Source organism: Mycobacterium nebraskense (genome assembly GCF_002102255.1).
In the GTDB taxonomy this organism is placed as follows: Bacteria; Actinomycetota; Actinomycetes; order Mycobacteriales; family Mycobacteriaceae; genus Mycobacterium; species Mycobacterium nebraskense.
The window spans coordinates 57,482-115,152 of the sequence record NZ_LQPH01000144.1 but is presented as its reverse complement, the minus strand read 5'-3'; the positions used below and the strand labels follow the sequence as shown (position 1 = coordinate 115,152).

Here is a 57,671-nt window from a genome sequence, read left to right as displayed (position 1 = left end):
GCCCACCCGAAGCAAAGCGGTGATCTCGCTGACCAAGGGCATCCTCGGATTTGTGCGGTTGCTGAGGTCCTCGAATGCCGTCATCGCCAACGCGGGCAGCGCCGCCAGGAACTCCTCCTCCTCGACGCCGTATTCCCGCAGCGATCGCGGCATGTTCAGCCGGTTCAGCAGATCATCAACCCCTTGGAACAACCGACGGCGGGCTTCGTCGGGCTCATGGCCACCGAAGACCAGCTGGCCGAGCTGCGCGTACTTGTCCGGTGCGATGTAGGCCGAATATCCGGGCGCCGGCATGAACTTGCTTGGCAGACTCGCGTTGTAGCGCAGCACATGCGGCAGGAAGATCCCGTTCGCCCGGCCATGCGCGATTCCGAATTTCGCACCGACGGCATGGGCGAGCGCATGATTCGTCCCGACGAACGCATTCGAGAAGGCCAGCCCGGCAAGAGTCGCCGCATTGGACATGCCCGTGCGCGCGGATAGGTCGTCGGAATCTTCGTATGCTCTCGGCAGCGCGTCGAAGATCAGCCGTGCCGCCTGGGCGCACAACGCATCCGTGTACGGCGAGGCGAAGATCGAGACGATCGCCTCCAGTGCGTGGGTCAGTGCGTCGATGCCGGTGTCGGCGGTCAGCTTCTGCGGCATCGAGGAGGTCAGGACCGGGTCGACGATCGCGAGGTCAGGCACCAGGCTGTAGTCGACGAGCGTCTCCTTCTTCCCGCGCACCGTCAACACGGCCGCTGGCGACACTTCCGATCCGGTGCCCGATGTCGTTGGGACAGCGACCAATTGGACACGATGACGGTCGGTCGGGTAGTCGGCAACGCGCTTGCGGGGGTCGAGGAACGGCATCGTCAACTCGTCGAGGCTCTTCTCCGGGTGTTCGTAGAACAGGCGGATCGCCTTTCCGGCGTCGAGCACCGAGCCGCCGCCAACGGCGATCAACAGGTCGGGTTGGACCCGCTGCAGCAGCGCGACGCCACGGTGGATCGTCGCCTCGTCGGGCTCCGGTGTCACCTCGCTGAACACCTGCACGTGTTGGGTGCGCAACCTGGCGCGCAGCAGGTCAACCACGCCGCGCTCCTCGGTCTGAGCATCGGTGATCACCACGACGGTTTCACAGTCGAGCTCGCGCAAGTTGTCGAGTGCGCCTTCGTTGAAGTAGGTGTTGGACGGGACGCGGAACCATTGCGGCGGGGTGCGGCGGCGCGAGACGGTCTTGATGTTCAGCAGCTGCCGGTAGTTGACGTTCTCCGTCGTGCTGGATCCGCCCCACGTGCCGCAACCCAGCGAGAAGGTGGGGGTCAGGTTGTTGTAGACCCCGCCGAGAGCGCCGACCGCAGTGGGCGCGTTGACCAGGATGCGCCCGGTGCGGACCGCCAGGCCGTATGCCTCGATGACGTCCTCGTCGTTGGCGTAGACCGCCGAGGTGTGGCCCAATCCTCCGTGCTCGGTGACCAGGACGGCGACGTCGATGCCGTGCTGGACACTGCGCGCGCGCACCACCCCGAGCACGGGCATCAGCTTCTCCTGCACCAACGGGTGCGCGGCGAGTTCGTCCAGGTCGGCCGGCAGCGGCGCCAGCAGCACCTTCACGGTCGGTGACACGCTGAAGCCGGCCCGGGCGGCCAGTTCCGACGCCTTCTGTCCGACCGCCTCGAGCGAGATCTTGTCGCCGCAGCCAAACGCGAACTCCGCCACCGCTTGGGCCTCGTCGGGGGTGAGCAACCGGGCGCCCATCCGCTCGAACTCGGCCATCACCTCGTCGTATACCTCGTCGTCGATGACGCACGTTTGCTCGGCCGGGCAGATGACTGACGAGTCAAAGGTTTTCGAGATCAGGATGTCGACGACCGCGCCCTTGAGGTCCGCGGTCTTGTGAATGTAGATCGGGGCGTTGCCGGGACCGACACTGAGCCCCGGCTTTCCGGCCGAATTCGCCAGCGCAACGATCTTCGGTCCGCCGGTCACCCAGATGAAGTCAACTTCTGGGTGTTTGAACAGATAGTGGGTCACCTCGTGCGCGGCGTCCGGGATCACCTGCAGCGCCCCGGATGGCATACCGGCGGCTTCGGCCGCCGTGCGGAGGATCTCCAGGCTGCGTTCGCACGAGCGCACCGCAACCGGTGACGGTCGAAAGAGAATCGCGTTGCGGGTCTTGGCGGCCACGATCGCCTTGAACAGCACCGTCGAGGTCGGGTTGGTCACCGGGGTGATGGCGAGCACCACCCCGATCGGCTCGGCCACGTGCACAATGTTGTTCTCGACGTCCTCGTCGATGACTCCCACCGATTTCTTGCCGCGCAGATAGTCGTGGAGGAATTCGGTGGCCACATAGTTCTTGACGACCTTGTCCTCGAAGACGCCAAATCCGGTCTCCTCGATAGCCACACTCGCCAGTTCCCCTGCGGCGCGTACCCCGGCGCGCACCATCGCCTCGACAATGGCATCGACCTGCTGCTGGTCAAGGTTGCGGAAGGCTCGGGCGGCCGCGGCCGCCCTGTCGACGATCGCATCGACCTCGTGTCTGCGCTGCTCGACAAGCGCGGGTGCTTCGATGGAGGAGGCGGACTCGCTTTGCGTGGTGGTCATGATCGCGTTCTCGACTCAGGAAGGGACACTGGGGTCTCCAGAATGAGCAGATGCTACGCCGTACGCCTCGATGCAAAGTAGAGCTGAAAGGCCCTCGACGAGCTGGCCCGGCCAGGCCACATCTGGCGCGTGTGGACCGCCCGCGGTGCGCAGACGCGGCCGATACTGGCGCTCATGCACATCACCGTCGACTACCAACTTTGTGAGGGACACGGGCAGTGCCTGCTGGCCGCTCCCGACGTTTTCGACATTCCCGACGGTGCCGAACAGGTGGTGGTGCTCGAGCCGGACCCGCCCGAAGCCGACCGCGACCGGCTGGTTCGGGCAGCCGCGATGTGTCCCGCCCAGGCGATCCGAATCCTCAACTGATCCGGCCGGTTTCGGCAACGTCATCGAGCAACCGGTAGCGCCCGGCCAGCGCCGCAGCGGCGATGCGATTGCCGACCCCGAGTTTGTGTAGCAGCGCGGCCACCATGCGTTTGGCGGTGCGTTCCGACACCAGCATCCGCTGGGCGATGTCGCCGGTCTCCATGCCGGACGCGAGCAGGGTCCATAGTTGGAGATCCTGGGCGCTGAGGTTGTCCAGCAGCTCGGACGGCGGCTTGCGGGTGTTGCTCAGCAGCGCATCGAGCAGCGCGCCGTCGATGACGCGCAGGCCCTCCGCGATCGTCCACAGGGGTCCCGCCAGCGCCTCGGGCCGCGCGGTTTTGGGCAGAAAACCGTCGGCGCCGGCCCGCAACGCCTCCTCGGCCAGCGCCAGGTCGTCGGTCCCAGACAGCGCCAGGATCCGGGTCTTCGGGTGGCGCGTCTTGATGTGCCGGATGGCGGCCACCCCGCCCAGCGGCGGCATCGACAGGTCGATGATCGCGACGTCGGCGTCGCACCGGGCCACCAGGTCGGCGGCCTCTTCCACGTACGTCGTCTGGCCGCCGACGGTGAACAGTTCGCCCCATTCGCGGGTGAGCAACAGGGCCAGGCCCTGCGCGAACAGCTCGTGGTCGTCGACGATCACCACGACGTACGGCGAGCGGGTCATTGCCGTGATGCTAGCCGCAACCCTATGGTCAGCCGGGTGAGACCGCTCGATCAACTCAGAACCACGGTGGACTTCTACGGCGAGGACTACGGGCTGGCCCGCACCGTCGTCGCGGTGCGGGTCGCCGTGGTCACCTCAGTCGGTGTGCTGCTGGCGATCGGACCGCACTGGGTCCGCCAGCACGCCGCGGCCATCGTTGCCGTCCTGGGCGCCGCAATGGTCTACGCGGCCGCCGTGATGGCCTACCCGCAGCTCGAGGTTCGACGCACTCGGTATGCGTGGCTGGTCACCGGCTTGGACTCGGCGTTCACCCTTGCGCTCATCGCGCTGAGCGGAGGGGTGTACAGCCCGGTGGTGTCGGTGCTGCCGTTGGCGGTCATCGCCTCGGCGGCCCGGCTGTCGCTCAATGAAACATTGATCGTCGCCGTCCTTTTGGGCGCCGCCTATATCCCCGTGGCGCTGACGTCGTCGCCGGCGCTTCCGGTCACCGCGGCTCCGGCGCTACAGGCCGGCTGGTCGGCGCTGTATCTGATCTTCGTCGCGATCATTACCGCAGGGCTCTCCGCGCTCGCCGAACGCGAACACCGCTCGCGGCTAAGAGCGCTGGTAGAAGCCGAGGCCGAACACGCCGCCGCCGAAGAGGAACGCGACCTGCGGGCCCGCCTGCTGCAGTCCTACCAGTCGCAACAGGATGGACTCCAGGTGTTGGTGCACGAATTCCGCACTCCCGTAACGTCTTTAGAGGCACTGACCGAGGCGCTGACGTCGACGCAACCAATGTCGCAGGTCGACCGGGACACCAGTCTGCAGCTGGTGTCCCGGCACGTGCACCACCTGACGGACATGCTCGACGCCCTCTCCGACGTCGCGCTGAGTCGCCGCCCGACCTTCTCGACGGGCCGGATCCGCCGCGTCGACGTGGCCGACCTTATCGTTGCCGCCGCCGACGCTGTCGGCCTCGCGGCGCCGCGGTTGCGGCTGAGCGTCAGCGGTGACGTCGGCGCCGTGGCCGTGAACGCCCAAGGGCTGCGCCGGGTGCTGACCAACCTGCTGGAGAACGCCTCCCGGCACGGCCGGCGTGAACCGGTCGATGTCACGTGCTCGCGCGAAGCCGACGAGCTGGTCTTCACGGTGGCCGACCGGGGGCCGGGCATCCCGGCCGAAAGCCTTGGCGAGCTGACCACCAAATACGTCAGCGTCGGCGGCCAACGTGGCACCACCGGCCTCGGCCTGTGGATTGTGCAGCAGATCGCCGAAGCGATGGGCGGCCGGGTCGACTTCGCCGCGCGCGACGGCGGCGGCCTGGTCGCCAGCTTCCGCGCACCCATCGCCTGATCGCCGGTTCCATGCGCTGGCCCGCGCAGGCCAGTGATTGGCACCCGCGTCTGTGCCGCGCCGCCGTTGCGCCGACCAGCATGGATACGAAGCCGCGGTGACGTGCACCACTGCACACCGCCAGAAAGGGCCCCCTGATGACCGCACCTACGACCGCGCCCACCCACAAGGACATCGACCTGAGCGCCCGCGCGTTCTGGGCGAAATCCCCGGAAGAGCGCGACGCCGCCTTCGCCGTCCTGCGCGCGGAGAATCCCGTGCCGTGGAGCCGCCCCGCGGAGTCGGATCTGTTGCCCCCCGAGCTCAACACCAGGGGGTTCTGGTCGCTGACCAAACAAGACGACATCCGGATGGCCAGCCGCCACCCGGAGATCTTCTCCTCCGCGCAGGGCATCACGATGGAGGACTTCGCCCCCGAGGCGGTGGAGATCGCGCAGTCGTTCATCGCGATGGACGCCCCGCGGCACACCCAGCTGCGCGGGATCACGACGGAGGCATTCAAGCCCAAGAACGTGCGCCGGCTGGAGGGATGGATCCGGGGCCACGCCCACGACCTGGTCAGCGAGATGGCCCACCTCGGCGAGGGCGACTTCGTCCAACTGGTGTCGGTGAAACTGCCCGGCCGGATCTTCGGCAGCTTCTTTGGGCTGCCCGACGGCGAACTGCGGGACAAGGCCGTCACCGCGGCACAGCGGCTCGTGGGCTGGACAGACCCGAACATCCGCGGCGAGCAGAGCGAACTCGAACTGTTCATGGGCGCCGTGATGGACCTGCACGAGGTCGCAACGGTCTTGATCCCCGAGCGGCGGGCCAACCCCGGTGACGACCTGATGACGTGGATGGTGCAGGCCGAGTTCGACGGCAAGAAGATGACCGACGACGAGCTGAAGGCGTTCTTCGTGCTGATGGGCGTCGCGTCCAACGACACCACGCGGCACGCCTCGGCCCACGCCATCGCCGCCCTCTCGAAGTTCCCCGACCAGCGCGCGCTGCTTGTCGAGGATGTCGAGGGCCGCGTCGGCACCGCGGTCGAGGAGGTCTTGCGCTGGGGATCGCCGTTGCTGCACATGCGCCGCACCGCCACCCAGGACATCACCGTGCGCGGTTCGGAGATCAAGGCCGGCGACAAGGTCGTGCTGTGGTACTACTCGGGCAACCGCGACGAGGACGTCTTCGAAGACCCCCATTCGTTCAACATCCTGCGAAACCCGAACCCGCACATCGCCTTCGGTGGCGGCGGTCCGCACTTCTGCCTGGGCGCCGCGCTGGCGCGCACCATGCTCAAGGCGTTGCTGACCGAGGTCTACACACGCATTCCGGATATCTCGGCACCGGAGCCCAACTATGCGCTGGCCAACTTCATCAACGGCGTCAACAGCCTGCCGGCCACCTGGACGCCCGAGAAGCGCTGACTCCAAGGAGTTCTCGATGAAAACCAAAGCAGCGGTGCTGTGGGGCCTGCACCAGAAGTGGGAAGTCGACGAGGTCGACCTCGACGGGCCCAAGGAGAACGAGGTCCTGGTCAAGATGGCCGCCGCCGGGCTGTGCCACTCCGATGACCACCTGATCACCGGCGACATGCCGATGCAGCTACCGGTGGTCGGTGGGCATGAGGGCGCGGGCGTCGTCGTCGACGTCGGTCCGGGTGTCACCGAAGTCGCCCAAGGCGATTCGGTGGCGCTGAGTTTCATTCCGGCCTGTGGTCGTTGCGAACCGTGTTCGCGCGGCATGAGCAATCTGTGCGTGCTCGGCGCCGCCATCATCGCCGGGCCGCAACTCGACGGCACCTTCCGGTTCCACGCGAAAGGCCAAGGGCTGGGCCAGATGTGCGTGCTGGGAACGTTCTCCGAATACACGGTGGTGCCGCTGGCCTCGGTGATCAAGGTGGATCCGTCCACCGCGCTGGACACCGCCGCCCTGGTCGGGTGCGGAGTCACCACCGGCTACGGCAGCATGGTGCGCACCGGCGAAGCGCGCGACGGCGACACCGTGGTGGTTATGGGTGTGGGCGGTATCGGCATGAACGCGGTGCAGGGCGCACGGATCGCGGGGGCACGCGTCATCGTCGCCCTCGATCCCGTGGAGTACAAACGGTCCCGTTCCCTCGAGTTCGGCGCTACCCACACCGCGGCGACCATCGACGAGGCCCAAGCCCTGATCACCGACCTGACGCGCGGTCAGATGGCCGACGTCTGCGTGGTCAGCACCGATTCGGCCGAGGGGAGCTATGTGGCGCAAGCCCTGAGCCTGGTCGGCAAGCGCGGCAGGGTGGTGATGACCGCGATCCCGCACCCGACCGACACTAGCGTCGACCTGTCGCTGTTCGATTTGACCCTGTACGAAAAGCAGGTCCGCGGTTCGCTTTTCGGATCGTCCAATCCCCGGCACGACATACCCCGAATGCTCGACCTGTACCGCGCCGGCCGGCTCAAGCTCGACGAACTCGTCACCCGCGAGTACACCCTCGAGGACATCAACTCGGGCTACGCCGATCTGCACGCCGGGGTCAATCTCCGCGGGCTGATTCGGTTCTGAACCGCTCATGAGCCTCATCACCATCTTCGTCATTCTTGCGGCCCCGTTGGGCATCCCGGCCGGGGTCAGCGCCGCGCACCACGCCGCCGACCGATTCAGGAACTTCGCACGATGGCGCCGACGGATCCGATGAACAAGAGCGAGGACGATATGACCGGCATTCCGCACTATCCGATGTACATCGACGGGCGGTGGCGCGACGCGTCAAGCAGCTTAGAGGTGCGCGATCCCGCGACGAATGAATTGGTCGCGACCGTCGCCCAGGGCGATGTCACTGTGGCCGATGAGGCCGTCGCGGCGGCAAAGGCAGCACATGCCTGCGGTGTCTGGCGGATGACGCCCCCGGACGAACGCGCCCGCATACTCGACGCGATCGCCGACAACCTCGCCGCACGGTTCGACGAGTTGACCGCGCTACAGGTACGCGAAAATGGCGCGACCGCACGGTCCGCGGGCGCTTTTCTCTTGGGCTACTCGATCGCCCACCTGAAATATTTCGCCTCGTTGGCGCGGTCGTATGCGTTCGAGGAATCCGGGCTCTTGATCGAGGCGCCCACGCTCGCCGCCGGCGTGCTTCGTCGCGAGCCGGTGGGCGTCTGCGCCGGCATCGTGCCGTGGAACTTCCCGTTGCTGCTGGCGGTGTGGAAGCTGGGCCCCGCCTTGGCGGCCGGCAACACGATAGTGCTCAAACCCGACGATCAGACGCCGTTGACATTGCTCGAATTGGCCAGGGCGGCGGACGAAGTCGGACTGCCTGCGGGGGTGCTCAACGTTGTCACCGGACCCGGCCAGGTCGTCGGCGCCCGGCTCGCGGAACACCCCGATGTGCGCAAAGTGGCCTTCACCGGCTCAACAGAAGTCGGTAAGACCGTGATGCGTGCCGCCGCCGGCAACGTCAAGAAGGTCACCCTCGAGTTGGGCGGCAAGGGCGCCAACATCGTCTGCGATGACGCCGACCTCGACTTGGCGGTCGACGGCACGCTGTTCGGATTCTTGCTGATGTGTGGTCAGGCCTGTGAGTCCGGAACCCGGCTGTTGCTGCACGAATCGATTCACGACGAGTTCGTGCGACGGCTGGTCGCCCGCGCCTCCACCCTTGTCGTCGGTAATCCGATGGACCCGACCACAGACATCGGCCCGCTGATATCCGCCAAACAGAAAGCACGGGTGGAGAAGTACATCGCGCTCGGGCAAGAGGCGGGATGCAAGGTTGCGTTCCAGGGCACGGTCCCTGCCGAAGCCGGACTCGCCGATGGCCATTGGGTCGCGCCGACGATCCTGACCGGCGCTACCAACGACATGCGGGTGGCGCGCGAGGAGATCTTCGGGCCGGTGCTCGTTGTGATCAAGTGCGCCGACGACGCCGAGGCGGTCGCGATCGCCAACGACAGCGAGTACGGATTGTCCGCGGGTGTGTGGAGCGCAGACAATGAACGCGCATTGGCGATCGCCCGCGAGCTGGAATCGGGCACGGTGTGGATCAACGACTGGCACATGGTCAACGCGATGTTCCCCTTCGGCGGTATGAAGCAAAGCGGTCTGGGGCGTGAGCTCGGGCCCAGGGCCCTCGACGAGTACACCGAGCAGAAGTTCGTGCATGTCGACATGACCAATGACCGGGCCAAGCGGGTGTATGCCGTAGTGGTGTCGGCCGCGGCAACGGCCTGATCGATCGATGTACCCGCGTAAACATGCGGACAAGGGGCCTGATCGCCCTGCCGTCATCCTGGCGGAGTCCGGACATGTGTTGACCTACCGGCAACTCGACGACAACTCCGCTGCGCTGGCGCGGGTGCTGTACGACGCCGGACTCCGCCGCGGCGATGTCGTCGCGCTGCTGTCCGACAACGCCGCCGAAGTCTTCGAGGTGTACTGGGCGACGCAACGATCGGGCCTGTACGTCACCGCCGTCAATCACCACCTGACGGCGCAGGAGGCCGCCTACATCGTGCGTGACTCGGGCGCACGCGCGGTGATCGTCTCGGCCGAACTGGCCGACCTGGCGGCCGAAGTCGCCGCGCGGGCCGACAATCCCGGGCCGCGGCTGGCATTCGGCGGTGACGTTCCCAGTTTCGCCTGCTACGAAAAGGCTCTCGCCGAGGCCGGCCCCCGCTTGCACCGGGAACCGGCCGGCGCCGTCATGCTGTACTCCTCTGGCACAACGGGATTCCCCAAGGGCGTCAAGCCCCCACTGCCCAACCGGCGTATCGACGAACCGGGCGATCCGATCGTGGCCATGGCCAGCCATTTCTACGGAATCCAAGCCAGCGACATCTACCTCTCTCCGGCACCCGTCTACCACGCCGCGCCCTTGCGATGGTGCGGCATGGTGCAGGCACTCGGTGGAGCGGTGGTGCTGGCCAAGAAGTTCGACGCCGAAGCCACCATGCGCTACATCGAGCAATACCGGGTCACCGTCGCGCAGCTCGTTCCCACCATGTTCGTGCGGCTGCTCAAACTCAACGAGACCACCCGCCGCCGCTACGACTTGTCGAGCCTGCGGATGCTCATGCATTCGGCCGCGCCCTGCCCCAGCGATGTCAAACGGGCGATGATCGAGTGGCTCGGCCCGATTCTCTACGAGTTCTACGGCTCCACCGAGGCGCACGGCCTGACGTTCATCGATTCCGAGCAATGGCTCACCCACCCCGGGTCGGTGGGCCAAAGCGTGCTGGGCGTGCTGCACGTCTGCGACGACGACGGAAACGAGCTACCCGCCGGAGCGGTCGGCACCGTGTACTTCGAACGCGATCATCTTCCGTTCGAATACCACAACGATCCCGACAAGACCGCCGCGGCCTGCCACCCGGAACACCCATACTGGACGACCGTCGGCGACCTCGGCTACCTCGACCCCGACGGCTTCCTGTACCTGACCGACCGAAAGTCGTTCATGATTATCTCCGGCGGGGTCAACATCTACCCGCAGGAAGTGGAGAACGCCCTGGCACTGCACCCCGCGGTGCTCGATGTCGCCGTCATCGGCGTGCCCCACCCCGAAATGGGTGAGGAAGTCAAAGCCCTCGTACAGCTGGCGCCAGGGCTGAGTGGAACCGATTCCCTCGCAGCAGATCTCATCGACTACGTCCGCGATCGGATTGCCCACTACAAGGCGCCCCGTTCGGTCGACTTCGTCGACGAACTGCCCCGGACCCCGACCGGCAAGCTCGCGAAAAACAAGCTGCGGCGGCCGGTTACGGCTCGAAGTTAGTGCCGCTCGTCAGCTGTTCCCATTTCGCGATCTCGGTCGCGCGCGCGTCCGCGACGTAGCGGTAGAAGGCCAGGGCGTCGGGGCCGAGCAGCAGGAATCCCGGGGGCTCGCTTGACTCGACCGCCGCGATGATCGCGGCGGCCGCCCTGGCGGGGTCGCCCGCCTGGTTGCCGTGCATGGTGTCGTTCTCCTTGCGGCGCTGCCCGGCGGTGGCGGCGTAGTCGTCGATGATGGTGGCCGACTGGACGAGCGAGCGCCCGGCGAAATCCGTGCGGAACGCACCGGGCTCGACGATGGTCACCGAGATGCCCAGCGGGGCAAGCTCGCCGCGCAGCGCGCCGCTCATGCCTTCGATGGCGGCCTTGGCCGCCGCGTAGTAGCCGGACCCCACCGGAGTTACCGTTGCGCCGATCGAGGAGATGTTGACGATCGCGCCGCTGCGGCGCGTCCGCATGCCAGGCAGGACCGCCTTGATCATCGCGACGGTGCCGAAGAAGTGTGTCTCGAACAGGGCGCGCACGTCGGCGTCGTCGCCCTCCTCGACCGCGGCGCGGTAACCGTAGCCGGCGTTGTTCACGAGTACGTCGACGTGGCCGAACAGGTCGTGCGCCTGCCGCACGGCCGAGGCGACCTGTGCGGGGTCGGTGACGTCAAGGGCGGCCGCGAGCACGCGCTCCGGCGCGGCTGACGCCAGGTCGGCGACCTTCGCGACGTCGCGCGCGGTGACGACCGCGTTGTGGCCGGCCCCGATGACGGCTTCGGCGAGCGCACGGCCGAGTCCCGTCGAGCAGCCAGTGATCAGCCAGGTGGACATGGCGTTGTCTCCTTCTCGCCGAGACGCAACAAGTACCGTGAAATGTGTTGTCAGACTACGGCACTGACTTGCGTCAGGTCACTCGTCGTGCTGCCGCCGATATGGCCGCCACTTCAGGCGTGCGAATCGCGCCAGCTGTGGGGGGTACGCGAACCGGCCCGGTCGCTGCGGCTGCTCATGGTGATGCGCGCGGGCCGGGTCGGTGTGCGCCGCCGCCCACTGGGCAAGCCGGACGAACTCGCTGCCCAGCTGGCGGCGCCGGGCGGGATCGTCATCGTCGGTGAATGCTGCCGTGAATGCTGTGTGGAGTTGGTCGAACGCCTCGCGCGCCGGGTAGCACCCGGCCATCGCCTCGGAGAATGCCCACGGCAGCACGCTCGCCATCGTGTCGTGCCGCGAACACCCATCGGCTACCTGGTTTCTGAACCTGGTGAGTGGTCCCCTCGGCGAGTTGCGGCAGCCCTGCCGCCCGCAGCCGCCGCCCGCGTGCGTGTCCAGGAACTCTTCCAGCTCCGCTTGGGTGAGCGGGTCGGCTTCGCCGGCGGCGGCCAACAGGGATGCGTGCAGCACTTCGGGGAGCGGACGCAGCGCGCCCACGCGCTTCCATTGGTAGCGACCGCCTTTGGTCGTGGCATCGGGGTGCGGCGTCGGGGCCGCGATTATGACGCCGTTGCGTCCCCGCACCTGCCCCCAACGCCGGAACGCACCCGGGCCGTTACCGAACGAGTCGCCCGGTGCCGTCGCGAACAGGTAATGGCCACGGTCGCCCTCGCGCCGGGTGGTCTGCACCGCCGCGGCCGACCGCAGCGCCTGGGCGATGTCCGGTCGACCGGCGCGCGCGATCACGCCGAGATCGTCGATGTCGAGGTCGAACGCCACCGCTCCGGACCTGCCGACGTGCAGGGCTATGCCGTTGCCGGCATCTTCGCGCCACCACGCGCGTATCTGCCGGGGGTCGCGGCTTGACTTGTCCTGCCAGTGGCCATGCACGACGCTGCCGGGGTTCTTGATATCGGCGGGGTTGGTCGGCAGGACGTACCAGCCCGCGCGCGCGTACGCCAGGGCAGCGTTAACCGGTGATAGGCCCGCCACGTCGGGTACCCAAGGTGGGTTCCGATCGTCGTCCAACTCGATCGCGCCGACTACATCCCTCGTCGGGAAGTCGCGGGGGATCACGAAAGCATCGTACGAGGGTGGTCCGACACCCGGCGTTGGCTTTCGGCAGGCAATTCTTCTCTTCGATCGCGGGACGAGGGCCTTCATCATCGACTATCGTCCGTCTCAGGCAATTGATCGGCACCGGTGAAGGAAGCAGGCAGTGAGGACGCTAGAAGGCGTTCTGGCCAGACACCCGTTCTTCCGCGGGATGGACCCGCGCCATTTGCAGTTGGCGGTCGGGTGTGCGGCAAACATGCGCTTCAGCGCGGGTGAGTTGATCTTCCGCGAGGGTCACCCCGCTGATCACTTCTACCTCATCCGCGCCGGCAGGATCGCGCTCGAAACCCCCGTACTGGGCCGTGGCAGCTTGACGGTGCAGACACTCGGAGACGGGGACATCCTTGGATGGTCGTGGTTGGTGCCGCCGTACAACTCGCGGTTCGACGCGCGCGCCGTTGAGACGACGCGCGCCATCGGTTTCGACGGCAAGTGCCTGCGCGACAAGTGCGAAGAGGACCACGAACTCGGGTACGAGCTGCAGAAGCGTGTGATCGCGGTTCTCGGAGAGTATCTCGATGCGACAAGGTTCCGGCTCCTAGACATCTATGCCGATGTCATGGAATAAGGACGGACCGGCCCAGCGGCAGGCCCTCATCCCTCGAATGCCGGGCCGTCGAAGCGCCCGCGGGTGACGAACTCCGCGACCGGACGGCGGCGCAGCTTGGTCGGCTGGCGCACCGGTTTGCCAAGGGGCACAACGGCGGCGACCGCGTGCAGGCCGGGTATTCCCAGCAGGCGGCGGACCTGGTCCTCGGCCGCGACGGCCATGGTCGTGATGGTGCCGCCGTACCCCTCGCTGCGGGCGGCGAGCAGGATGTTCCAGATCAGCGGGTACACCGATGCACCGCCGGCCAGGCCGACGCGGTCCAAGTCCTGGTCGATCGAGGCGACGACGGTCAGGTCGACCGAAACCACCAGGACGACCGGTGCTTTCGCGATCGGCGCGACGAAGGTGTCGGGGATCTCGGTTCGGTCGATGACGTCTTGCGGCACACCGCTGGGATGGATTGAATTCCAGGGGTTTTCACCCGCCTGCAGCTGGGCGAAGTAGCGGCGGGCGGCGGCCGTACCCAGCTCGGCGAGCCGGCGACGGACGTCCGGGTCGCGCACCACGGTGATGTGGGCGCCCTGCCGGTTGCCGCCGCTCGGCGCGAACCGGGCGTTGTCGAAGATGCGCCACAACACCTCGTCGGGCAGCGGGTCGTCGGTGAATTCCCGCGCCGCGAAAGTCGTTCGCATGACGTCATACAGTTCCATGGCCGCGTCACGCGCTCGCGGAGGCGCGGCGCTCCAGGCGGAAGGTGCGCTTGAATCCGGCCGGCTGCGTTGTCAGGGTCACTTCCACCGCGCCGCCGGGGGCGATGACGTAGCGCTCCTCGACGTCGGGCCCGTCCCGCCACCGGCCGACCGGCTGACGCCCGAGGTCGTCGCGATCGTGCAGGGCCGGGTCGAAGGGGAAGAGGACCGGATCGTAGGGTGTCACGTCGCCGTCGGGCCGGCCGTTGACCAGGCGGCTGCACTCCACGAACCGGAAGTGGCCGATGTTGTGCGCCGCGCGATACCTCCGCTTCACCACCAGTGGGGTGTGCCCATCGGCGGGCAGGGAGACGTCCTTGCACACGATCGGGTCGAAGACGACGCCCGCGCCGGCTTCCGCCTCGCGGAAGACCCCGAAGTTGCGCGAGAAGCGTTCGGAGAGGGCGAAATCGGATTCCTTGTCGAGGAAGACGGCCAGGCCGATGGCGGTGGCAGCGAAGGGGTGCGGCGAGCGTTTCACCCGCTTGTCGCCGAACGTGGTGCGCAGCATCCGCGAAACCAGCGGGAAGCTGCCGGCCCCGCCCACGACGTAGATGCCGGCGACCTCAGACCACGTCACGTCGCGGCCGCCCGCGGCCGGGTTGTGCAGAACGCGGTCGAGCAACTCCACCGTCTTGTCGACGAGCGGCGCGCAGGCCTCATAGACGTCGTCGACGGGGCAGGAAAACGGGGGCCGGTCCACCCCGTCGACCCCCGTCAGGTCCACCAGGAAGCGGCGCGTCTGTGGCCCCACTGCCTCCTTGCGGGCGGCGCACTCCTCCCGCAGCAGGTCGCGGCCGGCGGAGTCCAGCCCGGACAGCCGCGAGCGCGCGAGGACGAGCTCGACGATCGCCTCGTCGAAGTCATCGCCGCCGAGGCGCTGAATGCCCTCACTGATGACGACCTCGTTCGCGTGCCCGGTCATCTTGAGCAGCGAGGCGTCGAAGGTGCCCCCGCCCAGGTCGTAGATCAGGACGTACTCCCGCTTGGCGGTGATCGTGGAGCGGTACCGGTGCGCGTATTCCAGGCTCGCGGCGGACGGCTCGTTGAGCAGCGCGACGACGTGGAAACCCGCCGTAACGAACGCGTCCAGTGTCAGGAGGCGTTGGGCGCTCGAGGCGTTGGCCGGCACGCTGATCGCGGCCTCGATGGTTTCCCCCGCGGTGAGGCTGGCATTGGAGCGGCGCAGCAGGTCGATTTTCAGCTGGGCCAGAAAGCCGGTGAGCAGGTCGGCCAGTCGATGGCTGCGGCCGGCCAGGCTCACTTCCGTCTGGGGTCCGGCCTCGTTGAGCAGACGTTTGAACGACCGCAACACCGACCATTCCGGGTCGTGGCGGACGGCGGCGGCCTCCGCGCCGAACCGCAGCTCCCCGGCGGCGTTGGCCGCGACGATCGACGGCCATGCGTCGACACCATCGAAGGAGACGACGGGGTAGTTGCCTCGGTCGACGGCGGCAACGACGGTGTGTGTGGTTCCGAAGTCGATGCCGACTCTCATCGCGCAATCTTAGGACCGCGCCGGGGCCTTGGAACAAGGTTTTTGCCCGGCGCGCCGCGGCCCGACGGGTCCTCGAGTTAACGGCCACCGGTCGCTTCTTCCGATGACTTTGGCCCCTAGGCCGCCGCGCTCGACGCGGAGACGATGACCGGACCGAAAAAGATTGCGTTTGTTTTCAGGAGGCGTCGTGATTGAGATACTCAACGGCTTTCCCGACGACGTGGCCGCTTTCGCCATTCATGGGCACGTGACCAAGGCCGATTACGACGCGGTACTGATACCCAGCTTCGAAGACAGACTGACTCGGCACAATAAGGTCCGGATATATTGCGAAATCGCTCCTGACTTAACCATTCTCGGGCCGGGTGCCGTATGGGCGGATTCGAAGTTCGGCGTGGACCACTACTTCGACTGGGATCGGTGCGCGATCGTCAGTGACGCGCAATGGGTGAAGCACGTAGCGAAACTCACTGAACTTCTGGGTTTTCTATGGCCGGGAAAGTACCGTACGTTTTCGGAGGACGAGGCCGAAGAGGCGCGCCAATGGATTTCCGAGCCCGGCGGTAGGCGCGGGGCCGCATGAAACTGCGCGACGCCATTCGTTGCTGCACGGCGATGCTGGCCGTCCTCCTCGCCGGCACGGTACTCGCCCGCACGCCAACGGCGAACGCGGACAACAAGCGGCTCAACGACGGAGTCGTCGCCAACGTCTACACCGTCCAGCACAATGCCGGTTGCACCAACGACGTGCGGATCAACCCGCAATTGCAGCTGGCGGCGCAATGGCACACCGACGATGTACTCGCCAACCGCGCGCTCGACGGTGACATCGGCTCCGACGGCTCGACGCCACCGGACCGGGCGAATGCAGCGGGCTATGGGGGCAGCGTCGCCGAAACCGTCGCGATCAACCCGGCGCTGGCGATCAGCGGCCTCGAGGTGATCAACCAGTGGTACTACAACCCCGCCTACCTGGCGATCATGCGGAATTGTGCCTATACGCAGATGGGGGTCTGGTCGGAGAACAGCCTGGACCGCAGCGTGGTCGTTGCCATGTATGGCGCACCCGGCGCTGGGGCGCCGAGATGAACCTTCGTCAGCTGACCGGTCCGGCCGCGGCCGCGGCGGTCCTGCTGTGCACCGGCCCGCCCCCCGCGCGGGCCGATGCGGTGGCCTACCTCGTCAACGTGACGGTGCGCCCGGGCTACAACTTCCCTAACGCCGACGCCGCCCTGGCGTACGGGAACGGCATTTGCGACAAGGTGCGGGTGGGGGAGCGCTATGCGCAGATCATGACGGAGGTCAAAGAGGATTTCAGCAACTCCGACGAGTTTCAGGCCTCGTATCTGATAAGCCAGGCCGTCGGTGAATTGTGCCCCGCCCAGATCTGGCAGTTGCGGCAATCGGCCGCCGGATACGTTCCGCCCACGGGGCCGTGACGCAATGACAACACCGGTCGAATATCCCAGTCATCATGGCCGTGGATCTTGTTCACTCCAAGTGCATTTCGCGCTAGGCCGGCAAACATCGCGAATGTGCCTTCGCGCCGTGGACGTTTGTTGTACGGTTCCCCACAAGCGACTCCAGGTTAGGCGCGCAGGCGTCGCGAGGACGGTCATATTTCCGGGCCGCGGGAGGGATTTGCCGTGATTTCCTCAGAGTCCGTCACCAAACCCCTTCGCTCGGTCGGCGGATTCTTCGCCATGTCGCTCGACACCTACGTGGCGATGTTCAAGCTGCCGTTTCCATGGCGTGAGTTTCTCTTTCAGACCTGGTTCGTGGCGCGGGTGTCGATCATTCCGACGCTGTTGCTGACGATTCCGTTCACCGTGCTCGTCGTGTTCACCATGAACATCCTGTTGGTCGAGTTCGGGGCGGCCGACTTCTCCGGCACGGGCGCCGCGACCGCCTCGGTCACCCAGATCGGGCCGGTCGTGACCGTTCTCGTCGTCGCCGGCACCGGGGCCACGGCGATGTGCGCCGACCTGGGAGCGCGTGCCATCCACGACGAACTCGATGCGTTACGGGTGATGGGCGTCGACCCGGTTCGCCGGCTGGCCGCACCCCGGGTGTTGGCGGCCACGGTCGTCGCGGTGTCCTTGGTCTCGCTGGTGACGCTGGTGGGCCTGGCCGGGTCGTTTTTCTTCTCGGTCTTCGTCCAGCACGTCACCCCAGGCGCCTTCGCAGCGGGTCTGACGCTGCTCACCCACCTGCCCGACCTCATCCTCGGTCTGGTCAAAGGGGCGCTGTTCGGGATGGCGGCCGCTCTGATCGCTTGCTACAAGGGCATTTCCGTCGGCGGCGGCCCGCAGGGTGTCGGCAACGCCGTCAACGAAACCGTCGTGTACTCATTCATCGCCCTGTTCGTGATCAACATCGTGGCGACAGCCGTCTTCTACACGGGGCCGCAATGACCGCCGACAGCGCGATACACCAGCGATTCGCCTGGCTGCTGCGCGCGGCGAGCCGCGTCGCCGGCGGCTGGAATCGCGTCGCCGACGGCTGGAATCGCGTTGGCGCGCAGGTGAAGTTCTATTCGATGGCGGTCACCGAGATGCGGACGGCCTTCGTTCGCTACGGGAAGGAAATCATCCGACTGGTCGCCCAGATGAGCCTGGGCACCGGCGCGCTGGCGGTGATCGGCGGCACGGTGGTGATCGTGGGTTTCCTGACCCTGTCGACCGGCGCGGTCATCGCGGTGCAGGGCTATAACCAGCTGTCCGGCATCGGCGTTGAGGCGATGACGGGATTCATCTCCGCCTACGTCAACGTACGCATCATTTCACCGGCGGTCGCCGGAGTCGGTCTGGCCGCGACCATCGGCGCGGGCGCCACCGCGCAATTGGGCGCGATGCGGATCGCCGACGAGATCGATGCGCTCGAGGTGATGGCGGTGCGGTCTGTGGCCTACCTCGTCTCGACCCGGGTGGTCGCGGGCGTTGTCGTCGTCATCCCGCTGTATTGCGTGGCGGTGGTGTGTGCGTTTCAGGCGGCCCGGTTCGGCACGACGGGCATCTACGGCCAGTCCACCGGGGTCTACGACCATTATTTCCGTACATTTCTCAATTCGACCGACCTGCTCTGGTCATTCGTCACGGTGATCACCGCGGCGATCGCCGTCATGCTCGTGCACACCTATTACGGCTACAACGCCTCGGGCGGACCCGCCGGTGTCGGTCGTGCGGTCGGTCACTCGGTCCGCACTTCCCTCATCGTGTTGACGCTGATCGTGTTGGCGATCTCCCTTTCCGTACACGGCCAGTCCGGCCACTTCAATCTTTCGGGGTAGGGACATGTCGGAATCGCGCTCGGAGGGCATGCATCCCGCGTGGTGGACATTGATTTTGGTCGTCGCCACCCTCGGCACCGTCGTGCTGACGTCCGCCTTCTTCTCGGGGTCGTTCAAGTCGTATGTGCCGGTGACGGTGATCTCCGACCGGGCGGGCCTGGTGATGGACCGTGGCGGCAAGGTCAAGATGCGTGGGGTGCAGGTGGGTCGGGTCGCCGAGATCACCACCGGGAAGGACCAAGTCAGCCTCAGGCTGGACCTCTACCCGGACCAGGTCAAATACATCCCTGCGAACGTGCATGCCCGCATCAGGGCCACCACGTTCTTCAGCGGCAAATACGTCGACCTCGTCTACCCGAACCAGCCCGCCCCGAAGCGCCTCGCGGCCGGAGCGGTGATCAGGGTCGAGAACGTCGGCACCGAGGTCAACACCATGTTCGCCAATCTCGTCAAGGTGCTGGACGAGATCGACCCGGCCAAGCTTCAGGGCGTCCTGTCCGCGCTGGCCGAGGGTTTGCGCGGGCGCGGCGCAATCATGGGCCAGGGCATCACCGACGCGAACGAGGTGCTGCGCGAGATCAATCCGCGCGCCGAAACCGTCCGCGCGGACATTCGCGCGGTCCAGCGTGTCGGCGACACCTATGGCCCTGCCGCGCAGGACATACTGCGGGTGCTCGACGCGGCCAGCGTCACTAGCGGCACGGTCAACGATGACCCATCCGCCCTGGACTCGCTGCTCACCGGCGTCATCGGCCTGTCTCGCAGTGGTATCAACCTCGTTGGCCCCAATAAGGACAACATCATCAGGGCAGTCAATCTGCTCGAACCGACGACGAGCCTGCTGATGAAATACAACCCCGCGCTGACGTGCATGCTGGTCGGCGCCAAGACCGCCCTCGATACCGGGTACCGGGACGCGATGGGCGGCGCCAACGGCTACTCGCTGATCATCGACAGCACACCGCTGTTCGGTGCGGACCAATACCGGTACCCGCAGAACGTTCCGATCGTGGGCGCCAGGGGCGGGCCCGGCGGTAAGCCGGGCTGCGGATCGCTGCCGGATGTCGCCGCGAATTGGCCATTGCGTGGGTTGATTACGAACACCGGCTGGGGAACCGGCCTGGACATCCGGCCCAACCCCGGAATCGCCTTCCCCGGATACGCCGACTACCTGCCCGTCACCCGGGGGATCCCCGAACCGCCCAGCATCCGCTATCCGGGCGGCCCCGCGCCCGGCCCGATCCCGTACCCGGGGGCGCCGCCGTACGGCGCCCCGCAATACGCCCCGGACGGGACACCGCTGTACCCGGGTCTGCCGCCGGCGCCACCGCCGGGTGCACCGCCCGAACCCGGTTCCCCGCCACCGGGATCCGAGCCGGCCGTGATCCCGGCCCCCGCACAGCTGCAGCCCACCCCCGCACCGCCACCCCCATAAGCGCCGCCGGCACCGTGACGACCAGCCGACTCTAAACGAGGAGCACCGCCATGAAGGAGAACCTGCTCGGCGCGATCTGGCGCCTGGCGATCTTCATGGTCGTGTGCACCCTGGGCCTGGTCGCGATGTTGGCGATCTTCGCGCAGCTGCGGTTCGGCAACGGACTGCCGTACAAGGCGCGGTTCAGCAACGTGTCCGGGCTCGAGGTCGGCAACTTCGTCCGCATCGCGGGCGTCGAAGTCGGCAAGGTCAGCAAGATCTCGGTCCAGGACGACGGCACCGCGGTCGTCGACTTCAGCACCGACAACACCGTGGTGCTGACGGAGGGCAGCAAGGCGATCATCCGCTACCAGAACCTCATCGGCGGCCGCTACCTTGCGCTACAGGAAGGGCCCGGTGGCACAAGGCAACTCAGGCCCGGCGACACGATTCCACTGGCTCGGACGTCGCCGGCGCTGGATTTGGACGCGCTGATCGGCGGCTTCCGCCCGTTGTTCCGCGCGCTGGATCCCAATCAGGTCAACACCTTGTCCAGCGAGCTCATCAAAGCGTTCCAGGGCGAGGGCGCAACAATCGGCTCCGTCTTGGCGCGCACCGCCGCGCTGACGAACACCCTGGCGGACCGGGACCAGCTCGTCGGGCAGGTCATCGTCAACCTCAACACCGTTCTGGGCTCGCTCGGAGACCAAAGCGCCCAGTTCGCAAAGACCGTCGACTCGTTGTCCCAGCTGCTGGCAACGCTCGCCGACCGCAAGCGAGACATCAGCAACGGGATCGCCTATGCCAATGCCGCGGCCGGTTCGATCGCCGATCTCCTCGCGAAAGGCCGCGCGCCCCTGACGAAGATCCTCAACGAGGGCGACCGGGCGGGTGGCCTCATCCTGGCCGACCGAGACTACTTCGACGACTTCCTCAACACCTTGCCGGACGCCTACCAGATGCTGAACCGGCAGGGCCTGTACGGCGACTTCTTTAGTTTCTATCTGTGCGAAATGCTGTTCAAGCTGAATGGCAAAGGCGGGCAACCGGTTTACGTCAAGGTGATCGGCCAGCCCTCGGGGAGGTGCACGCCGCGATGAAGTACTTCTCCGAACGCAATCCCCTCGTCGTCGGCGCGATCGGTGTCGTGGTCGTCGCAGGCGCGGTGGCGGCGTCGCTGACCTATAGCAAGCTGCCCTTCTTCAAATCGGGCAGGGAGTACTCGGCATACTTCGCCGAAGCGGGCGGGCTGTTAACGGGTGCCGCCGTGCAGGTTTCGGGTGTCAAAGCGGGCACGGTCGACAGCATCGCGCTGGACGGCCCGCGGGTGCTCGTCACGTTCGAGGTGGACAAGCACATCCGGCTCGGAGATCGCAGCGAGGCGTCGATCAAGACGAAGAGCCTGCTGGGGGCCAAGATCCTGGAGATCACCACCCGCGGCGACGGCAGGCTGTCCGGGCCGATCCCGCTCGAACACACCCATGCGCCCTACCAGCTGCCCGACGCGCTCGGTGACCTCGGCGCCGCCATCAGCGGGATGGACACCAACCGGTTGTCCGAATCACTGGCGGTGCTGGCGGATACTTTCTCCGACACCCCGGCCGACCTGAAGATCGCGGTCGCCGGTGTCGCGCGGTTCTCACAAACGTTGAGTGACCGGGACACGCAATTGCGAAATCTTCTGGCCAACGCCAACAAGGCGACCACCGTGTTGTCGCAGCGCAGTGACCAGATAGCCCGTCTGGTCGCCGACAGCAACGCGCTGCTCGTGCAATTGCAGAGCCAGAGCCGCGCGCTGGACCAGATCTCCGGCAGCATCGCGGCGGTGAGCCGGCAGATCAAGGGGTTCATCGCCGACAACCGGCAGACCCTCAAGCCGGCACTGGACAAGCTCAACGAGGTCTTGGCGATCGTCGACAACCGCAAAGAACGAGTGCGACAGGCGATCAAGAAGTTCGATGACTACGCCCTCTCGCTCGGCGAATCGATGTCCACGGGTCCATGGTTCAACTTCTACATCGCCAACCTGATCCCCGGTCAGTTCATCCAGCCCTTCGTGGACGCCGCGTTCTCCGATCTGGGTCTGGACCCGAATGTGCTGCTGCCGTCACAACTCTCCGATCCGCAGGTCGGTCAGCCGGGAACGCCGGCCCTGCCGGTACCGTTCCCGCGCACCGGTCAGGGCGGTGAGCCGAGGCTGAACCTCCCGGACGCGATCACCGGCAACCCGGGTGACCCGCGCTACCCCTACCGTGAGCCGCCCCCCGCGCCGCCGCCGGGCGGACCGCCGCCGGGGCCACCACCGCTCGCCCCGGGGCAGACGGCCCCACCCCCGGCGCCACCTTCGCCGTCGCCGGTGTACGTGCCGGCCCCGGGTGAACCGCCGTCGCTGCCGAAAGCCGGTGAAAGATGAACCGCCACAACGCCAGAATCGGCCTGGCCGCCGTGCTGGTGCTGAGCCTTCTTGCCGGCGCCGCGGCGCTCTGGCGCTCGTCGACGGCGAGCAGCAGGACCACGGTCGTCGCCTACTTCAGCAACAGCAACGGCATCTTCGTGGGCGACGAGGTGCGCATCCTGGGGGTGGCCGTCGGCCACATCAAAAAGATCGAGCCGCAACCCGAGCGCGTCAAGATCACCTTCTGGTATGAGGCCAAATACCAGCTGCCCGCCGATGCCAAGGCCGTGATCCTGTCGCCGTCGCTGGTTACCGCGCGGGCGATCCAGCTGACCCCCGCCTACACCGGTGGACCGCGGCTGCAAGACGGCGCCGTGATCCCACAGGCGCGCACCGCGGTCCCGGTGGAGTGGGACGACCTGCGTCAGGACCTGGAAAAGCTCACCCAGATGCTGCAGCCGACCCGCGGCGGCCTCAGTCCCCTCGGATCGCTCGTGACGACCGCCGCGAACAACCTGCGCGGCCAGGGAGTGACCATCCGCGACACCATCGTGAAACTCTCCCAAGCGGTTTCAGCGCTGGGCGACCACAGCAAGGACCTATTCAGCACGGTGAAGAACCTGTCGATCCTGGTTTCGGCGTTGCAGAGCAGCGGTGACCTGATGCGGCAGCTGAATCAAAACCTGGCCTCGGTCACCGGCCTGCTGACCAACGATCCCAACGAGGTCGCCAACGCGGTCGCAGCGCTTTCCGACGTCGTCGGCGACGTCCGAACCTTCGTGGCCGACAACCGCGAAGCGCTGGGCACGACGTCGGACAAGCTGGCGTCGGTGTCGACGGAGCTGAACAACAGCCTCGACGACATCAAGCAGGCGTTGCATATCGCGCCCACCGAGCTGCAGAACTTCATGAACATCTATCAGCCCGCGCAGGGCACACTGAGCGGTGCGCCGGCATTCGCCAACTTCGCCAATCCGGTCGCCTTCCTGTGCGGGGCGATACAGGCGGCGTCGCGCCTGGGATGGGACCAGTCGGCCAAGCTGTGCGTGCAGTACCTGGCACCGATCATCAAGAACCGTCAGTACAACTTCCCCCCGCTGGGCGAGAACCTGGTGGTCGGCGCCACGGCACGCCCGAATGAGGTGACCTACAGCGAGGACTGGATGCGGCCCGACTACGTGCCGCCGCAGCCGAATCCGATGGGAAACCCGGGCCTTCCGTCCGCGCCGGCCCAGGTGCACCCGACCAATCCCGCCGACGGCCTGCGCGGGTTGATGCTGCCGACGGGGGACGGACCGTGACGGGCGGGCGCCTGCGTCGCGCTGCGGTGGGGTTGTTGGTGGCGCTGACGATGGTCGCGCCGGCCGGTTGTGGTTGGCGCGGTCTGAACTCGGTCGCGCTGCCCGGAACCGCCGGACGCGGCCCCGGGGCGTTCACGATTCAGGCGCAACTGCCCGACGTGGGCACCCTGGAACAGAACTCGCGTGTGCAGGTCGGCGACGTCACGGTCGGCAACGTCGCCAGGATCGAGCGGCAGGGCTGGCATGCGCTGCTGACCATCCGGCTCGACGGCGACGTCGACCTGCCGGCCAACGCGACCGCGACGATCGGGCAAACCAGCCTGCTGGGTTCCCTGCATGTCGAGCTGGCGCCACCCACCGACGTCCCACCCCGGGGCAGGTTGAAAGAGGGCTCGCTGATTTCCCTGTCGTCGGCCGGCAGCTACCCGTCGACGGAGCAGACGCTCGCCGCTATCTCGTTGTTGCTCAACGGCGGTGGGATCGGACAGATTCAGGACATCACCCAGTCGCTGAGCACCGCGCTGGCCGGCCGTGCCGATGACCTGCGCAGCCTGATAGCTCAGCTCGACACCTTCACCGGCCACGTGGCCGGCCAGACCGGTGACATCATCGCCGCCGCCGAGAGCCTCAACAACCTCGTCGGTCAGTTCGCCGATCAGAAGCCGGTGATGGACAGGGCGCTGACGACCATCCCGGCCGCGCTTCGCACCTTGGCCGACGAGCGGCAGACCCTGGTGGAGGCGCTCGATCAGTTCGGCAAATTCAGTGCGCTGGTTGCCGATTCGGCACGCCAGACCAAGGACACTCTGGTCAAAGAGCTCAACGACTTAGCGCCGGTACTGGAATCGCTGGCCAACGCCGGGCCCGCCATGACCCGCGCGTTGAGCCTGCTCGCCACCTATCCGTTCCCGAAGGAGACCATCAGCAAGTGGGCCCGCGGTGACTACGCCAACCTGACCGCCATCATCGACCTGACGCTGAGCCGGCTCGACGCGTCATTCTTCACCGGCACCCGGTTCGAGGGCAATTTGACGGAGTTGGAACTGCAGTGGGGCCGCACGATCGGCCAGATGCCGAGTCCGTACACGGCCGGCAATCCGCTTGTCGCGCCGTATCACTGGGATCAGGGGCGTTGACATGCCGCCCTTGTCGAGACGAATCCTCATCCAGCTGGCGATCTTTGTGGTCGTCGCGCTGGTCGGCGGCGCGGTGATGGTGTTCGGCTACATACAGCTTCCGGCGATGTTCGGTATCGGACGCTATCGCGTCACCATCGAGCTGCCTCAGGCCGCCGGTTTATACCCCAGCGGCAATGTCACTTATCGTGGCACCGAGGTCGGCCGCGTCGACAGCGTGCGTCTCACCAACACCGGCGTCGCGGCGGTGCTCTCGCTGAAGTCGGGGATCGACATCCCGTCAGATCTCGATGCGCAGGTGCACAGTCAATCGGCGGTGGGAGAGCAGTACGTTGCCCTGTTGCCACGCAGGGACTCTCCGCCGCTGCGGGACGGCGACGTGATCCGCGCGGATCGCGTGTCGGTACCGCCCGACCTGGACACGATGTTGGATGCGGCGAACCGTGGCTTGGAGTCGCTCCCGCGTGAGGACCTCAAGACCGTCGTCGACGAGGCTTCCACCGCCGTCGGCGGGCTCGGTCCGGACATCTCCCGGCTCGTGGCCGGCGCCAGCTCGCTATCCATCGATGCGCGAAAGAATCTCGGTGCGCTGCTCACCCTGATCGACGACTCCAAGCCGGTGCTCGATGCGCAGACCGACACACCGGACGCGGTACAGGCGTGGGCCGCGCACCTGGCCGACCTCACCCGTGGGGTGCAGAAAAACGACTCCGCCGTCCGGCAGGTGCTGGAGCAAGGCGGGCCCGCCGTCGGGGAAGTTCGTCAGCTCCTGGATCGGGTAAATCCGACGCTGCCGGTCGTGCTCGCCAACCTGATCGCTGTCGGGCAGGTGGCGCTGACCTATCACGCGGGCCTTGAGCAGCTGCTGGTCCTACTTCCCCAGGCGGTGGCCACGATTCAGGCGATCAATGTCCCGAACAGGAACACCAAGCAGGGCTATAAGGGCGCCTTCCTGAGTTTCAACCTGCGACTGAACCTGCCGCCACCGTGTCTGACCGGCTTTCTGCCGGCACAGCAGCAGCGAGTCCCTTCGTGGGACGACTACCCGGACCGACCAGGGGGCGACCTGTATTGCCGTGTGCCACAGGACTCCCCGCAAAACGTCCGCGGCGTCCGCAACACCCCTTGCGTGGGACGCCCGGGCAAGCGCGCCCCGACGGTGCAGATGTGCGACAGCGACGAAAGCTACGTTCCCCTCAACGACGGTTACAACTGGAAAGGCGACCCGAACGCGACGCTTTCGGGTCAGCCCGTCCCGCAGCCGCGTCCGCCGGCGGCGCCGGCGCCACCCGCGCCGACCCCCGAACCGATGCCGATCGCGGCCGCCGAGTACGACCCGGCCACCGGCACCTACGTCGGCCCCGACGGGCATGTCTACACGCAATCCGACTTGGCCACCCCCGGCGGAAAGGAGCGCACATGGCAGACGATGCTGCTACCGCCGAATTGACCGAGCTCCCTGCGGAAGTCGACGACGACGCGAAAACGGAAAAGGCGCCCCGCGGCCCCGCTCCGGTTCGGCTGACACTGACCATCGGACTTGTCATCGTGGCCGCGCTGATCGGGCTGGTCGGGTGGGTCGGCCTGCGCGCGCACCGAGCGCACGAAGCGCAGCAGCAGCGCACGCTTTTCCTGCAGGCTGGTCGCCAAAGTGCGGTCAACCTCACCACGGTTGACTTCCGTGAAGTCGATGCAGACGTGCAGCGCATTCTGGCCGGGGCGACCGGCGATCTGTACGACAACTTCTCCAAACGCTCGCAGCCGTTCATCGACGTGGTGTTGCGGACCCAGTCCAAGTCCGCTGGAACCGTGACGGAAGCGGGCATCGAATCCCAATCCGGCGACCGGGCGGAAGTCCTGGTGGCTGTCACGGTCCACACGTCGAACGCCGGTGCGGCCGAACAGGAGCCGCACGCCTGGCGAATGCGGCTTTCCGTACTGAAGGTTGGCGGCGTGGCGAAGGTGTCGAATGTGGAGTTCGTGCGATGAGAAACCGATTGCGCCGCAACGCCGACGAGCCCACGGATGCCGTGCCCGAATGCGCGCAACGCATCAACTGGTCGCGGGTGCTGGCATACGGTCTGATACCGGGGCTGGCTTTGTCGCTTGCGTCGACGGCCGGCTTCCTGAAGTGGCAGGGTTCGTCGGTCACCGATGCCGACCGCGGCCGCATCGAGGCTACGCAGACAGCGCGGGATGCCACGGCCGCCCTGCTGAGCTACCGACCCGACACGGTCGAGCGCGACCTGGGCGCCGCTCGTGACCGGCTGACCGGGCGGTTCAAAGACGCCTACACGTCGCTGACCCGAGAAGTGGTGATCCCCGGCTCGAAGCAGAGACACATCTCTGCGGTGGCGAACGTCCAGTCTGCGGCGTCAGTGTCGGCGCGACCCGACCACGGTGTCGTCCTGGTGTTCGTCAACCAGACCACGATCGTCGGCGCTGAGGCGCCCGCCTACACGGCATCCAGCGTCCGGGTCACGCTGGACAAGGTCGGCGGGCGCTGGCTGATCTCCGGATTCGATCCGGTGTAGGTCAAGTTCTTTCAGTGGCAACCGTTCTGGCCGCATCCCACTGCCTCTGCACCGCGCGTTCGCTGGCCGTGGGGACAAGGCCCGACGGCGCGAAAAACTTCGACGGTATCGGCTCGTCCTCCGTCAGTGGCCGGCCGCCGCCGCGAATCGCGTGATAGGACACCATGACTCCGACGATCAACACGATGACGACGACCAGCGCGAACAGAACGGACAGGGTGCCCTGGATGAAGGTGTTCCTGATGACGTCGTCGAGTTGATGGGCGTTCTTGGCCGAACCGAACGACGTCTTGCCGGCGTTCCGCGCGGCCAGGTATTGGAAATGTTGCGTCCAGTAGCCGACATTGGGATCGGCCGAGAAGATCTTCTGCCACGAGGCGGTGAGCGTGACCGCCAGATCCCACAGCAATGGAATCCCGGGAATCCACGCCCACTTCAGCAGGCCCTTCTTGATGACGATCACGGTGATGACGGTCAGCGCGACGGCCGCGAGGAGCTGGTTGGCGATACCGAAGAGCGGGAACAGGGTGTTGATTCCGCCCAGCGGATCCGTCACGCCCATCAGCAGGATGCTGCCCCAGGCCGCGGCCACGGCCAGGCTGCAGAGCCAGACGCCCGGGCGCCAGCTCGGGTTGCGCAGCTTGGCCAGCGGGCCACCGAGGTTGCCCAGCGCGTCGGACAACATGAACCGTGCGACGCGGGTGCCCGCGTCGACTGCGGTCAGGATGAAGAGCGCCTCGAACATGATCGCGAAGTGATACCAGAACGCCTTGAGGCCCGCCCCGCCGAAGACCCGTTGCAGCACTTCCGACATGCCGAATGCCAGCGTGGGCGCTCCGCCGGTGCGCGACACGATGGACTTTTCGCCCACGCCGGCGGCGGCGTGGGCGAGCTGGTCCGTGGTCGCCGGGGTCCCCGACAGTCCGAGCCGGTTGACGTAGTCGGCGGCGGTGGCCGCGGTGCCGCCGGTTTGGGCGGCCGGGGCGTTGAGGGCGAAGTACACGTGTTGGTCGAGGATCGAGGCGCTGATCAACGCCATCACGGCGACGAACGATTCGGTCAACATGCCGCCGTAGCCGATCAGCCGCATCTGGCTTTCCTTCTCCAGCAGCTTGGGCGTCGTCCCCGACGAGATCAGCGCGTGGAATCCGGATAGCGCGCCGCAGGCGATGGTGATGAACAGGAAGGGGAACAGCGATCCGGGGAACACCGGGCCGTCGCCGCCGGCGGCGAACCGCGAGATCGCGGGCGCCTGCATGAGCGGCCGGGCCACGCAGATGCCGACCGCGAGCAGGGCGATGGCCCCGACCTTCATGAACGTGGAGAGGTAATCGCGCGGGGCGAGCAGCAACCACACCGGCAGCACCGACGCCACGAAACCGTAGCCGATGATCAGCCAAGACACGGTCACCGGCGAGATGTTCAACCACGTTGCACCCCAGGCCGTTTCGCCGACCCAGTTGCCGGAGGCCACGGCCAGCAACAGGAGCGCGAAGCCGATGAGCGATACCTCGGCCACCTGCCCGGGGCGCAGGAACCGCAGGTAGCAACCCATGAAGAGGGCGATGGGGATGGTCATGCTGATGGAGAACACGCCCCATGGGCTCTGGGCCAGGCCCCGCACCACGACCAGCGCCAGCACCGCGATGATGATCACCATGATGACGAACGCCCCGACCAGGGCGGCCGCGCCGCCGGTGGCGCCCAGCTCGTCGCGGGCCATCTGGCCCAGGGACCGTCCCCGCCGTCGGGTGGAGATCCACAAGACCAGGTAATCCTGCACCGCGCCTGCGAACACTGCGCCGACGACGATCCAGATGCTGCAGGGCAAGTAGCCCATCTGGGTGGCCAGCACCGGACCGACGAGTGGTCCGGCTCCGGCGATGGCGGCGAAATGATGACCGAACAGCACCCGCCGGTCGGTGGGCACATAGTCGGTGCCGTCCTCGAGCACCTCGGCCGGGGTGGCGCGGTCGTCGCGCGGGCGGACGATCTTCATCTCGATCAGCCGGGCGTAGAACCGGAAGCCGATGACATAGGTGCAGATCGCCGCGACCACGAACCAGACCGCGTTCACCGTCTCGCCGCGTGCAAACGCGATGATCGCCCACGCGACGGCACCGATCACGGCGACGGCCGCGAACACGATCTTGTGCCGGACGGTGATGGGGGAGCGGTCGACGATCGCGACGGGCGGCAGCTCTTCGTCGGTGTGGATATAGCTGACGTCTTTGTCGTGCTCTTTCACTACCACGGCCGAAACCCTACGCGCGGGAAACGAACTCCGCCCGTCTTAATACAGCGCGCGCACGGTGTCGATGGTGTCGGCCTCGGCGGGTCCTTTGTCTTCGCGGTAGCGCACCACCCGGGCGAACCGCAGCGCCACACCGCCGGGGTAGCGCGACGACTTCTGCACGCCGTCCAACGCCACCTCGACCACCTGCTCGGGCCGCAGCTGCACGACATAGTTGTCCGTGGGGCCGATCGCCAGTTCGCTGAAGCGCGCGGTCTGCCAGTCCAGCATGGCGTCGGTCATCCCTTTGAAAGTCTTTCCGACCATGACGAATTCGCCGGAGGCCGGATCGCGCGCCCCCAGGTGGATGTTGGAGAGCTTGCCGCTTCGGCGCCCTGACCCCCACTCCACCGCGAGGACCACAAGGTCCAGCGTGTGCACCGGCTTGACCTTCAGCCAGCCCGCTCCGCGGCGGCCCGCCTGGTACGGCGCGTCCGGCGCCTTGGCCAGCACACCTTCGTGGCCGGCGGCCAGCGTCGCGTCGAGGAAGCCGCTGGCGGCCGCGGGATCGGACGTGACGAGCCGATCGACCCGCTGCGCGGCCGGCACCAGCGCGTCCAGGGCGGCCAGCCGCTCGGCGGTCGGCGCGTCCAGCAGGTCGGCGCCGTCGCGGTGCAGGATGTCGAAAAAGAACACCGAAAGTGGCTGTGCCGCACGGGCCGCCGCCACATCGACCGATCGGCCGAACCGTGACGCGGTGACCTGGAAGCGGTGCGGCCGATTGTCGGGCCGCAGCGCGATCGCCTCACCGTCGGCGATGAGGTCGTGAACCGGCAGGGCCAGCGTCGCCTCCACCACCTCGGGCAGCCGGGCGGTGACGTCGTCAAGGCTTCGCGTGTAGACGGTGACGTCGTCGCCGGCCCGGTGAATCTGCACCCGCGCGCCATCCAGCTTCGCCTCGAAAATCGTTGTGCCGCCGTGGCGTTCCAGCGCATCGTCCACTCCGCTCGCGGTCTGCGCCAGCATCGGGCCGACGGGCCGGCCGACCGATAGGGCGAACTCGTCCAGCGCCCCGGCCCCGCCGCCCAAGGCGGCGGCCGCCACGGCCGGCAAGTCCCCGCCCAGCATCGCGGCGCGTTGCACCGATGCGACGGGGATGCCGGCGGCCTTGGCCACCGCGTCCGCCATGATCCCGGCCAGCGCCCCCTGGCGCAGCTCCCCGCCGAGCAACCGCACCAGGAAGGCTTGCTCGGTGTCGGTCGCGGCGGCGAACACTCCCGCGACGAGGTCGGCGCGCCGCGCCTGCGACCCCTTGCCCGACACCGCCCCGATCTCCGAGAAGCTGGCGTCGACCCCGGCGACCGTCAACGTCGGATGCGACGCCGCCGCCGGGCGCGACCGCAACGATGCCCAGCCGACCCCGATCTGGCGCTGGCGCAGCTCACCCGAGAGCCAGGACACCACGATCGCGACACCGTCGGGGTCGGCCGCCGCGCGGCGCAACAGGTCGGCGATGTGGGCGACCTTGCTCAGCCGTGACGATGTGCCGCCCACGTCAAGGGAGGTCGTCGCCACGTGGAGAAGGAGCACGAAATCAGCTTGGCATGGCTCTTGAACAAGGCGGGGTCAACCCGTCGGGACGGACGCGCTAGCGTACCTAGGCAACGTTACAAATATCGGGAATTCTGACAAGCCAAAATGGGAGGTCCGGATGGAGATCAGCGGGAAGAAGGTCGTCGTCATCGGCGGCGCGTCGGGAATGGGGCGTGCCTCCGCGGAGCTGCTGCACGAGCGGGGCGCGCAGGTCGCGGTGCTCGACCGCGAGGGCTCCGACGGCAAGGAGGTCGCCAAGAGCATCGGAGGCAAGTTCTACCCGGTTGACGTCACCGACTTCAAGGGCACGGAGGAGGCGCTGCAAGCCGCGGTCGACGAACTCGGCGGGCTGCACGTCATCGTGACGACCGCGGGCGGGGGCATTGCCAAGCGGACGATGACCAAGAACGGTCCGCATGACCTCGAATCCTTCCAATCCGTGATCGATCTCAACCTCATCGCCTCCTTCAACATCAGCCGGCTCGCCGCCGCGCACATGGCCAAGAACGAGCCCGAGGACGAGGAGCGCGGCGTCATCATCAACACCGCGTCCATCGCGGCCTTCGAAGGCCAGATCGGGCAGGTCGCCTACACCGCGGCCAAGGCGGGCATCGCCGGCATGTGTCTGACCATGGCCCGCGACCTGGGGTCACTGGGAATCCGGGTGCTTGCGATCGCCCCGAGCCTCTTTGCCACAGGGTTGACCAAGGGCATTCCCGACGAGTTCGCTTCGGCGCTGACCAAGGATGCCGCGTTCCCCAAGCGGCTCGGCCGGCCCGAGGAGTACGCCAAGCTGGTGGCGGCGATCGTGGACAACCCGATGCTCAACGGCCAGTGCCTGCGGCTGGACGCCGGGCAGCGGTTCGCGCCCAAGTAGCCACCCCCACGGGTCGCACTCCTCGCATTAAGTACACTCTTTAGGTAGCCGCCCCGCTTCCCCTCGAAGCGGGGCCGGCTACCCAGCCGGTAGCGAGGAGGGCCCCTCATGGGTATCGCACTGACCGACGACCACCGCGAACTCGCCGAAGTCGCCCGCGCGTTCCTGACCTCGCAGAAGGCCCGCTGGGCGGCGCGGTCACTGCTCGACGCCGCCGAGGAATCCCGGCCGCCGTTCTGGCAGAACCTGGTCGAGCTGGGTTGGCTCGGCCTGCACGTCGACGAAGAGCACGGCGGTTCCGGCTTTGGCCTGCCCGAACTCGTGGTGGTGGTCGAAGAGCTCGGCCGCGCCGTGGCGCCGGGGCCGTTCGTGCCGACCGTGATCGCGTCCGCGGTGATCGCCAAAGACGGTAGCGCCGAACAGAAGTCACGGCTGCTGCCCGGCCTGATCGACGGGACCGTCACCGCGGGCATCGGCCTGGACGGCCGGGTGCGACTCAAGAACGGGGTCGCCGACGGTGACGCCGGAATCGTGCTGGGCGCCGGGCTGGCCGAGCTGCTGCTGATCGCCGCGGGCGAGGATGTGATCCTGCTGGAGCGCGGTCGCGCCGGCCTGTCGGTCGAGGTGCCGAACAACTTCGACCCGACCCGGCGCTCCGGACGCGTCCGCCTCGAGAACGTGAACGTCAGCGCCGACGACGTCTTGACGGGCGCGCGGGCGTCGGCGCTGGCCCGCGCGCGGACGTTGCTCGCCGCCGAGGCGGTCGGTGGCGCAGCGGACTGCGTGGACGCCGCCGTGGACTATGCCAAGGTGCGGCAGCAATTCGGGCGCACCATCGCCACTTTCCAAGCGGTGAAGCATCATTGCGCGAACATGCTGGTGGCCGCCGAGTCGGGCGTCGCCGCGGTATGGGATGCCTCGCGTGCGGCGTCCGAGGACGAAGCCCAGTTCCAGCTGGCCGCCGCGGTGGCCGCGGCCCTGGCGTTCCCCGCCTATGCGCGCAACGCCGAGCTCAACATTCAGGTGCACGGCGGCATCGGTTTCACCTGGGAGCACGACGCACATCTGCACCTGCGCCGCGCACTCGTGATCGCGGCGCTGTTCGGCGGTGATGCGCCGGCCCGGGACGTCTTCGAGCGCACCGCCGCCGGTGCCAAGCGGGAGAACAGCCTGGACCTGCCGCCCGAAGCCGAAGAGCTGCGCACCCGGATCCACGCGGATGCCGCGGAAATCGCCTCGCTGGACAAGGCGGCGCAACGCGACAAACTGATCGAGACGGGCTACGTCATGCCGCATTGGCCCAAGCCCTGGGGTCGCGCCGCCGACGCGGTGGAGCAGTTGGTGATCGAGGAGGAGTTTCGCGCGGCCGGCGTCAAACGGCCCGACTACTCGATCACCGGATGGGTGATCCTGACCCTGATTCAGCACGGAACCGATTGGCAAATCGAAAGATTCGTGGAGAAGGCGCTCCGCCAGGAGGAGATCTGGTGCCAGCTCTTCTCCGAACCCGAGGCCGGCTCCGACGCGGCATCGGTCAAGACGCGCGCCACCCGGGTGGACGGCGGCTGGAAGATCAACGGGCAGAAGGTCTGGACCAGCGGGGCGCAGTACTGCGCGCGCGGCCTGGCCACCGTGCGCACCGACCCGGAGGCCCCCAAGCACGCCGGTATCACCACCGTGATCATCGACATGAAGGGCCCGGGCGTCGAGGTGCGGCCATTGCAGCAGATCACCGGCGGCTCGGAGTTCAACGAGGTGTTCTTCAACGACGTGTTCGTTCCCGACGAGGACGTGGTCGGGGCGCCCAACTCCGGGTGGACGGTCGCGCGCGCGACGCTGGGCAACGAGCGGGTCAGCATCGGCGGCAGCGGATCGTTCTACGAGGGCTTGGCGTCCACCCTGGTGCAGCTCGCACAGCAGTCAGATCGCTTGGCCGGGGCTCCGATTCGGATCGGGTCCTTCCTCGCCGACGATCACGCGCTGCGGTTGCTGAACCTGCGCCGTGCCGCGCGAAGCGTCGAGGGAGCGGGGCCGGGTCCGGAAGGCAACATCACCAAACTGAAGCTGGCCGAGCACATGGTGGACGGCGCCGCGATCTGGGCCGCGCTGTCGGGGCCCGAGGTCGCGCTGACCGATGGACCCGGCGCGGTGGTGGGCCGGCTGGCGATGGGGGCCCGCGGCATGGCGATCGCCGGCGGCACTTCGGAGGTCACCCGCAATCAGATCGCCGAGCGGATTCTCGGCATGCCGCGCGACCCGCTGATCAACTAGCTCAAGTAGCGGGTGCGAACTGTGGCGCCCCGCCGCTGCCCTTTTCCGGTCGGACGTCGACGGGCATGCCGCACCTGACCGAATCGGGTTCGCAGTCAACGATATTGGCGGCCACCCGGAGGCCCTGTTGTTCGGCGAGTTCGACGATGGCGATCACGTACGGGACGGGAATCTCCGGGTTGTACGGGTGGTGGTTGACCGTGTAGGTGAACACCGTGCCGCGCCCGGAGACCGGCCGAGCGACCAGCGGGCCGCCGCAAGCGCGGCATTTGTTGGTCGCCGGATGCACCCAGCGCGCGCAATTGTCGCAGTATTCGATGAGCAGCGGCTGGTCCGGCACGACGAATACAGTACACTCAATTGATTCGACGCATGGTCTGACGGGCGGTGTGCATGACGCATTTCGAGAAGGACGCGATCCTGTCCGGCATCGGCATCTCACGGATCGGCCGCCGCACCGGGATCGCCGGCCTGGAGCTGACCATGGAAGCGGTGCGGTCCGCCATCGAGGACGCCGGTTTGGCCGCCTCGGACATCGACGGCATCGCGACGCTGGGCGACACCCCCGCCGGGGAGGTCAACGCCCAACTGCGGATCGAGGCGGCCGATTGCGGGTCCGGCTTCGGCACCGGCGGCCTGCTCAGCCCGGTGATGTCGGCGTGCCGCGCGGTCGCCGAGCGCCGCGCCCGCCATGTGGTGGTGTACCGGACCATCCAAATGCTCGGTGGCACGGTCCCGGTGAAGCCGCAGGAGAACGCGCCCGCCCCGCCGCTCGCGCGGATGTTCGAGGCGCCGGAGGGCGCCGAACGTCCCGCCGTCGGCGCGATGGACGACGTCAACGACCTGGTCGCGGCCAACGCTTACTCCGCCGCCAACTGGCTGGCGCTCAACTGCCGGCGCCACATGGAGCTGTACGGGACCACCAAACAACAGCTGGGCTGGGTGGCCCTCAACGGCAGGCGCAACGCCGCGTTCAACCCGCGCGCCGTGTACCGCGACCCGATGACGATGGCCGACTACCTCGGCGCCCGGCCGGTGTCCACCCCGTTCGGGCTGCTGGACTGCGACGTCCCGATCGACGGCTCGATCGCGGTGGTGGTCTCGCACGCGGAGTATGCGCGTGACTGCCCGCACCGCGCGGTGGCGGTGGAGGCGATCGGTGGGGCCGACGGCGCCGGGGGCTGGTTCCACCGTGACGACTACCCGAAGATGGCGATGTCGGACGCGGCGGCGCAGATGTGGTCGCGCACGGACCTGAAGCCGTCCGATCTCAAGGTCGCCGAGCTGTACGACGGATTCACCTATCTCACGATCGCGTGGCTGGAAGCCCTGGGAGTCTGCGGCGACGGCGAGGCGGGGCCCTACGTCGAAGGCGGCGCGCGGATCGCCCGCGATGGTGAGCTCCCGTTGAACACCTACGGCGGCCAACTGTCGGCCGGGCGCATGCACGGGTACTGGGCGTTGCACGAGGGTTGTCTGCAGTTGCGTGGCGAGGCGGGGGAGCGGCAGGTGTCGCATCGCCCGGACGTCGGCGTCGTGTCCGTTGGGGGCGGGCCCGTCGCCGGCTGCATGTTGCTCACATGCTGAAAGTGCTTGCAAGAAGACATCGTTGGGCCTGACATGAGCACCGGCCTCGAGAACAAACTGGCTTCCAAGATCGCGCGGGACCTCGAGGCGGAGATCGTCCGCCGCGGCTGGGCCACCGGGGAATCGCTGGGCTCCGAACACTTTCTGCAACAGCGTTTCGGAGTGAGTCGCTCGGTGCTGCGCGAGGCGGTCCGGCTCGTCGAACACCATCAGGTCGCCCGGATGCGCCGCGGGCCGGGCGGCGGGCTGATCATCTGCGAGCCCGATGCCGGCCCGGCCACCCGCGCCGTCGTCATCTATCTGGAATATCTCGGCACGAGCCTTGGCGACCTGCTCAATGCGCGCCTGGTGCTCGAACCGCTGGCGGCTTCGCTGGCCGCGGAACGGATCGACGAAGCGGGCATCGCTCGGCTGCGGGCGGTGTTGCGGGGTGAAGAAGAGTGGAAACCGGGGTTGCCGACGCCGCGGGACGAGTTTCACATCGCCTTGGCCCAGCAATCCAAAAACCCGGTCCTGCAACTGTTTATCGACGTGCTGATGCGGCTCACCACCCGGTACGCCCTGCAGTCGCGGACGGACACCGACACCGAGGCCATCGAGGCGGTCGACCGGATGCACACCGACCACTCCGAGATCGTCGCGGCCGTCACTTCCGGCGACTCGGCGCGGGCCAAGACGCTCAGCGAACGACACGTCGAGGCCGTGACCGCCTGGCTGCAGCACCATCACCCGGGCACCGCGAGTCGACGGCGCAAGCCGCGGCCGCTCACCATCGAGGCGCCCCGCGGGAAGTTGGCGGAGATGCTGGCGGCCACCATCGGCGACGACATCGCGGCCAGCGGCTGGAAGGTCGGTTCGGTCTTCGGCACCGAGACGGCCATGCTGGAGCGCTACCGGGTGAGCCGCGCGGTGTTCCGTGAAGCCGTGCGGCTGCTCGAATATCACTCGATTGCACACATGCGCCGTGGGCCGGGCGGCGGGCTCGTCATCGCCAAACCCCGGGCGCAGGCGAGCATTGACACCATCGCCTTGTACCTGCAGTACCGCGACCCGAGCCGAGAAGACTTACGTTGCGTCCGGGACGCCATCGAGATCGACAACGTCGCCAAGGTGGTCAAGCTGCGCGGCGAGTCCGAGGTGGCCGCGTTCCTGGCCGCCCATCGGTCCGAGGTCGACGAAACGCCCGGCGATGTGGCCGACGCCGCCGTGGAGGAGTTCCGGTTCCACGTCGGACTGGCCCAACTGGCCGGCAACACGCTGCTCGACTTGTTCCTGCGCATCATCGTCGAGTTGTTCCGGCGGCACTGGTCGAGCACCGGGCAGGCACCACCGACCTGGGCGGACGTGCTGGCCGTCCACCACGCTCACCTGCGGATTGTGAACGCGATCGAGGTGGGCGACGAGAGCCTGGCCCGCTATCGCGTTCGCCGTCATCTGGACGCCGCCGCCTCGTGGTGGCTGTAGCGAGTACTGAGTTCGCAGGTGTGATCTGCAGCGCGGTATAGCGAAGGCCCGCCGCGGGTACTGGGGAGGGAGGAAGTGAACGGCCGGTCCAGCAGGGGGTTGGCATCAGTGATCGAAAGCGAGAGTGCTGGAGTGACCGCGGGCACCGAAATCGGAAAGCTCGGCTTTGTCCACTCCGCACTCATCTACCAATCCCAGCAGGAGTATCTGGACTTCGTGACCCGCTTCGTCAGCGACGGGCTGGCGATGGACGAGGCGGTACTTGTTGCGGTGCCGTCCGACAAGCTGGCGTTGTTGCATGACGCGCTGCGCGCGGGCAGCGAGTTGTCGGCCGATCTGCGCATGGTCGACATCGCCGAAGTCGGCCGCAACCCGAGCCGATTCATGGCGATGGAAGGGTCTTTCGTCGACGACCACCCCGACCAACGGGTGCGGATCGTCAGCCAACTCGCCTGGCCCGGCCGCACCGAGGAAGAGTTGGTCGCCTGCGTGGAGCACGAGGCTCTGGTCAACGGGGCCATGGACGGCTACCAGGTGACGGGTTTGTGCCTCTACGACGCGAGCCGGCTCGACGACGATGTGCTCGCGGACGCCCACGCGACGCACCCGCTGCTGTGGAGCGGCGGTGCGTTGCAGTGCAGCGCCGACTACGCGCCCGACGCCGCCTTGCAGCGCTGCAACCGGCCGCTGCCCGGTAACCCGGGGGCGGTCACCTACCTGGTCAGCAAGTCGGCCGACCTCAGCCCCGCGCGGTCTTTTGCCGTCAACTACGCCGGCTGGGTCGGGTTGTCGCAGGACGGGATCGAGGACCTGCAACTGGTGGCCACCGAGCTGGCCAGCAACAGCTTGATGTACACCGACGGCGCCTGCCAACTCGCCTTCTGGCGCGACGACGATTATTTGGTGTGCGAGGCGCGTGACACCGGATGTTTCGAGGATCCGCTGGTGGGCCGGCTGGACCCGGGGCCGTGCGGTCCCGCCAGCCGCGGCCTGTACCTGGTCAACGCCATCTCGGACCTGGTGCGCACGCACACCACCACCAGCGGCACGACCATTCAGGCCTACCTGCGGTTCGACCCGTCGGCCGGGCCGACCGGGTAATACGCAACAAGCAACCCGCTGGGAACCGTCCCCCGCGCTGCGGTCCCTAGGGGTTGCCCGTCACAATCAGGTCGACGCAGCCGGCTCTAGAGGGGAACGCAAACCCCGGCCACGCAGGTCCCGGAGCTGCTTCCGCCGACGAGCCCGCCGCTTCCGGCCGCGGATGAAGCACATCCTGTCGGTAGCACCAACACCGCGATTAGCCCCGCGCCCGCAGCGGCAGCTTTAAGGGGTTTCATGGTGCGTTTTGCCTTCATGATGAGCCTTCTTTCATCATTTTTCCGAGGGGGAGTAATTGCACATCCGTTCAACGAACGGATGCCTCGAGCCCCATACCCGCTGTTCGACATGCGTAAACCAAAATTTCCGATTAATTTCGAGACGGGTTGACGCGTTATGCCGCTGGCCGAAGTTGCACGTCAGGCCCCTAGGCGGCTAATGTCGTCGCTCGTGCGTCTTCTCGAGCGTGCCGTAGTAGCTAGCACCCGCAGCGGGGTCTGACCTAGACCGACCCCCCGCTGTGGGTCGGAAGCTACTGCCGTCGGTCACTCCTTTCGATCGAAGAAGACCGGCCACATGACTATTCCCGAGCGGCTCGATCCGTTCAGCGCTCCCGACACCCACTGCCTCGCCACGGTGTGGTTCGCCGAGCAGTTCGGCGCCCCTCTGCCCCGCGGTCTGCGTGAGCACGCCGGCGCGATGTCCTGGGAGCGTTTCGTTGCGACCTACGCTCACACGAGCGGCCCGATCCGCTTACGCAACTGGGTGTGCACCGACACCGACCGGCGGCTGGGTCCGCAGGTTCGTAACTTCCGGGCCATGATCGCCGTGGGCGACCGCATCAGCACCTCAACCGCCGCCGCCGGCGGCCCGATCGCGGCGCTCAGCGCGATGCTGCACGAGCACGGGATCCCGGTTGAGATCCTCGAGTTTCATCAGCTGCGATCCGGCGGGCGCACCGCCACCTTCCTCCGCGGCAGCAACGGCGGCCGTGTCGAATGGGCGATGGGCTGGTCGGAGGATTCAACCCAGTCGGCATTGCGCGCGGTGATCGCGTGCGCCAACCGGTTGATCGCCTGATGCGTTCGGGCCGGCCTACAGCGGGCGCAGCACGATCGGCATGCCGTCCATCGGTATCGGCATGCCGCCGTAGTCCCAGTGCGGCTGGTAGCCCGGCCGGGCCAGCTCCAGCCGGTAGCGGCGCAGCAGCCGGTGCACGACGGTCTTGACCTCCAGCTGGCCGAACACCATGCCGATGCACTTGTGCGCGCCGCCGCCGAACGGCGCGAAGGCGTACCGGTGCTTCTTGTGCTCGGAGCGGGGTTCGGCGAAGCGTTCGGGGTCGAATTTGTCTGGGTCCGTCCACAATTCGGGCAGCCGGTGGTTCATGCCGGGCCAGATGGTGATGTTGGTCCCGGCGGGGATGTAGTGGCCGAGTAGCTCGGTGTCGCGAACGGCCTGCCGCATGTTGAACGGCAGCGGCGTCACCATGCGCAGCGACTCGTTCATGATCAGTTCGAGCGTTTCCAGCTTCTCAAGCGCCTCGATGTCCAGCGGCCCGTCGCCGAGCCGCGCGGATTCCTCACGCGCCCGCTCCTGCCACTCCGGGTTGGCGGCCATGTTGTAGACCATGGTGGTCGTCGTCGACGTCGACGTGTCGTGGGCGGCCATCATCAAGAAGATCATGTGATTGACGATGTCCTCGTCGGTGAAGCTGTTGCCGTCGTCGTCCTCGGTGTGGCACAACACCGTCAGCATGTCGTTGCCGGTGGCGTTGCGGCGTTCCCGCACCCGCTCGATGAAGTAGTCCTCGAGCAGCTTGCGGGCGCGCAGCCCGCGCCACCACTTGAACGGCGGAACCGGCTGCCGGATGATCGCGCCGCCGGCGCGCGTCGTGATCGTGAACGCCTGATTGACCTTGGTGACCAGGTCGTGGTCGGTGCCCGGCTCGTGCCCCATGAACACCAGGGACGCGACATCCAGGGTGAGTTCCTTCATCGCCGGGTGGAACAGGAACCGCGCGTCGTTCGTCGGCCAGTTGGCGACGATGTCGCTCGCCACGCGGTCGATGTGCTCGACGTAGCCGGTCAAGCGGGTGCGGGTGAAGGCCTCCTGCATGATGCGCCGGTGGTACATGTGCTCGTCGAAGTCCAGCATCATCAGGCCCCGGTTGAAGAACGGCCCGATCACCGGGTGCCAGCCCTTCTGCGAGAAGTCCTTGTTCTTGTTGGAGAACACGGCCTGGGTGGCGTCCGGGCCCAGCGCGGTGACCGCCGGCATGATCGGCGAGTCGAGGTACACCAGTGGGCCTCGCGTTTGATAGAGGAACAGCGAGTAGTCCGGCCCGCCCCGGAACATCTCGATGATGTGGCCAAGGATAGGGAGGCCGGCATCGCCCACCACGGGCTTCAGGCCGCTGCCGGCGGGCGGTTCGGCCAGGACTTTCGTTTCCCAGTCGTGGGCGAGTAGGCGCTTCTCGATCGCACCCATCCCCGGGATGGTGTTCAGCGTCGGGGTGAACCGGCGCCGCGCCTGGTCCAGCAGGTACTGCGGGGTGCTGATCGTGGCGGTCATAAACGCGCTCCTTTGCGTGCCCTCCGAGGTGACAGCCGTCACTGTCTTATAACCTTCGGAAAAAACTTGACGGCTGTCAAGTTTGCTTTTTTCCCGGCGTGGTGCAAGGTCAGGGAATGAGCAGCCACCCCGCCACTCCGGAACAGGGCGGGCAGCGGCGCGGCGACAAACAGCGCCAGGCCATCCTGCAGGCGGTGCGGGAACTGCTGCAGGAGAAGCCATTCGCGGAGCTGTCGGTCAGCACCATCAGCCTTCGGGCTGGCGTGGCCCGGTCCGGCTTCTACTTCTACTTCGACTCCAAGTACGCCGTGCTCGCCCAGCTGATGGCCGAGGCCGCGGCGGAACTCGAAGAGCTCACCCAGGATTTCGCACCGCGCCAGCCGGGCGAGTCGCCGGAACAGTTCGCCGAACGCATGGTCGGCAGCGCGGCGGCCGTCTACGCGCACAACGACCCGGTGATGACCGCCTGCAACGAGGCCCGCAACACCGACGTCGAGATCCGAAACCTCATGGATCAACAATTCGAGGTGGTGCTGGGTCAGATCGTCTCCATCGTCGAGGCCGAGATGGAGGCCGGGACCGCCAGTCCCATCAGCGACGACCTGCCGACACTGATCCGCACCCTGGCCGGGACCACCGCGTTGATGCTGACCGGCGATCCCATCCTGGCCGGCCGCGACAGTGATCGCGACCGGCGCGTGCGCGTGCTCGAGCGGTTGTGGCTCCACGCGCTGTGGGGCGGGCGTCCGTAGGGCGTTACCGCCGGTATCGTCACGGCAATGGGGCAGCAGGGATATTTCGCGGGCAAACGGTGTCTGGTCACCGGGGCGGCCAGCGGCATCGGTCGCGCCACCGCGTTGCGGTTGGCCGCACAGGGCGCCGAGCTCTATCTAACCGACCGTGACCGGGGCGGCCTCGAGCTCACCGTGGCCGACGCCCGCGCGCTGGGGGCACAGGTGCCCGAACATCGGGCCCTCGACATCGCCAACTACGACGAGGTGGCCGCGTTCGCCGCCGACATCCATCGCGACCACCCGAGCATGGACGTCGTGCTCAACATCGCTGGAGTGTCGGCCTGGGGCACCGTCGACCGGTTGACGCACGAGCAGTGGAGCAAGGTGATCGCAATCAACCTGATGGGTCCGATCCACGTCATCGAGACGTTCGTCCCGCCGATGGTTGCGGCCCGCAACGGTGGGCATTTGGTCAACGTGTCGTCGGCGGCCGGGCTGGTCGGGCTGCCATGGCATGCGGCGTACAGCGCCAGCAAATACGGATTGCGCGGACTGTCTGAGGTGCTGCGCTTCGACCTGGCCCGGCACCGCATCGGGGTGTCGGTCGTGGTGCCGGGCGCGGTGAAGACGCCGCTGGTCAAGACGGTCGAGATCGCCGGCGTCGACCGTGACGACCCCACGGTGAGCCGCTGGGTCGAACGATTCGGTGATCATGCCGTGTCGCCGGAAGCAGCGGCCGAAAAGATGCTGGCCGGAGTGGCGAAAAATAGATACCTGATCTATACGTCGCAGGACATTCGGGCGCTCTACGCGTTCAAGCGGCTGGCGTGGTGGCCCTATAGCCTGGCGATGCGCCAGGTGAACGTGTTCTTCACGCGGGCACTTCGGCCCGGCCCGGCTCCACTACCGCGGCATCACCAATTCGAGACGCACTCCGAGCAACCGGACCGGGCGGTCGAGCTCGAATAGATCCAGGACGCGCAGCGCCGCAGCGACGATGGTGTCGCGATCGGTGGTGGGGGCGGCCAGCTTGCGGATTTTGGTGCGGGTGTAGAACGTCGTGGTTCGCACGGTAACCGCGACCCGGGTCACGATCCGCCCCCCTTCCACGACATCCTCGAGTGCTCGGCGGGCCAATTCCGTTACCGCCGAATCCATTTCGGCGCGGTCGGTGAGATCACGCGGAAACGTCACGACGTGGCTGCGGGAGCGCGGAACCCATGGCTCGGCACTGACTTCCGTGTCGCCGCCGCCCTTGGCCAGCAGCAGCAGCCACAGACCCGTGCGCGGGCCGAAGGTGGACGTCAGCAGCTCGGCGTCGCTGTGCGCGAGTTCCCACACCGTCGTTATCCCCAGCGTGGCAAGCTTTTTCGCCGTCTTGGGGCCGACGCCCCACAGCGCGTCGACGGGGCGGTCGGCCATCACATTCATCCAGTTCGCGTCGGTAAGGACGAAGACGCCGGCCGGCTTGGCGAAGCCGGTCGCGATCTTGGCGCGCTGTTTGTTGTCGCTGACTCCGACCGAGCAGGACAGCCCGGTTTCCGACGAGATGACCGTCCGGATCTCTTCGGCCACTTCGTTCGGATCGGCCGCCGCGTCGCCTTTCAGCCCGACATACGCCTCGTCCCAGCCCCAAACTTCGACCGGGTGTCCCAAATCGCGCAACAACCCCATCACCTGTTCGGACGCCGCGTCATAGGCGGCTGGATCCGACGGTAAGAACGTGGCGTCGGGGCAGCGGCGAGCGGCGGTCCGCAACGGCATCCCCGCGTGCACACCGAACTCGCGGGCCTCATAGGAGGCGCAGGTGACGACCTTGCGCGCCTCGGATGGATCGCCGCTGCCGCCGACGATGACCGGCAGCCCGGCCAGTTCGGGGTGGCGCCGCAGTTCCACCGACGCCAGAAACTGGTCGAGGTCGACATGCAGGACCCAGGCGGAACTCATCACCGGCCACAGAGCTTGCGCGCCAAGCTTTCCCAGGCATCACCCAATGTTTGGAGGGTATGGCCGCGATCGTTGAGCTGATGCTCGACATAGTTCACATTGAGCAGAGCCAGTAGGGCATCGGTCTGAACGTCGAGGTCGCCGGTGGTGTGCGCCGCCTGGAGTAACACCCGGACGTGGGTGTGGTGTACCAAGACGGGCGCGCTGTAGCGAGTCTGCGGATCGCGGTGGGCTTCCGACAGCAGTTCGCGATGGGCATGGACGAAGCAGATCCGTTCCCGGCCGAATGCCGCCAGCCGGTCCATCGGGGGAGCGTCAGGTCCCAGTGGGGGCGGTCCGAATAGGAAAGCCTGCTGGCTGGTTCGCTCGTCCTCGTCGAGCAGCACCATCATCAAGCCGGCGCGGCTGCCGAAGCGGCGAAACAACGTACCTTTGCCGACACCGGCGGCAGCCGCGACGTCGTCCATGGTGACGGCGTCGGCGCCGCGCTCGGCGATCAGATTTCGGGCAGCCTGGAGCAAGAGCGCCCGGTTGCGCGCCGCGTCGCCCCGCTCTTGGTGGATCACCTGCGGAGCGCACACGGGCAACTGGTCCAACCGCTCGCTCATTACTGCACCTTAGCGCCGTCGGAATAAATCGGACTGCGGTCCGGTTGGGGCATGCGAGGACGTAGACCAACAACCGAAGGGAACTCCAGCAGTGGCAATCAAAATCTTGGCGTTCGTGGGGAGCCTGCGGGCGGCGTCAGTGAACCGACAGATCGCCGAGCTGGCGGCGGAAGTCGCGCCAGACGATGTCACCGTCACGATCTTCGAAGGGCTCAATGAGTTGCCGTTCTACAACGAGGAGATCGACGACGCGATGGGCGCCGACGGCCCGCCGCTGGCGCCGGTGGCCGCGCTGCGCGCCGCGGCGGCCGACGCGGACGCCGCGCTGGTGGTGACCCCGGAATACAACGGCAGCATCCCGGCCGTCATCAAGAACGCGATCGACTGGCTGTCGCGCCCGTTCGGCAACGGCGCGCTGAAAGGCAAGCCGCTGGCCGTCATCGGGGGGTCCTTCGGCCAGTACGGCGGGGTATGGGCGCACGACGAAACCCGTAAGTCGTTCGGGATTGCCGGCGCCCGGGTGGTCGAGTCGATCAAGCTCTCGGTGCCGTTCAAAACCCTGGAGGGCAAGGCGCCCGCGGAGCACGCCGAGCTCTCGGGGAATGTGCGCGATGCGGTCGGGAAGTTGGTCGCCGAAGTCGGCTAATTGGCAGAAGTCAACAAGCCGGTCGCGGGGCGACCAGCGAGCTTGTCGTAACCGAATAGCAGAAGCCGCCAGCCCCGGCTGGCGGCTTTGCTGGCGGCGGACCGGGCGGGTGGAACGCGGCGGCCCCACCGGGACTTGTCGGTGGCCGGTGATACAACGATTCGCATGGCGGCTTCGACGAAGAATGTGACCTGCGACACGCCGAGCGCGTGTCGCGCAGAGGCCTCGCGACCAGGGAATTTCAGAAATGTTATTCCGAACATCTTGTATCTCGATATCTTGTCAGCCACTAGGTGTAGTGTTTCGAGCACCGGCAGATCCCAGGTTCACCAGGCCGCCCGGGGCCTGGTTCACCACCCGAAATCGGCTCACCAGGTCATTCGACCCCGACGGCCGCAAGACGGGAATGTGGGGGCTTGACGGTCCGCTGAAACACAGCGAAGACAGCGTTTGTTGCAGTACCCGAGTAGTTGCCAGTCCGTTACAAGTCCCACCTTCCGCAAAGGAGCGGCTTCTATGAGCATCACCGTGTACACCAAGCCGGCATGCGTGCAGTGCAGCGCCACGTTCAAGGCCCTGGACAAACAGGGCATCGGCTACGAGAAGGTCGACATCACGCTGGACAACGAGGCGCGTGACTACGTGATGGCACTGGGTTACTTGCAGGCCCCCGTGGTGGTGGCGGGAAACGACCACTGGTCCGGGTTCCGGCCGGACCGCATCAAGGGGCTCGCGGAATCGGCGCTCAGCGCTTAGACGGACGTTAGGTAAGAAGGAGGTTGCGGTGCCATGGACAGCACGCAGCGCAACCTGGTGTATTTCTCCTCCGTGTCGGAGAACACCCACCGCTTCGTGGAGAAGCTGGGCGTTCCCGCCACGCGGATACCGCTGCACGGCCGTATCGAGGTCGACGCGCCGTACGTGCTGATACTGCCCACGTACGGCGGCGGCCGGGCCACCCCGGATCTCAATGCCGGTGGCTATGTCCCCAAGCAGGTCATCGCATTCTTGAATAACGAGCAGAACCGGTCGTTGATCCGCGGCGTGATCGCCGCGGGCAACAACAACTTCGGCGCCGAATTCGCCTACGCGGGCAACGTGATCTCACGCAAATGCGGCGTGCCCTACCTTTACCGCTTCGAACTGATGGGAACCCCGGACGACGTGGAAGCCGTCCGCGCGGGCCTGGCTGATTTTTGGAAGGAACAGACGTGCCACCAACCGTCACTGCAGAGCCTGTAACGTCCGGCGCTCACGCTCTACCGGGCGAGACGGACTACCACGCCCTGAACGCGATGCTGAATCTGTACGACGCCGACGGCAAGATTCAGTTCGACAAGGACGTGCTGGCCGCCCGTGAGTACTTCCTGCAGCACGTCAACCAGAACACGGTCTTCTTCCACAATCAGGACGAGAAGATCGACTACCTGATCCGCGAGAACTACTACGAGCGTGAGGTTCTCGACCAGTACTCGCGCAACTTCGTCAAGTCGCTGATGGACCGCGCCTACGCGAAGAAGTTCCGGTTCCCGACGTTTCTCGGCGCGTTCAAGTACTACACCTCTTACACGCTGAAGACGTTCGACGGTAAGCGCTACCTGGAGCGCTTCGAGGACCGCGTGGTCATGGTGGCGCTGACCTTGGCCGCCGGCGACACCGGCCTGGCCGAAAAGGTGGTCGACGAGATCATCGACGGCCGCTTCCAGCCGGCCACCCCGACGTTCTTGAACTCGGGCAAGAAGCAGCGCGGCGAACCGGTGAGCTGCTTCCTGCTGCGCATCGAGGACAACATGGAGTCGATCGGGCGATCGATCAATTCCGCCCTGCAGCTGTCCAAGCGTGGCGGGGGAGTTGCGTTGCTGCTCACCAACATTCGCGAGCACGGCGCACCGATCAAGAACATCGAGAACCAGTCCTCGGGTGTCATCCCGATCATGAAGCTGCTCGAGGACTCGTTCTCCTACGCCAACCAGCTGGGCGCGCGCCAGGGCGCCGGCGCGGTGTATCTGCACGCGCATCACCCCGACATCTACCGCTTCCTGGACACCAAGCGTGAGAACGCCGACGAGAAGATCCGGATCAAGACGCTGAGCCTGGGCGTGGTGATTCCCGACATCACCTTCGAGCTGGCCAAGAAGAACGAGGACATGTACCTGTTCTCGCCCTATGACGTCGAGCGGGTCTACGGCCTGCCCTTCGCCGATATCTCGGTGACCGAGAAGTACTACGAGATGGTCGACGACGCGCGCATCCGCAAGACGAAGATCAAGGCGCGGGAGTTCTTCCAGACGCTGGCAGAGCTGCAGTTCGAGTCCGGCTATCCGTACATCATGTACGAGGACACGGTGAACCGGGCCAATCCGATCGAGGGCAAGATCACGCATTCGAACCTCTGCTCGGAGATCCTGCAGGTGTCCACGCCGTCGCTGTTCAACGATGACCTGTCGTATGCCAAAGTGGGCAAGGACATCTCGTGCAACCTGGGCTCGCTGAACATCGCCAAGGCCATGGACTCGCCCGACTTCGCGCAGACGATCGAGGTGGCCATCCGCGCGCTGACCGCGGTGAGCGACCAGACCCACATCACGTCGGTGCCGTCAATCGAGCAGGGCAACAACGATTCCCACGCGATCGGGCTGGGACAGATGAACCTGCACGGCTACCTCGCCCGCGAGCGCATCTTCTACGGGTCCGAGGAAGGCATCGACTTCACCAACATCTACTTCTACACCGTGCTCTACCACGCGCTGCGGGCGTCGAACCGCATCGCCATCGAACGGGGCAGGGCGTTCGGCGGTTTCGAGCGGTCGAAGTACAAGTCGGGGGAGTTCTTCGACAAGTACATCGAACAGGTGTGGGAGCCGCAGACCGAGAAGGTGCGTCAGCTCTTCGCCGACGCGGAGATTCGGATCCCGACCCAGGACGACTGGAAGCGGCTCAAGGAATCGGTTCAGGCGCACGGCATCTACAACCAGAATCTGCAGGCCGTCCCGCCGACGGGGTCGATTTCCTACATCAACCACTCGACCAGCTCGATCCACCCGATCGCCAGCAAGGTCGAGATCCGCAAGGAAGGCAAGATCGGCCGCGTCTACTACCCGGCGCCCTACATGACCAACGACAACCTGGAGTACTTCCAGGACGCCTATGAGATCGGCTACGAGAAGGTCATCGACACGTACGCCGCGGCCACCCAGCACGTGGACCAGGGGCTGTCGCTGACGCTGTTCTTCAAGGACACCGCCACCACCCGCGACGTGAACAAGGCGCAGATCTACGCCTGGCGCAAGGGCATCAAGACGCTCTACTACATCCGGCTGCGGCAGATGGCTTTGGAGGGCACCGAGGTCGAGGGCTGCGTGTCCTGCATGCTCTGACCGCCGCGCCGGGTCCTGGCGCGCAGTCTGCCCAGGTCAGCGGGCTCACGGCGGCCCCGGAGGGGTATGGTGCTTGACGTGGTGAGAATTCCGCGACCACCCCACCCCAGCGTCAAACCGCCTGGGGTGAAGGTCGACGCGCGCAGCGAGCGTTGGCGCGAACACCGCAAGAAGGTGCGTGGCGAGATCGTGGATGCGGCCTTCCGCGCCATCGACCGCCTGGGTCCCGAGCTCAGCGTGCGGGAGATCGCCGAGGAGGCCGGTACCGCCAAGCCGAAGATCTACCGGCATTTCCACGACAAGTCCGATCTGTTCCAGGCGATCGGGGAGCGCCTGCGCGACATGCTGTGGGCGGCGATCTTCCCGTCGGTCGACCTGAAGACCGATTCGGCACGCGAGGTGATCCGGCGCGCCGTCGACGAGTACGTCGGCCTCGTCGACCAGCACCCTAACGTGCTGCGGGTCTTCATCCAGGGCCGCTCCGCGGCCAGCCCCCAGATCCTCAACGAGGGCCGCGGGATCACGTTGGCGATGGCCGACCTCTTCGACAACGAGTTGCGCGAAATGGAACTCGATCATGCGGCGTTCGAGCTGGCCGGGCATGCCGCTTTCGGCTCGGCCGCGTCGGCCACCGAATGGTGGCTGGGTCCCGACCCGCAGAGCGCGCGCCGCATGCCGCGCGACCAGTTCGTCGCCCATCTGACGACGATCATGGTGGGGGTCATCGTCGGCACCGCTGAGGCGCTCGGCATCACGATGGACCCCGATCAGCCGGTCCACAGCGCGGTGCCTAGCAACTCTGCGGCGAGTTGAGGACCTTTGGCACGTTGACATCGTTCCGGCGATCGTCAACACTCGGTGCCATCCGATACCCTGGGTACTGGGTATTTGCCGCGGCTGGACGGCAGCGAACGTCCGAGCTGATCTCGAAAGAAAGACCGCTATGACCGATGCCATGACACAGGCCGAGCCGACAACTCCGGCGCACGAACCGGTGCACACCCGCGCCATCATCATCGGGACCGGGTTCTCCGGCCTGGGAATGGCGATCAAGCTGCAGCAGCAGGGCGTGGACTTCGTCATCCTGGAGAAGTTCAAGGACGTCGGCGGCACATGGCGCGACAACAGCTACCCCGGCTGCGCCTGTGACATCCCGTCTCACCTGTACTCGTTCTCCTTCGAGCCGAAGCCCGACTGGAAGAACCCGTTCTCCTATCAGCCCGAGATCTGGGACTACCTCAAGGGTGTCACCGAGAAATACGGACTGCGCCGGTACATCGAGTTCAATTCGCACGTCGATCGAGCCCACTGGGACGACGACGAGCACCGCTGGCACGTCTTCACCAAAGACGGCCGCGAATACGTCGGGCAGTTCCTGATCTCGGGCGCCGGCGCGCTGCACATCCCATCTATTCCCGACATCGAGGGCCGCGACGAATTCCGCGGTCCCGCTTTCCATTCCGCGGAATGGGACCACAGCGTCGACCTGACCGGCAAGCGGGTGGCGATGATCGGGACCGGCGCCAGCGCGATCCAGATCGTGCCGGAGATCGTCGGGCAGGTGGCCGAACTTCAGCTCTACCAACGCACTCCGCCGTGGGTGGTGCCGCGCTCCAACCCCGAGATTCCCGTGGCGCTGCGGCGCGCCATGGCGAACATCCCCGGGCTGCGGGCGCTGGCGCGTATCGCGATCTACTGGGGCCAAGAGGCCCTGGCCGTCGGGATGACCAAGCGTCCCGACGCGCTGAAGTTCATCGAGGCGTACGTGAAGTACAACATCCGCCGGTCGGTCAAGGATCGTGAACTGCGTCGCAAGCTGACCCCGCACTATCGCATCGGGTGCAAGCGAATCCTGAACTCCTCCACCTATTACCGCGCGGTCGCGGATCCGAAGACGGAACTGATCACCGATCACATCGCGCGGATCACGCCCAACGGGATCGTCACCGCCGACGGTAAGGAGCGCGAGGTCGACGTGATCGTCTACGGCACCGGATTCCACGTCACCGACTCCTACACCTACGTCCAGATCAAGGGCCACAACGGTGAGGACTTGGTGGACCGCTGGAACCGGGAGGGCATCGCCGCCCACCGCGGCATCACCGTCGCGGACATGCCCAACCTGTTCTTCCTGCTGGGGCCGAACACCGGCCTGGGGCACAACTCGGTGGTGTTCATGATCGAGTCCCAGATTCGTTACGTCGCCAGCGCGATCAAGACCTGCGACAAGCTGGGCGTGCAGGCGCTGGCGCCGACGCGCGCCGCGCAGGACAGGTTCAACGATGAGTTACAGCGCAGGCTGGGGCCGTCGGTGTGGAACAGCGGTGGTTGCGCCAGTTGGTATCTCGACGAACACGGCAAGAACACGGTGCTGTGGGGTGGCTACACCTGGGAGTACTGGCGGGACACCCGCGCGGTCAAACCCGAGGAGTACCAGTTCTTCGGGGTGGGCTCACGTGCCGGCCGCAAGGCCGTCCCCGCCTAGCAGGCTGACGAAGGCCTTCGCGGCGGCGTCGACGCCGGCCTCGTCGTCGGTGGCCACGAGATCCAGCAGCAGGCCACGAGTCACGGCAAGCCCGAGTCTTGCCATTGCGGCATCGTAAGGAACGTCGGCGGAAACTTCGACCTCGCGCAGCCATCCGTCGACGGCGCCGGGAATCATGTGCGTGAACGGCTTCTCGCCTTGGGCCGCACGCGAGTAGCACTCGAAGAAGAGGCGTTCCAGCTGGCGCAGCTCGGGTCGGCGAAGGTCGGCCCACATAGCGGCGAAGCCCTCGGCCGGATTCGTCGGCAGCCCGGGGACGACAGCCATCTGGCGTCGCTCGGCCTCCTCGACGATCGCCATCAGCAGGCCTTCTCGAGAACCGAAGTGGTGCAACAGCATTCGATGGCTCGTGCCGACCGCCGCAGCCACTTCGCGCAGCGAACGGCCACCAACGCCGCCCGCCGCGAACTCGTCGAAGAGCGCATCGAGCAGCTGTCGGCGCCGCTGTAGGTCAGGAGTGCGAGCCATTGGCGCGGCTGAGCTGCTCAGACCGGGCCTTGAGTCCTTGAGCCTCGAGTTCGAGGAATCGCTTGGTCTTCTTGACCATCAGCTTCGCGACGAGAGCGCCCAGTGCGCCGCGCTGGTCGAGTTCCTGGCGCACGAGCGTGCCGCCGTCGGGTCGGGCGGTCACATAGTGGCGAGCGGTGACGTTCACGCCCTGGGAGCGTTGCACCCAGGTCCAGGAGGTGCCCGGATCGAGCTCGGTGACCGTCCACACCAGCTTCTGCATGCCGGGCTGCTTGATCGCGAACCGCCTGCCGATGGCGAGGGCGGAACCGTCCCGTCCAGCCAGCGAAGTCACCGAGGCGGTCCAGTCGGGCCAGTGCTCGACGTCGCTGAAGACATCCCACACCAGCTGCGGCGGTGCATCGATCTCGACACTGTCTTCGGTAAACATGTACCAAATGGTACATCGAGCGGTGGCTCTTGGGTAGCGGCTGAGCCTTCGGCCCCATTACGCGACGAACGCGTAATACTTGGGGGAGTGAAAGTGAACGCGGGGTATGTCCGCGACACGCAAACACAAGTTCTTGTGTTCCGCTTTGTTGTCGTACCCCAGGGGTAGTGTTTGGAGCCTGACGTCCCTCAGGAAAAACGGCGTGTGAAGTGGGGTTCTGGTGACCGAAAACATGAAGCTGATTGACCGCGTTTCGGCGATCAACTGGAACCGGCTGCAGGACGAAAAGGACGCCGAGGTCTGGGACCGGCTGACCGGAAACTTCTGGCTGCCCGAGAAGGTGCCGGTGTCCAACGACCTTCCGTCGTGGGCAACGCTGACGCCCGGCGAGAAGCAGCTGACCATGCGGGTGTTCACCGGGCTGACGCTGCTGGACACCATCCAGGGCACGGTGGGGGCGGTCAGCCTGATCCCCGACGCGCTGACCCCGCACGAGGAAGCCGTCTACACCAACATCGCCTTCATGGAGTCGGTGCACGCGCGCAGCTACAGCAACATCTTCTCCACGCTGTGCTCGACCGCCGAGATCGACGACGCCTTCCGCTGGTCGGAGGAGAACCCCAACCTGCAGCGCAAAGCCGAGATCGTCATGCAGTACTACAAGGGCGACCAGCCGCTGAAGCGCAAGGTGGCCTCCACGCTGCTGGAAAGCTTCCTGTTCTACTCCGGCTTCTACCTGCCGATGTACTGGTCGAGCCGGGCCAAGCTGACCAACACCGCCGACATGATCCGGCTGATCATTCGCGACGAGGCCGTGCACGGCTACTACATCGGCTACAAGTACCAGCGTGGGCTGGCGCTGGTCGACGAGGCCAAGCGCGCCGAGCTCAAGGACTACACCTACGAGCTGCTTTTCGAGCTCTACGACAACGAGGTGGAGTACACCCAGGATCTCTACGACGAGGTCGGGCTGACCGAGGACGTCAAGAAGTTCCTGCGCTACAACGCCAATAAGGCGCTGATGAATCTCGGCTACGAGGCGCTGTTCCCGCGCGACGAGACCGACGTGAACCCGGCGATCCTGTCGGCGCTCTCACCCAACGCCGACGAGAACCACGACTTCTTCTCCGGGTCGGGGTCGTCGTACGTGATCGGCAAGGCCGTCGTCACCGAAGACGAGGACTGGGACTTCTAAAGCCGCAGGTTGTTTTCAGAATCGGGCCGGCCGCACCGTCGGGGGGGAGGGACTGGGGCCGGCCCGATCTCCTATTCAGACACCCGCTGGGCCGATTTTCTTCCCGCCGGAGTTTCAGCGGCCTGTGCGGGCGGTGGCACCCAGGCCTGCAGGACTTTGCGGCCGATCAATTGGCAACCATGGGTGTGCGCCAATTGCTTTGCGGCCCTGGTGAATTCCCGATTGCTCACCACGATGCTCCTGGCGCACCCATGGTGGCGGGCGCCGGAGACCACCTGCTGGACGGCCGCGACGCCCACCGATTTGCCGTAGCGCTTGCACTGGACCGCCACCGAGTGGCCGTCCTTGTCTGCGATCAGGTCGACGCCGTAGTCCCCGACCGTCGGGGTGAACTTGACCCGCCAGCCGGCCCGGCGCAGGCGGGTGGCCACGTAGCCCTCGAACTCGACCCCGTCCATGCCGTCGATCGCGCGCATGGTCGCGTCGGCGCGCCCCGCGCGCGGCCATTGACGCTTCGTCGACCAGCCGACGAGCACCTCGAGCAGCAGCATCACGTAGAACGCCGCAAACCCCATCCCGGGGCTGTGTTCGACGACGCCGACGAACAGCCCGCAGGCCAGTGGGATGACGACGAGCGCCTTGAGCACGCCTCGATGGTAGGGATCGGCGACGACAAACTCGGCCTCTAACCGCACGGGTCGCGCCCGAGCTGGACGTGTTCGGGCCATGAACGGCATATGAATTGTGGGGACGGAGCGACGGCTCGCTAGCGCGGGTGATGCCACTGCCCTGACACTGTTCTGGTGACGAAACCCGCCTCCCCTGAGAAGGATCACCGCCACCATTTCTGCCGTTCAGTGATTCGGTGGCTGCAGGTCGGCTACCCGGACGGCGTTCCCGGCCCGGACCGCGTGCCGTTGATGGCCTTGCTGCGCAGCACACCGCTGACCGAAGACCAGATCCGGGAGGTGGTGCGCGAGATCACCGCGAAGGAAGGGTCTCCGGAGACCGTCGATCACCCGATCGATCGCGACGAGATCGCCGAATTCATTTCCGACATGACGCAGTTCGACGCCGGCAAGGAAAACATCATCCGGGTGGCCGCCACGTTGGCCGCGGCCGGATGGCCGCTGGCCGGCATCGACGTCAGCGAGGTCGTTCCCGACGACGAGCACGCGGAGGCGGCCGAGGTCATCGCCCGTGACTGCGCGCCCGAACAACCGTCAGAGGTTGCCTCATAGCTTCGAGATGTCGATGACGAATCGGTAGCGAACGTCGCTCGCCAGGACGCGCTCGTAGGCCTCGTTGATGTAGTCCGGGTCGATCAGCTCGATTTCGGGCGTCAAATCGTGTTCGGCACAGAAGTCCAGCATCTCCTGGGTTTCGGCGATCCCACCGATGTTCGACCCGGAGAGGCTGCGCCGCGCCAACGCCAGCGCGAACGCCCCCACCTCCATCGGGTGCTCGGGGATGCCCAATTCGACGAGCGTGCCATCGACGTCGAGCAGGTTGAGGTAGTCGTTGAGTTTCAGGTTCGCCGAGACGGTGTTCAGCATCAGGTCGAAGCTGCCGCGCAGCTTCTTGAAGGTGTTGGGGTCGGCCGTGGCGTAGTAATGCTTGGCGCCCAGCCGTAGGCCGTCTTCCATCTTCTTCAGCGACTGCGACAGCACGGTCACCTCGGCGCCCATCGCCGCGCCCAGCTTCACGCCCATGTGCCCCAGGCCACCCAGGCCGATGATCGCCAGCCGGGTGCCCTCGCCGGCCTTCCAGTGCCGCAGCGGCGAAAACAGCGTGATGCCCGCGCACAGCAGCGGCGCCGCTTTGTCCAGCGGCAGCGAGTCGGGGATGCGCAGGACGAAGTTCTCGTCGACGACGATCGCCTGGCTGTAGCCGCCCTGCGTCGTCGTGCCGTCTTTGTCGATGGCGTTGTAGGTGAAGGTCGCGCCCTTCTTGCAGTACTGCTCGAGGCCGGCCCGGCAACTGCTGCACTGACCGCAGGAGTTCACCATGCAGCCCACCCCGACGTGGTCGCCCACCTTGTACTTGGTGACCGCGGAGCCCACCTCGGTCACCACGCCGGCGATCTCGTGGCCCACGACCACGGGGTAATTCGGTACGCCCCATTCGCCTTTGGCCGTGTGGATGTCGGAGTGGCAGATGCCGGCGAACTTGATGTCGATCGCCACGTCGTGCGGTCCCGGGTCGCGCCGCTCGATGGTGGTCTTGGTCAGTGGTTCAGTTGCCGATGTGGCGGCGTAGGCCGAAACGGTGCTCATTGATATCCCTCTTGAATGGTTGCGTCCTAAAAAGTTTAGCTAAGGTAATGTTCCGGGGCCAATCGTGGCCGCTCGCTGTCACCTTAGGGCGGCGGGTAGCCGCCGCCCGGCCGCTAATTGATCGGGGCGTTCACCAGGCGCAGGTCGTCGACGATGCCGCGGGCCGCGATCAGGCCCTCGCCGGTCTGCCACACCTCGTCGTTGACGACGTAGACCCGGTTGTCATGGTTGGCCGACAGCTTGCGCCACGGGTTGCTGTCCAGCACCGTGGCGGCGCGCTGGGCGGCCGCGGGTGACGCACATGACACGTAGACGACGTCGGCATCCGCTGCGGAGAGGTCCGGGTTCTTGGCCAGGTCGGTGTCGGTGGCGCCGATCTCGATGTACGTCTTGTCGGTGAACCGTTGGGACGCCGGCCGGTCCACCCCGACGGCGCCGAGCACGCTGGCCGGGAAGTTGTTGGTGCCGTACACGCGGATCGTGTCGGTGGTCAGCTGCACGATGGACGCCTGGAAATGGGAGGCGTCGTGCCTGGCACCGACGTCGCTGGCCCGCTGCGAAAAGCCGTTGAGCAGCGCGTCCGCCGCGCCGCCGCGCGCCGTCGCGGCTCCCACCCCGCGCAGGTTGTCCTCCCAGGCCGCGCCGGGCGCCGCGGTGAACACCGTCGGGGCGATCCCGGCCAGCTGCGAATACAGCTTGGGCGTCAACCCCTGCGATCCCAGGATGAGGTCGGGGTGGGCGGCCGCGATGCCGGCCAGGTCCGGGTTGCTGCGGGTTCCGACGCCGGGCACGCCGTGCACCGCGCTGCCCAGGTAGGCGGGCTGGCTCGACGATCCGTCCGGCAGCGCCGCGGCGACCACCCGCGACTGCAGGCCAAGGGCGCACAGGGCGTCGAGCTGGTCGCCGGCCAGCACCACGATGCGCTGCGGCTCCGCCGGCACCTGCACCACGTCCGGAGTGACGCCGGCCGCGTTGTGAGCCTGCCGCGTCTTCGGCCCCGGATCGGCCGCCGCGGCATCCCGCGCGCACGACTCGTCCGGGTGGCGGTCGTTTCCGAGGACGCCCGCACCCGCGATCTGCGTGGTGGGTGTGACCAGCGCGGGGGTCGGTGCCTTGGCGCCGGGCTTGCCGGATCCGCAACCGCTGCACGTGACGGCGACCGCCGCCGCCAGCGCGGCGGCCGCGCGCAGCGACGCGGGTCGGGGCACGCCGAAAAGCACGCGTCAGACGCTAACATCCGCCAGCTCCGCGCCCGGCGCACCGAAACGACACGCCGCTCCGCCGAGCCAATTACGACAGTTTGTAGGACCAGCCCTGACGTCGGCATGATCGGCGGTTAAGATTCGTGTCAGCTCTGTTTTGGGCCCCTGTCCTATCCGGATGTTTGGAGAAGCTGTTGACAGCCGAAGCGCCCCCCTTGGGAGAACTCGAGGCCGTTCGTCCGTACCCGGACCGGACCGGCCCCAAAGGGAACCTCGTCTACAAACTGATCACGACCACCGATCACAAGATGATCGGCATCATGTACACGGTCACCTGCTTCGTCTTCTTCTTCATCGGCGGACTGATGGCCCTCTTGATGCGCACCGAGCTGGCCGCGCCGGGACTGCAGTTCCTGTCGAATGAGCAGTACAACCAGCTGTTCACCATGCACGGCACGATCATGCTGCTGCTGTACGCCACACCGGTCGTCTTCGGGTTCGCCAACCTGGTGCTGCCGCTGCAGATCGGCGCACCCGACGTGGCGTTCCCGCGACTGAACGCCTTCTCGTTCTGGCTGTTCCTGTTCGGCGGTCTGACCGCGTCGGCCGGCTTCATCGTCCCGGGTGGGGCCGCGGACTTCGGCTGGACGGCCTACACGCCGCTGTCCGACGCCGTCCACTCACCCGGCGCCGGGGGAGACCTGTGGATCACCGGCCTGATCGTCGCCGGTCTGGGCACCATCCTGGGTGCGGTCAACATGATCACCACCGTGGTGTGCATGCGCGCGCCCGGCATGACGATGTTCCGGATGCCGATCTTCACCTGGAACATCCTCGTGACGTCGATCCTGATCCTGATCGCGTTCCCGATCCTGACCGCCGCGCTGTTCGGGCTGGCCGCCGATCGACATCTAGGGGCCCACGTCTACGACGCCGCGA

53 protein-coding genes and 1 pseudogene (2 of these 54 running past the window's edge) are annotated in these 57,671 nt (G+C 66.7%); 37 read left to right on the top strand and 17 right to left on the bottom strand.

The window, feature by feature from the left end; translation table 11 throughout:
- Positions 1-2,592 carry the 5' portion of a bifunctional acetaldehyde-CoA/alcohol dehydrogenase gene (adhE, locus tag AWC17_RS20100; protein ID WP_046182689.1) on the bottom strand. It extends 66 nt beyond the left edge of the window, so the window shows 2,592 of its 2,658 coding nt (coding positions 1-2,592); its start codon is at positions 2,590-2,592; its stop codon lies beyond the left edge, outside the window.
- Between the two features lie 174 nt (positions 2,593-2,766).
- Here adhE and AWC17_RS20095 point away from each other — a divergent pair, with 174 nt between their 5' ends.
- On the top strand, positions 2,767-2,961 hold the full coding sequence (locus AWC17_RS20095) for a ferredoxin (protein WP_046182706.1): 195 nt from the start codon (positions 2,767-2,769) through the stop codon (positions 2,959-2,961).
- Here the strand turns inward: AWC17_RS20095 and AWC17_RS20090 are convergent.
- A complete protein-coding gene (locus AWC17_RS20090; RefSeq protein ID WP_208618381.1) occupies positions 2,954-3,628 on the bottom strand; it encodes a response regulator transcription factor in 675 nt (224 codons plus the stop codon). The genes AWC17_RS20095 and AWC17_RS20090 overlap by 8 nt on opposite strands.
- A gap of 36 nt (positions 3,629-3,664) precedes the next feature.
- Here AWC17_RS20090 and AWC17_RS20085 point away from each other — a divergent pair, with 36 nt between their 5' ends.
- The 5 genes from AWC17_RS20085 (at position 3,665) to AWC17_RS20065 (ending at position 10,709) form a co-directional block, all read left to right on the top strand.
- Complete coding sequence (locus AWC17_RS20085; protein ID WP_231588386.1) at positions 3,665-4,963, top strand: sensor histidine kinase; 1,299 nt, start codon at positions 3,665-3,667, stop codon at positions 4,961-4,963.
- A 137-nt stretch (positions 4,964-5,100) separates the two neighbouring features.
- Positions 5,101-6,375 (top strand): cytochrome P450, encoded by a 1,275-nt coding sequence (locus AWC17_RS20080; protein WP_046182691.1) that lies wholly within the window; start codon positions 5,101-5,103, stop codon positions 6,373-6,375.
- Between the two features lie 16 nt (positions 6,376-6,391).
- Positions 6,392-7,498 (top strand): NDMA-dependent alcohol dehydrogenase, encoded by a 1,107-nt coding sequence (locus AWC17_RS20075; protein ID WP_046182692.1) that lies wholly within the window; start codon positions 6,392-6,394, stop codon positions 7,496-7,498.
- Positions 7,499-7,648: 150 nt separating this feature from the next.
- Positions 7,649-9,166, top strand: coding sequence for an aldehyde dehydrogenase family protein (locus AWC17_RS20070; RefSeq protein ID WP_046182708.1), 1,518 nt, complete (start codon positions 7,649-7,651; stop codon positions 9,164-9,166).
- Between the two features lie 7 nt (positions 9,167-9,173).
- Positions 9,174-10,709: an AMP-binding protein gene (locus AWC17_RS20065; protein ID WP_046182693.1), complete on the top strand. Its 1,536-nt coding sequence runs from the start codon at positions 9,174-9,176 to the stop codon at positions 10,707-10,709.
- On the opposite strand, the gene AWC17_RS20060 is transcribed toward AWC17_RS20065, so the two are convergent.
- Together AWC17_RS20060 and AWC17_RS20055 are read right to left on the bottom strand one after the other, a co-directional pair.
- Complete coding sequence (locus tag AWC17_RS20060; protein WP_046182694.1) at positions 10,693-11,523, bottom strand: oxidoreductase; 831 nt, start codon at positions 11,521-11,523, stop codon at positions 10,693-10,695. The genes AWC17_RS20065 and AWC17_RS20060 overlap by 17 nt on opposite strands.
- Positions 11,524-11,601: 78 nt before the next feature.
- Positions 11,602-12,699 carry a bifunctional DNA primase/polymerase gene (locus AWC17_RS20055; RefSeq protein WP_046182695.1) on the bottom strand — a complete coding sequence of 366 codons (1,098 nt, stop codon included), beginning with the start codon at positions 12,697-12,699 and terminating at the stop codon, positions 11,602-11,604.
- 142 nt (positions 12,700-12,841) lie between these two features.
- Between AWC17_RS20055 and AWC17_RS20050 the strand changes: the two genes are divergently transcribed.
- Positions 12,842-13,306: a cyclic nucleotide-binding domain-containing protein gene (locus AWC17_RS20050; protein WP_046182696.1), complete on the top strand. Its 465-nt coding sequence runs from the start codon at positions 12,842-12,844 to the stop codon at positions 13,304-13,306.
- Positions 13,307-13,332: 26 nt separating this feature from the next.
- On the opposite strand, the gene AWC17_RS20045 is transcribed toward AWC17_RS20050, so the two are convergent.
- Together AWC17_RS20045 and AWC17_RS20040 are read right to left on the bottom strand one after the other, a co-directional pair.
- Positions 13,333-13,998 (bottom strand): nitroreductase family protein, encoded by a 666-nt coding sequence (locus AWC17_RS20045; RefSeq protein WP_046182697.1) that lies wholly within the window; start codon positions 13,996-13,998, stop codon positions 13,333-13,335.
- 7 nt (positions 13,999-14,005) lie between these two features.
- Positions 14,006-15,535 (bottom strand): Hsp70 family protein, encoded by a 1,530-nt coding sequence (locus AWC17_RS20040; RefSeq protein ID WP_046182698.1) that lies wholly within the window; start codon positions 15,533-15,535, stop codon positions 14,006-14,008.
- Positions 15,536-15,722: 187 nt separating this feature from the next.
- Between AWC17_RS20040 and AWC17_RS20035 the strand changes: the two genes are divergently transcribed.
- The 13 genes and pseudogenes from AWC17_RS20035 (at position 15,723) to AWC17_RS19975 (ending at position 27,604) form a co-directional block, all read left to right on the top strand.
- Complete coding sequence (locus AWC17_RS20035) at positions 15,723-16,118, top strand: SpoIIAA family protein (RefSeq protein WP_046182699.1); 396 nt, start codon at positions 15,723-15,725, stop codon at positions 16,116-16,118.
- A 71-nt stretch (positions 16,119-16,189) separates the two neighbouring features.
- A pseudogene (locus AWC17_RS20030) lies at positions 16,190-16,603 on the top strand (CAP domain-containing protein); the annotation flags it as partial.
- A gap of 17 nt (positions 16,604-16,620) precedes the next feature.
- The gene (locus AWC17_RS20025; RefSeq protein WP_046182701.1) at positions 16,621-16,974 is read left to right on the top strand and encodes a DUF732 domain-containing protein; all 354 of its coding nucleotides are present in this window, start codon (positions 16,621-16,623) and stop codon (positions 16,972-16,974) included.
- Between the two features lie 264 nt (positions 16,975-17,238).
- Positions 17,239-17,949 carry an MlaE family ABC transporter permease gene (locus AWC17_RS20020; protein WP_276038640.1) on the top strand — a complete coding sequence of 237 codons (711 nt, stop codon included), beginning with the start codon at positions 17,239-17,241 and terminating at the stop codon, positions 17,947-17,949.
- Positions 17,946-18,824, top strand: coding sequence for an ABC transporter permease (locus AWC17_RS20015; RefSeq protein ID WP_046182703.1), 879 nt, complete (start codon positions 17,946-17,948; stop codon positions 18,822-18,824). Before AWC17_RS20020 ends, AWC17_RS20015 begins: the two co-directional genes overlap by 4 nt.
- A gap of 4 nt (positions 18,825-18,828) precedes the next feature.
- Entirely contained in the window at positions 18,829-20,259 is a 1,431-nt protein-coding gene (locus tag AWC17_RS20010; protein ID WP_085164998.1) for an MCE family protein, read from the top strand.
- A gap of 50 nt (positions 20,260-20,309) precedes the next feature.
- Complete coding sequence (locus tag AWC17_RS20005) at positions 20,310-21,338, top strand: virulence factor Mce family protein (protein ID WP_046187167.1); 1,029 nt, start codon at positions 20,310-20,312, stop codon at positions 21,336-21,338.
- On the top strand, positions 21,335-22,651 hold the full coding sequence (locus AWC17_RS20000) for an MCE family protein (RefSeq protein ID WP_047321755.1): 1,317 nt from the start codon (positions 21,335-21,337) through the stop codon (positions 22,649-22,651). Before AWC17_RS20005 ends, AWC17_RS20000 begins: the two co-directional genes overlap by 4 nt.
- The gene (locus AWC17_RS19995; protein WP_046186825.1) at positions 22,648-23,934 is read left to right on the top strand and encodes a virulence factor Mce family protein; all 1,287 of its coding nucleotides are present in this window, start codon (positions 22,648-22,650) and stop codon (positions 23,932-23,934) included. Before AWC17_RS20000 ends, AWC17_RS19995 begins: the two co-directional genes overlap by 4 nt.
- On the top strand, positions 23,931-25,070 hold the full coding sequence (locus AWC17_RS19990) for a virulence factor Mce family protein (RefSeq protein WP_269432130.1): 1,140 nt from the start codon (positions 23,931-23,933) through the stop codon (positions 25,068-25,070). The genes AWC17_RS19995 and AWC17_RS19990 overlap by 4 nt, the downstream gene beginning before the upstream one ends.
- 1 nt (position 25,071) lies before the next feature.
- The gene (locus AWC17_RS19985; RefSeq protein WP_047321671.1) at positions 25,072-26,520 is read left to right on the top strand and encodes an MCE family protein; all 1,449 of its coding nucleotides are present in this window, start codon (positions 25,072-25,074) and stop codon (positions 26,518-26,520) included.
- Positions 26,490-27,059, top strand: coding sequence for a hypothetical protein (locus tag AWC17_RS19980; protein WP_046186792.1), 570 nt, complete (start codon positions 26,490-26,492; stop codon positions 27,057-27,059). Before AWC17_RS19985 ends, AWC17_RS19980 begins: the two co-directional genes overlap by 31 nt.
- Positions 27,060-27,121: 62 nt before the next feature.
- Positions 27,122-27,604: a hypothetical protein gene (locus AWC17_RS19975; RefSeq protein WP_046186793.1), complete on the top strand. Its 483-nt coding sequence runs from the start codon at positions 27,122-27,124 to the stop codon at positions 27,602-27,604.
- Position 27,605: 1 nt separating this feature from the next.
- Here AWC17_RS19975 and AWC17_RS19970 read toward each other — a convergent pair whose 3' ends face one another.
- Together AWC17_RS19970 and AWC17_RS19965 are read right to left on the bottom strand one after the other, a co-directional pair.
- Entirely contained in the window at positions 27,606-29,858 is a 2,253-nt protein-coding gene (locus AWC17_RS19970; RefSeq protein ID WP_046186791.1) for a carbon starvation CstA family protein, read from the bottom strand.
- A gap of 39 nt (positions 29,859-29,897) precedes the next feature.
- Positions 29,898-31,427, bottom strand: a complete 1,530-nt coding sequence (locus AWC17_RS19965; protein ID WP_085164996.1) for an ATP-dependent DNA ligase — start codon at positions 31,425-31,427, stop codon at positions 29,898-29,900.
- Between the two features lie 121 nt (positions 31,428-31,548).
- Between AWC17_RS19965 and AWC17_RS19960 the strand changes: the two genes are divergently transcribed.
- Both AWC17_RS19960 and AWC17_RS19955 read left to right on the top strand, forming a co-directional pair.
- On the top strand, positions 31,549-32,307 hold the full coding sequence (locus tag AWC17_RS19960) for an SDR family NAD(P)-dependent oxidoreductase (protein WP_046187216.1): 759 nt from the start codon (positions 31,549-31,551) through the stop codon (positions 32,305-32,307).
- Positions 32,308-32,415: 108 nt separating this feature from the next.
- Entirely contained in the window at positions 32,416-34,578 is a 2,163-nt protein-coding gene (locus tag AWC17_RS19955) for an acyl-CoA dehydrogenase family protein (protein ID WP_085164994.1), read from the top strand.
- Position 34,579: 1 nt separating this feature from the next.
- Here AWC17_RS19955 and AWC17_RS19950 read toward each other — a convergent pair whose 3' ends face one another.
- A complete protein-coding gene (locus AWC17_RS19950; protein WP_046184844.1) occupies positions 34,580-34,918 on the bottom strand; it encodes a Zn-ribbon domain-containing OB-fold protein in 339 nt (112 codons plus the stop codon).
- Between the two features lie 53 nt (positions 34,919-34,971).
- Here AWC17_RS19950 and AWC17_RS19945 point away from each other — a divergent pair, with 53 nt between their 5' ends.
- The 4 genes from AWC17_RS19945 to AWC17_RS19930 all read left to right on the top strand — a co-directional run bounded on the left by AWC17_RS19945 (position 34,972) and on the right by AWC17_RS19930 (position 39,810).
- Positions 34,972-36,165, top strand: coding sequence for a thiolase family protein (locus AWC17_RS19945; RefSeq protein WP_046184845.1), 1,194 nt, complete (start codon positions 34,972-34,974; stop codon positions 36,163-36,165).
- A gap of 33 nt (positions 36,166-36,198) precedes the next feature.
- Positions 36,199-37,629 carry a FadR/GntR family transcriptional regulator gene (locus AWC17_RS19940; protein WP_046184846.1) on the top strand — a complete coding sequence of 477 codons (1,431 nt, stop codon included), beginning with the start codon at positions 36,199-36,201 and terminating at the stop codon, positions 37,627-37,629.
- A gap of 108 nt (positions 37,630-37,737) precedes the next feature.
- A complete protein-coding gene (locus tag AWC17_RS19935) occupies positions 37,738-38,730 on the top strand; it encodes a sensor histidine kinase (protein WP_046184847.1) in 993 nt (330 codons plus the stop codon).
- Between the two features lie 576 nt (positions 38,731-39,306).
- A complete protein-coding gene (locus AWC17_RS19930; protein WP_046184848.1) occupies positions 39,307-39,810 on the top strand; it encodes a 2-isopropylmalate synthase in 504 nt (167 codons plus the stop codon).
- A 15-nt stretch (positions 39,811-39,825) separates the two neighbouring features.
- Here the strand turns inward: AWC17_RS19930 and AWC17_RS19925 are convergent, their stop codons facing one another.
- Entirely contained in the window at positions 39,826-41,304 is a 1,479-nt protein-coding gene (locus tag AWC17_RS19925) for a cytochrome P450 (protein ID WP_046184849.1), read from the bottom strand.
- Between the two features lie 116 nt (positions 41,305-41,420).
- Between AWC17_RS19925 and AWC17_RS19920 the strand changes: the two genes are divergently transcribed.
- Together AWC17_RS19920 and AWC17_RS19915 are read left to right on the top strand one after the other, a co-directional pair.
- Positions 41,421-42,056 carry a TetR/AcrR family transcriptional regulator gene (locus tag AWC17_RS19920; protein WP_046184850.1) on the top strand — a complete coding sequence of 212 codons (636 nt, stop codon included), beginning with the start codon at positions 41,421-41,423 and terminating at the stop codon, positions 42,054-42,056.
- Between the two features lie 27 nt (positions 42,057-42,083).
- A complete protein-coding gene (locus tag AWC17_RS19915; protein ID WP_046184851.1) occupies positions 42,084-43,007 on the top strand; it encodes an SDR family oxidoreductase in 924 nt (307 codons plus the stop codon).
- Here the strand turns inward: AWC17_RS19915 and AWC17_RS19910 are convergent.
- Entirely contained in the window at positions 42,942-43,985 is a 1,044-nt protein-coding gene (locus AWC17_RS19910; protein WP_046184852.1) for a DNA polymerase IV, read from the bottom strand. The genes AWC17_RS19915 and AWC17_RS19910 overlap by 66 nt on opposite strands.
- A complete protein-coding gene (locus AWC17_RS19905; RefSeq protein WP_046184853.1) occupies positions 43,985-44,593 on the bottom strand; it encodes a TetR/AcrR family transcriptional regulator in 609 nt (202 codons plus the stop codon). Before AWC17_RS19905 ends, AWC17_RS19910 begins: the two co-directional genes overlap by 1 nt.
- A gap of 91 nt (positions 44,594-44,684) precedes the next feature.
- On the opposite strand from AWC17_RS19905, the gene AWC17_RS19900 reads away from it, so the two are divergent.
- From AWC17_RS19900 to AWC17_RS19865, 6 genes are all read left to right on the top strand, one after another.
- Complete coding sequence (locus AWC17_RS19900; protein WP_046184854.1) at positions 44,685-45,239, top strand: NAD(P)H-dependent oxidoreductase; 555 nt, start codon at positions 44,685-44,687, stop codon at positions 45,237-45,239.
- Between the two features lie 516 nt (positions 45,240-45,755).
- Positions 45,756-45,995 (top strand): redoxin NrdH, encoded by a 240-nt coding sequence (locus AWC17_RS19885; protein WP_046185821.1) that lies wholly within the window; start codon positions 45,756-45,758, stop codon positions 45,993-45,995.
- 33 nt (positions 45,996-46,028) lie between these two features.
- The gene (gene nrdI / locus AWC17_RS19880; RefSeq protein ID WP_046185820.1) at positions 46,029-46,481 is read left to right on the top strand and encodes a class Ib ribonucleoside-diphosphate reductase assembly flavoprotein NrdI; all 453 of its coding nucleotides are present in this window, start codon (positions 46,029-46,031) and stop codon (positions 46,479-46,481) included.
- Positions 46,451-48,616 (top strand): class 1b ribonucleoside-diphosphate reductase subunit alpha, encoded by a 2,166-nt coding sequence (gene nrdE, locus AWC17_RS19875; protein ID WP_082123141.1) that lies wholly within the window; start codon positions 46,451-46,453, stop codon positions 48,614-48,616. Before nrdI ends, nrdE begins: the two co-directional genes overlap by 31 nt.
- A 78-nt stretch (positions 48,617-48,694) precedes the next feature.
- Positions 48,695-49,429, top strand: coding sequence for a TetR/AcrR family transcriptional regulator (locus AWC17_RS19870; protein ID WP_141224691.1), 735 nt, complete (start codon positions 48,695-48,697; stop codon positions 49,427-49,429).
- Between the two features lie 130 nt (positions 49,430-49,559).
- Positions 49,560-51,101, top strand: coding sequence for a flavin-containing monooxygenase (locus AWC17_RS19865; protein WP_046185818.1), 1,542 nt, complete (start codon positions 49,560-49,562; stop codon positions 51,099-51,101).
- Here the strand turns inward: AWC17_RS19865 and AWC17_RS19860 are convergent.
- Positions 51,069-51,629, bottom strand: a complete 561-nt coding sequence (locus tag AWC17_RS19860) for a TetR/AcrR family transcriptional regulator (RefSeq protein ID WP_046185817.1) — start codon at positions 51,627-51,629, stop codon at positions 51,069-51,071. The two genes, AWC17_RS19865 and AWC17_RS19860, sit on opposite strands and share 33 nt — an antisense overlap.
- Positions 51,613-52,059 (bottom strand): SRPBCC family protein, encoded by a 447-nt coding sequence (locus AWC17_RS19855; RefSeq protein ID WP_046185816.1) that lies wholly within the window; start codon positions 52,057-52,059, stop codon positions 51,613-51,615. The genes AWC17_RS19860 and AWC17_RS19855 overlap by 17 nt, the downstream gene beginning before the upstream one ends.
- Before the next feature lie 220 nt (positions 52,060-52,279).
- Here AWC17_RS19855 and nrdF point away from each other — a divergent pair, with 220 nt between their 5' ends.
- On the top strand, positions 52,280-53,254 hold the full coding sequence (nrdF, locus tag AWC17_RS19850; protein WP_197083479.1) for a class 1b ribonucleoside-diphosphate reductase subunit beta: 975 nt from the start codon (positions 52,280-52,282) through the stop codon (positions 53,252-53,254).
- A 71-nt stretch (positions 53,255-53,325) separates the two neighbouring features.
- Here nrdF and AWC17_RS19845 read toward each other — a convergent pair whose 3' ends face one another.
- Complete coding sequence (locus tag AWC17_RS19845) at positions 53,326-53,949, bottom strand: restriction endonuclease (RefSeq protein ID WP_046186928.1); 624 nt, start codon at positions 53,947-53,949, stop codon at positions 53,326-53,328.
- Between the two features lie 108 nt (positions 53,950-54,057).
- On the opposite strand from AWC17_RS19845, the gene AWC17_RS19840 reads away from it, so the two are divergent.
- Positions 54,058-54,495: a DUF3349 domain-containing protein gene (locus tag AWC17_RS19840; RefSeq protein ID WP_231588702.1), complete on the top strand. Its 438-nt coding sequence runs from the start codon at positions 54,058-54,060 to the stop codon at positions 54,493-54,495.
- Here the strand turns inward: AWC17_RS19840 and AWC17_RS19835 are convergent.
- A complete protein-coding gene (locus AWC17_RS19835; protein WP_046186926.1) occupies positions 54,490-55,530 on the bottom strand; it encodes an NAD(P)-dependent alcohol dehydrogenase in 1,041 nt (346 codons plus the stop codon). The genes AWC17_RS19840 and AWC17_RS19835 overlap by 6 nt on opposite strands.
- A 113-nt stretch (positions 55,531-55,643) precedes the next feature.
- The gene (locus tag AWC17_RS19830) at positions 55,644-56,750 is read right to left on the bottom strand and encodes an iron-siderophore ABC transporter substrate-binding protein (RefSeq protein ID WP_047321685.1); all 1,107 of its coding nucleotides are present in this window, start codon (positions 56,748-56,750) and stop codon (positions 55,644-55,646) included.
- A 176-nt stretch (positions 56,751-56,926) separates the two neighbouring features.
- On the opposite strand from AWC17_RS19830, the gene ctaD reads away from it, so the two are divergent.
- A protein-coding gene (ctaD, locus tag AWC17_RS19825) for an aa3-type cytochrome oxidase subunit I (protein ID WP_046187041.1) crosses the window boundary here: on the top strand, positions 56,927-57,671 show its start. The gene runs 1,001 nt beyond the window's last position; only the first 745 of its 1,746 coding nucleotides appear in the window; its start codon is at positions 56,927-56,929; the stop codon falls past the right edge of the window.

Bases quoted from the DNA above. Each gene is read 5' to 3' on its own strand.
- AWC17_RS19835 (WP_046186926.1), bottom strand. From the start codon at position 55,530: ATGAGCACCGTTTCGGCCTACGCCGCCACATCGGCAACTGAACCACTG.
- nrdI (WP_046185820.1), top strand. From the start codon at position 46,029: ATGGACAGCACGCAGCGCAACCTGGTGTATTTCTCCTCCGTGTCGGAG.
- AWC17_RS20005 (WP_046187167.1), top strand. From the start codon at position 20,310: ATGAAGGAGAACCTGCTCGGCGCGATCTGGCGCCTGGCGATCTTCATG.
- AWC17_RS20065 (WP_046182693.1), top strand. From the start codon at position 9,174: ATGTACCCGCGTAAACATGCGGACAAGGGGCCTGATCGCCCTGCCGTC.
- AWC17_RS20070 (WP_046182708.1), top strand. From the start codon at position 7,649: ATGACCGGCATTCCGCACTATCCGATGTACATCGACGGGCGGTGGCGC.
- AWC17_RS19885 (WP_046185821.1), top strand. From the start codon at position 45,756: ATGAGCATCACCGTGTACACCAAGCCGGCATGCGTGCAGTGCAGCGCC.
- AWC17_RS19910 (WP_046184852.1), bottom strand. From the start codon at position 43,985: ATGAGTTCCGCCTGGGTCCTGCATGTCGACCTCGACCAGTTTCTGGCG.
- AWC17_RS20090 (WP_208618381.1), bottom strand. From the start codon at position 3,628: ATGACCCGCTCGCCGTACGTCGTGGTGATCGTCGACGACCACGAGCTG.
- AWC17_RS20075 (WP_046182692.1), top strand. From the start codon at position 6,392: ATGAAAACCAAAGCAGCGGTGCTGTGGGGCCTGCACCAGAAGTGGGAA.
- AWC17_RS20000 (WP_047321755.1), top strand. From the start codon at position 21,335: ATGAAGTACTTCTCCGAACGCAATCCCCTCGTCGTCGGCGCGATCGGT.
- AWC17_RS19995 (WP_046186825.1), top strand. From the start codon at position 22,648: ATGAACCGCCACAACGCCAGAATCGGCCTGGCCGCCGTGCTGGTGCTG.
- AWC17_RS20025 (WP_046182701.1), top strand. From the start codon at position 16,621: ATGAACCTTCGTCAGCTGACCGGTCCGGCCGCGGCCGCGGCGGTCCTG.
- AWC17_RS19980 (WP_046186792.1), top strand. From the start codon at position 26,490: ATGGCAGACGATGCTGCTACCGCCGAATTGACCGAGCTCCCTGCGGAA.
- AWC17_RS20095 (WP_046182706.1), top strand. From the start codon at position 2,767: ATGCACATCACCGTCGACTACCAACTTTGTGAGGGACACGGGCAGTGC.
- AWC17_RS20080 (WP_046182691.1), top strand. From the start codon at position 5,101: ATGACCGCACCTACGACCGCGCCCACCCACAAGGACATCGACCTGAGC.
- AWC17_RS19960 (WP_046187216.1), top strand. From the start codon at position 31,549: ATGGAGATCAGCGGGAAGAAGGTCGTCGTCATCGGCGGCGCGTCGGGA.
- AWC17_RS19925 (WP_046184849.1), bottom strand. From the start codon at position 41,304: ATGACCGCCACGATCAGCACCCCGCAGTACCTGCTGGACCAGGCGCGG.
- AWC17_RS20020 (WP_276038640.1), top strand. From the start codon at position 17,239: ATGTCGCTCGACACCTACGTGGCGATGTTCAAGCTGCCGTTTCCATGG.
- AWC17_RS19865 (WP_046185818.1), top strand. From the start codon at position 49,560: ATGACCGATGCCATGACACAGGCCGAGCCGACAACTCCGGCGCACGAA.
- AWC17_RS19905 (WP_046184853.1), bottom strand. From the start codon at position 44,593: ATGAGCGAGCGGTTGGACCAGTTGCCCGTGTGCGCTCCGCAGGTGATC.
- AWC17_RS19860 (WP_046185817.1), bottom strand. From the start codon at position 51,629: ATGGCTCGCACTCCTGACCTACAGCGGCGCCGACAGCTGCTCGATGCG.
- AWC17_RS19940 (WP_046184846.1), top strand. From the start codon at position 36,199: ATGAGCACCGGCCTCGAGAACAAACTGGCTTCCAAGATCGCGCGGGAC.
- AWC17_RS19930 (WP_046184848.1), top strand. From the start codon at position 39,307: ATGACTATTCCCGAGCGGCTCGATCCGTTCAGCGCTCCCGACACCCAC.
- AWC17_RS20060 (WP_046182694.1), bottom strand. From the start codon at position 11,523: ATGTCCACCTGGCTGATCACTGGCTGCTCGACGGGACTCGGCCGTGCG.
- AWC17_RS19855 (WP_046185816.1), bottom strand. From the start codon at position 52,059: ATGTTTACCGAAGACAGTGTCGAGATCGATGCACCGCCGCAGCTGGTG.
- AWC17_RS19915 (WP_046184851.1), top strand. From the start codon at position 42,084: ATGGGGCAGCAGGGATATTTCGCGGGCAAACGGTGTCTGGTCACCGGG.
- AWC17_RS19955 (WP_085164994.1), top strand. From the start codon at position 32,416: ATGGGTATCGCACTGACCGACGACCACCGCGAACTCGCCGAAGTCGCC.
- AWC17_RS19985 (WP_047321671.1), top strand. From the start codon at position 25,072: ATGCCGCCCTTGTCGAGACGAATCCTCATCCAGCTGGCGATCTTTGTG.
- AWC17_RS20010 (WP_085164998.1), top strand. From the start codon at position 18,829: ATGTCGGAATCGCGCTCGGAGGGCATGCATCCCGCGTGGTGGACATTG.
- AWC17_RS20045 (WP_046182697.1), bottom strand. From the start codon at position 13,998: ATGGAACTGTATGACGTCATGCGAACGACTTTCGCGGCGCGGGAATTC.
- AWC17_RS20040 (WP_046182698.1), bottom strand. From the start codon at position 15,535: ATGAGAGTCGGCATCGACTTCGGAACCACACACACCGTCGTTGCCGCC.
- AWC17_RS20015 (WP_046182703.1), top strand. From the start codon at position 17,946: ATGACCGCCGACAGCGCGATACACCAGCGATTCGCCTGGCTGCTGCGC.
- AWC17_RS19920 (WP_046184850.1), top strand. From the start codon at position 41,421: ATGAGCAGCCACCCCGCCACTCCGGAACAGGGCGGGCAGCGGCGCGGC.
- AWC17_RS19945 (WP_046184845.1), top strand. From the start codon at position 34,972: ATGACGCATTTCGAGAAGGACGCGATCCTGTCCGGCATCGGCATCTCA.